Source organism: Aminobacter sp. LjRoot7 (genome assembly GCF_964252895.1).
Lineage (GTDB): Bacteria > Pseudomonadota > Alphaproteobacteria > Rhizobiales > Rhizobiaceae > Aminobacter > Aminobacter aminovorans_B.
Window position 1 is genome coordinate 1 of record NZ_CAXUPX020000013.1, and the last position, 54279, is coordinate 54279.

A 54279-nucleotide genomic window follows, 5' to 3' on the forward strand; every position below is an offset into this window, starting at 1 on the left:
GGGGCTTGAGAAAATCCACAGCCCCGCCGCAAACGCCCCTGGCGAAGGCAGAATTGCCAGAGCCGGCGCACAACTTCCTCGCAAGACCGCCTTAGCCGGCTGACCCGCCGGCCGCGCGCGGATGCATTGCGCTGCCCCATACATATATGGGCGCCACACAGCCAGTTGCGCCCTCCCTTATATAGAGCGGGACGACGGCCGCTGCCCCGACCCGGGCCCTATTCCCGCCCCAATGCGGGCAGATGTCTCGAAGCGCCTCTGGTGCGCATTCGAGTCTGTGTGCACCGCCTGTATATAAGAGGGAGAGGCAGGTCGGGCGGTGCCGCGCACGCGGCTTCGTTGACTTGGAGCGCCATGACAGGCAAATGTCTTGGCAACTAAAAGCAAGCGGGCGCAAACGCGTCGGGGATTTTAGCCGTACTGGATGCAGGATACGGACCAGACCATAGCCGAGCTCGGCAATGAGCCGCCGCTTATCGCGGATGGCCGCGCCGGTCCCCCGGACCGACGCGAGGTCTCGGCGCGTTGGCTTTCAGGCACCTTCCTCACCGGCGTGACCTCGAGCGTATTGATGGGCGTGGCCTTGTTTGCCGCCCTCGACGGCCGCGAAAAGCTTGCCACCCCGCCCGAGATCGCCGAACTCGCAACGCTTGCCGCCGGCGGCGATGCCGGACAGCGCGCCAAGACCACAAGGCTCGCGCCACTGCGCCAGATCGCCAAGGCCAAGGACCGGCGGCGCATGGAAGTGTCCATGCTGACCAAGGAGGGCGACCGCGAAGTCATTCGCACCATGCCTTTCGTCCAGATCAAGATGGCGCTGGCAGCATCGCATCCGACGACGCGCAGCTATCCCGCCTTCGATCCACTGACGGTGTTTGCCGAAGACGGTCCGGCACAGCCACCGGCGACCGCCGCGACCGGCCAGATCTACGGCGTCAAGGTCGAGAGCGAGATGAGCCTCAAGACCGTCGACTTCCCCGTCGAGACCGCCTCCTTCGACGAGAGTTCGGCACTTTCCGCCAATGAGGTCGAAAAGGTGGTGCGCGACGCCGGCGGCGACCTGACCGAAGGCGACATCCAGGTCGCCTCGCTGCATTATGTCGATCCGCAGCGCTTCGGCGACGCCTTCGCCGACCAGACGCTTGCTGGCTCCTACGGCATCAAGATCGTGCCTGAGAACGTCTCGGTAACGGCGCGTGCCGACGTAGATCCCGAAACGCTTTCTTATGCCGAAGACATCATCGCCTTCGAGAAGGACCGCAAGATCGTCGATGCGCTGGCGGACTCGGGTTATAATGGCGAGGACGCACAAGGCATGGCGAACGCCGTGTCGCGGCTGCTCAATGCGACCGCGCTCAAGGCCGGCACCGTGCTGCGCGTCGGCCTCGAAGTCCGCGGCGATATCGGCAAGATCGTGCGCACCAGCGTCTACGACCGCTCGCAGCACATCCTGACCATCGCGCTTGACGACCGCAACCAGTTCGTTCCCGGCGACGAGCCTGAGCCGAACCCCGAGATCGCCACCGCCTTCGAGGACACGCCGACGGTGCCGACGACCTCACGTGGCGCACTGCCCACCGTCTATGACGGCATCTACCGGGCGGCCTATTCCTACGGCATGTCGCAGGACATGACCAAGAAGCTTGTCCGGTTACTGTCGTCCGACGTCGACTTCCAGTCGCGGCTCAACCCGTCGGACCGTATCGAGGTGTTCTTCTCGCAGCCAGACGGCGACGACAAAGCATCGGCCGATTCCGAGCTGCTTTATGTCTCGGCGAATTTCGGCGGCAACACGCGCAACTTCTACCGCTTCCAGATGGGCGACGGCGCCATCGACTATTTCGACGAGGACGGCCGCAGCGCGCGCCAGTTCCTGCTGCGCAACCCGCTGCCCAACGGCAAGTTCCGCTCCGGCTTCGGCGGCCGCAAGCACCCGATCCTCGGCTACGTCAAGATGCACACCGGCGTCGACTGGTCAGCACCGACCGGCACGCCAATCATCGCCTCGGGCAACGGCGTCGTCGAAAAGGCCGGCTGGGCCGGCGGCTACGGCAAGCAGACGATGATCCGCCATACCAATGGCTACGAGACGTCCTACAATCACCAGAGCCGCATCGCGCCCGGCGTCGTTCCCGGCGCTCGCGTCCGCCAGGGCCAAGTCATCGGCTATGTCGGCACCACCGGCCTGTCGACCGGCGCGCATTTGCACTACGAGCTGATCGTCAACGGCACCAAGGTCGACCCGATGCGCGTACGCCTGCCCACCGGCCGTGTGCTCAAGGGCGAGGAGCTGGTCGCCTTCAAGCGCGAGCGCGAGCGCATCGACGACCTGCTCAAGGACGAAAACAAGGACGGGCTGAAGGTCGCGAGCACCGCCAAGGTCAGCGGCTAGAGCAATTCCAGGAAAAGTGCGCAGCGGTTTTCCGTCCGGAATTGCGTAACAACAACTAGGCCTTCTCTTTCCTTTTCCACGACGGCTGGGTGAACCAGGCGACGGCTGCCGCGACGAAGCACATCACGGCCGCGATTGCCGCGATCGCCGCAAAGGCGCTGTTGGTCGCCGCCACCCGCAAGGATTCCGCCCCGGCCTCGAGTGGCGCTGCCACGAAGGCGCCGAACTCCGCACCCGGTGCCGCTGTTCCCAGGACATTGGCGAAGACGACACCGGCGACAGCGCCGAGTGAGGCTACCGCCATCAGGCCGGCGGCACGCGCGAGCGCGTTGTTGATGCCCGAGGCAAGGCCGGTGTCTTCCTCGGGCGTCGCCCGCATCACCGCTGCCGACACCGGCGAGACGACGATCGCCATGCCGAGCCCCTTGAGCAGCAGGATCGGGAACGTCACCTGCCACAGCATCATCAGCGGCATGGTCAGCGCGAGGCCGGTGTAGGAGATGCCGACGATCGCGGCGCCCACGGTCAGCGGCCAGCGCGGGCCGATGGCGTCGGACAGTCGGCCCGAATAGCTCGACAGGCCGGCGATGAACAAGGACAGCGGCAAAAACAGCAGGCTCGCTTCCCACTCCTTGGCGCCCCAGCCTGAGACGACGGTCATCGGCAGGAAGAACAGCACGGCATTGAAGGCGAAGAACAGGATCAGCGTGTAGAGGTTGGCGCCAGTGAAGGCGCGCGAGGCAAACAGCTCGAGCTTGACCATCGGCGCCCGCGTCCATTTCTCCCAGACGATGAAGCCGGCGAAGATCGCAGCCCCGACCGCGATCCACAGCCATGGCGAGACAGCGCGCGCTTCGGCCGGCAGTCCGAAGGCGGTCAGGCCCCAGGCCATCAGTCCGAGACCGGCGGTGGCAAGGATCGCGCCTGTTATGTCGAGCCGGCGCTTCGACGACGGCCGGTCCTGCGGCACCTTCCTGAGCAGCATGGCAAGCGCCACGAGGCCGATCGGCACGTTGATGGCAAAGATCAGGCGCCACATCCATTCGGCGCCGAAGGACAGCACCATGCCGCCAACAAACGGTCCCATCGCGGTGGTCAGCGACGAGAACGCCGCCCACTGGCCGATGGCCTTGCCGCGCGTCGCGTTGGGATAGGATTTGGCGATGAGGGCGAGGCTGCCCGGCACCATCAGCGCGGCGCCGATGCCCTGGGCTGCGCGCATGATGATCAGTATCTCGGCATCGACGGCGAGCGCGCAAGCAGCCGAGGTGATCATAAACAGCACGATGCCGGCGGCGAAGATGTTGCGGACGCCGAAGACGTCGCCGGCGGCACCGCCGAGCAGAACCAGCGCCGACAAAAACAGCATGTAGCCATTGCTGATCCACTGGGCGTCGACAAGCGAAGCGCCAAGGTCGGCCCGGATGACCGGCATGGCCAGCGATACCACCGAACCGTCGATGAAGCCCATGCTGGAGGCAAGGATCGCCGAGACAAGCACGTAGCGCCGCGCCTCCGGCGGGCAGAAGACGTGGTTGTTGTTGGCCGGGACTGGTGCGGTGTCGGAGATGTCCATGGGGCGAGACTATGTGGGCAAGGTTTGCACGGGAAGCGACCAGGGGGACGATTTCTGGAAGCCAGGCGACATGGGATGCTTTCCTTGTGGGAGAAGGTAAGTTCGCGCGCGTCACCCCGGGCGAGCGTAGCGGGACCCGGGACCCATTGACCGGCGCGGCCGAGGTCTGGGTTTGCAGGTCAGTTCATGAAGGCCAAGACGAGGACCCGGTCGTGCCGCACGATGTTCCAGTCAATGGGTCCCGGATAACCTCCGCTGCGCTCCGGTTTCCGGGATGACTGCGTCGGCGTTGCGCCAAGTTTCTTCATTGCCACGCTCGCTTTCGCGCCTGGTCATTGTCAAAGAACACTCCCGCTTGGGGAGTTCGGGAAGCGGGGCGCGAGGCCGAGCCTTCCGATTGATTAGTAGTGGCGCGAACTCGCGCCCCGCTCGGTGTCTGTCCCAAGGTTGGCCGGTCACAGCGCCGCTCCATGTACATTCCATGGACAATCGCCGCGGCTTCTCCGCATCTCCCTGCAGCGCCACGTTCCATTTGCGGAACAAGCACCGGAAAACGCCGGCCTGTCGTCGGGCCCTCGGAGCCACGGCTACCGATACCGTGGCGGGAGGTCACCGCCGCCCTCCCTGATACCCGGTGCGCACCAGGTCCCGTAAGGGCGATGGGGGAATGATACGGGAGGTGGCGAGGGCGTGGAGAAATGGGCGCGGCTATCCACGCGGGCTGGTGACAGATGGTGACAGCGGGGCTGACGGTCTGGCGCTGCCCTACGAAGCCAACCTTTGCTGTCGCGATCCTTCGCACCCCCCTCTGGCCTGCCGGCCATCTCCCCCACAAGGAGGGAGATTAATCACTCCGCCGGCGGCGCCCACTCTGCCACGTTGCAAGGAAAAAGCCCGGCGGTGTTCGCGAGATCGGCGCTTGGCGGCGGGGCAGATGCAGGCCTGATCTCCCCCCCTTGTGGGAGAGATGCCCGGCAGGGCAGAGGGGGGGACGGAGCGCGGCATAGACGATCTGCGGGAGTTAAGCGTGGCGACTCTTTCTCAGAAAAAAGATCTGAACCGTGGAGAGCCTCTCCACGTTCGGCACACGGGAAATCCAATAGTTTCCGCATTCGGAAACTTTCTCTTGCCAACCTGAGTCCCGCCAAATAGTTTCCACCCAAGGAAACCATCTGGAACCCCGCAATGGCGCTGACGCTTTATTCCCATCCTCTCGCCGCCTTCTGCCACAAGGTGCTGATTGCGCTTTATGAGAATGGCACGGCGTTCGACGCGGTGACGGTGGATCTCGGTGATCCCGAAGAGACGGCGGCGCTGGCGGCGAAATGGGCGGTGGGCAAGATCCCGGTGCTGCGCGACGACGCCCATGACCGCACGGTGCCGGAGACCAGCATCATCATCGAATACCTTGAGCAGCATTATCCCGGGCCGGTGCCGATGCTGCCCGCGAACGCCGAGCAGCGGCTCGACGCCAGGCTGTGGGACCGCTTCTTCGATCATTATGTCAGCGTGCCGATGCAGAAGGTTGTGACCGACAGGATACGGCCTGAAGGTGGCAACGATCCGGTGGGCGTGGCTGATGCGCGGCGCACGCTCGACACCGCCTATCAGATGATCGACAGCCAACTGGCCGGCAAGACATGGGCGACGGGCGAGGATTTCAGCATTGCCGATTGCGCCGCGACGCCGGGCCTGTTCTACGCCTCGATCGTTCATCCCTTCTCAAGCGACCAGCACAATCTCGCCGCCTATTTCGAGCGGTTGGTCGCGCGTCCGTCGGTACGGCGGACGATCAGCGAGGCGCGACCCTATTTCCATTTCTTCCCCTATTGCGAACTGATGCCGGAGCGCTTCCTTCATGACTGACCATTGCAAAGGGATATGCCGATGATCGAGGCACACCAACTGGACCGCGTTTTCACCGCCCTTGCCGACGCCGGACGGCGCGGCATGGTCGAGCGGCTGAGCATGGGGCCGGCGACAGTCAAGCAACTGGCCGAGCCGCACGGGATGCGGCTGCCGTCGGCGCTGAAGCATCTGAAGGTGCTCGAAGACGGCGGCATCGTCGCTTCGCGCAAGGTCGGCCGGACCCGCACCTACACGATCGAGCCGACCGCTTTGTCCGGCATAGACGACTGGGTCAGACAGCGGCAGACTGCGATGAACCGGGCATTCGACCGCCTCGTGCAGGCAATGAAGGATTTTTCCGAGGAGGGTGTGAATGACTGACGTAGCGCACAAGACTTTCGTCATCGAGCGCAAGCTGCCGGCATCTCCCAGACACGCCTTCCGCTTCTGGTCGGACCAGGAGCTGAAGCGCGTCTGGAACGACTGCCATCCCGACTGGATCACCCTCGAGGACAGCTTCGATTTTCGCGTCGGCGGCATAGAGGCCAAGCGCTGGCGCATGCCCGATGGCGCCGAGCTCGCGTTTCGCGCCGACTATTTCGACATCGTGGCCGGCGAGCGCATCATCTACGGTTTCGAGATGAGCCATGGCGGCAAGCGCATCTCGGCATCGCTGGCGACCATCGAGCTTTTGCCCGAAGCCGGCCAGACGCGGATGCGGTTCACCGAGCAGCTGGCTTTCCTCGGCACCGTCGAGGCGATGGCGGCGCGCATTTCAGGCACCGAAACCGGCTTCGACCGGCTGGTGGACATTCTCGCCAGGGAGACGGCGAGCGTGCACTGAGCGCCCACGGTCAGGCTGGCTCAGCTTGCCTCGAACCCGGCATGATAGACGATTTCACCGCTTGGGATGGTTTCGCCAAAAGCCAATCGCTGGACATATTGCGGCGGCAGGCCGGCATAGGTGACGGCGGGGTCGGCGACGAATCCGAAGCGGCTGTAATAGGCTGGGTCGCCGATGAGGACGCAGCCCTTGGCGCCCATCTGCGCCAAGGCGTCGAGGCCGTGGCGGATCAGCAACTGGCCGATGCCCCTCCCCTGGCTGTCGGGCCAGACTGAAACCGGACCGAGGCCGTACCAGCCGGCTTCGCCGCCGACGCTGACAGACGAAAAGGCGACGTGCCCGAGGATCTTGCCACCGTCCTCGGCGACCAGCGAGAGCGTCAGCGCGCCGGCATCGCGCAAGGCATCGACGATCGCCGCCTCGGTTCCGCTGGCATGTGGCGCTTTCTCGAAAGCTGCGCGGGTGAGCGCGCGGATCGTGTCGACGTCGGCTGGCTGTTCGGAACGAATGTTCATCTGGTTACCTCGAATGTCGGGACATTTGCCGGCAGCCACGAGCCAAACGCAAGACACAAGTCAGGCCGGCACGTCGTCGACGGTGAGAGAGCGTAGCCCGGCTTCGAGGGCGTCCGCATCGCCATGGTCGACGCCGAAGAGGATGTCGAGCAGTGGAAAGGTACTGCGGTAGAAGGTGATGCGGTCGCGCATCGCAGCGATGCCGGGATAATGCGGCGCCATCAGCGCGAGGAACTCGTCGCCCAGGCCGGCGGACAGGCTGGCGAGATCATAGGCGGGATCACCCTCACCGCAGCCGGCGAAATCGATGATGCCGGAGACCTTGCCGTTGTCGAGTAGGATGTTACCGGTGCCGAAATCGCCATGGGTGATCGTACGCGGGGCAGCAGGCGCGCGCCCGATAAACAGGGCAAAGTTATCGCGGATGGTTTTGCCGACGGCAGCAGGCAGCAGCGGCAGCGCCTTGGCCTCAAGCTGGCCGAGAAGATCACGCCATTCGGCCATGGGGTCAGTGGGAGCGGCGGCAGGCAGGACGTCGTGCGGCAGCGCATGCAGTGCGCGCAGGAACAGCGCAAGTTCGCGGGCCAGTTCCTGCTTTTGCGCGACATCCATGCCGTCGAGCGACAGCAGCGGTTCACCCGGCAGCTTGCGATGAACGGCGACGACAAACGCACCGACATTTCGCACCTCGGGCACAGGCACCGGCAAGGGCAGGCTCGGCGCCAGGACGGCAAGCCCGGCGGCCTCGCGGATAAGCTCGGACCTCGCTTCATCGTGCCGGGGTATCCGCACGATGAGCTTGCCCGTGTCGAGGACGCGGTTGTTCTGGCCGCTGTCGATGACAGTGGCGGACAAGAGTTCGGGCCGATGCAGTGCCTCGGCGATTTCCCTAGTTGTCGGCTGGATCATTATTCTTTTCCGGCAGCCGCAGCCTTGTGCGCGAGCGCGGCATCGACGGCCTGCATTGCCACGGGGACGAACCCAAGCAGCCGCGCGCTCGCAACGCCGTCGCGCGCCTGCACGGAAAGACCGCGCATGATCGTGGCGAAATAGTCGCCCAGCATCTGCGTGTCGGTGTCGGGTTTCAGCTCGCCCTCGGCGACGCCCTGCTCCAGCCGCGCAATGATGCGCTCGGTCTGCTCCATGCGGCGTTCGGCCAGCCAATCCAGCACCTCGTCATTTTCGGCGGTGCAATTCGTGGCGGCGGAAACAATCATGCAGCCCTGGGGCCGTCCCGGCCTGGTGCAGTTTTCGATTGCCTCGAACAGCATCTTTTCGATCGCCTGCCGGGCCGTCTGCGCCTCGCCCAGGGCCCGCGTGGCGACGCCGCCGTCGCCGGCCTGGTAGAGGCCGACGGCCTCCTGAAACAGATCCCGCTTGGAGCCGAAGGCTGCGTAGATCCGCGCCGAGGCGATGCCCAGGGTCGCGACGAGATCGGCCATGGACGTGCCTTCATAGCCACGTGCCCAAAAGGCATCGCGCGCATTTGCCAGCGCCTTGTCGCGATCGAACTCCCTCGGCCTTCCCGCCATCGCAGCCTCCATTCTTTATCGGTCAACAAATAATACGCTTGACTCCGGATTGCAAATCTCAATTCTTTGCTGATCGACAAAGAATCAATGTTATGGAGACCAGCATGACTTCAATCGACCAAGGGGCGCCGCTCGGAGCGGCAACGATGGCAGGAGGCACCGGCACAAAGCGTGGTGCCACGCTAGCGTTGCTGGCCTTCGCGCAGCTGATCATCGCGCTTGACCTCAACATCGTTTTCGTGGCGCTGCCGGAGATCGGCTCAAGCCTCGGCTTTTCCGGCCAGACGCTGCAGTGGGTGGTCAGCGCCTACACCGTCTTCACCGGCGGCTTCCTGTTGTTCGGCGGCCGCGCGGCGGACCTGATCGGCCAGCGCCGCGTCTTCATCTTCGCGCTCTGGCTCTATGCGCTGTCGTCGGTGGTCGGCGGCCTCGCCTGGTCGCCGGAGGTCATCATCGCAGCCCGCGCGGTGCAGGGCATCGGCGGCGCCTTCCTGTTTCCGGCGACGCTGTCGCTGATCAACCGGCTGTTTGCCGAAGGCCAGGAACGCAACCGGGCGCTCGCCGTCTGGGGTGGCGCAGGCGCCAGCGGCCTGACGCTGGGCTCACTGGCCGGCGGGTTCCTGACCAGCGCCTTCGGCTGGCCGTCGGTGTTCTACGTCAACGTGCTGCTGGCCGGGCTCGCCATCATCGCCGCCTTCGCCGTCATTCCGCGTGATCCCAAGCCGCAGGCTAAGCGCAGCTTCGACCTGCCGGGCGCGCTGACGGTGACAGCGGGTGCGACGCTTCTGGTGTTCGCGCTGGTGCAGGGGCCGGAGTATGGCTGGAGCTCGACGCCGATTGTCGCGAGCGCAGCACTTGCGGTGATCTTCCTGATCGCCTTTGGCGTGATCGAAGCCCGCAGCGCCGATCCGCTGATGCCGCTGCGCCTGTTTGGCAACCGCAGCCTGGTCAGCAGCATGACCATCACCTTCATGTTCATGGCCACCTTCGGGGCGCTGCCCTACTTCCTCACCGTGCTGCTGCAGACTGTGTATGGCTTCACCGCTCTGCAGACCGGCCTTGCCTTCCTCGTGCCCTCGATCGCCATCGCCGCCGGCACGCAGATCGGCGAAAAACTGGCGACACGGTTTGCGACCCGCTCGACGCTTGTCACGGGCATGGTCATCGGCGCCGTCGGCACGGCCCTGATGGCGCTCGGCACCACCGCCGAGAGCAGCTATCTCTCGATCGCACCGGGTTTGATCGTCTCCGGCATCGGACAGGGCATCGTCTGGACGGCGATGTGGATTGCGGCGGCCTCCGGCGTCCACCATGACGAACAGGGCGTCGCCTCGGGCATGGCGTCGACGACGCTCAATGTCGGCAACGCCATCGGCATGGCGGCACTGATCGCGGTTGCCAACAGCCATGTCGGCGGACTGAGCGGCGCTGCGCTGAAATTGGCGGTAGCCGACGGCATCCAGGTGGCGTTCTGGCTCGCAGCGGCAGGCGTCGCGATCAGCCTGGTGTTTGCGATGGCGCTGCCGAAAAAGCCGGCGTGACGGCTGGCAGGAGGAAATGAGGATCGCGACCGTGGAATCCGCGGTCGCGAAGCTGCCCTACTCCATGAACTCGACCGGCACGCCTGATTTGACGATCTTAGCGAGCTCGCGTGCGTCCCAGTTGGTCAGGCGCACGCAGCCATGGCTTTCGGTCTTGCCGATCTTGGACGGGTCGGGCGTGCCGTGGATGCCGTAGGTCGGCTTGTCCAGCGCAATCCAGACCGAACCGACCGGGCCGTTCGGGCCCGGCGGAATGGTCAGCACCTTATCGTTTTCGCCCTGCTTGAAATTGAGCTTGGGATTGTAGGTGTAGTTGGGATCGAGCGCGACGCGCGACACTGCGTGGACGCCCGTCGGCGACGGCGTGTCGCCCGAGCCGATGGTCGCGGGATAAGCGGCGACGAGCTGGCCTTCGGCATTGTAGGCGCGGACCTGCTTCAACCCCTTGTCGGCAACGATGCGCGACACCGGCTTGTTCACCAGCTTGCCGAAATTGGCGACCTTCACGATGGTGCCCGGCCGGTTGAAATTGAGGTCCGGATTGATCGCCTTGAGGTAGTTCTCGTCCATGTGGAAACGCTCGGCGAGCATTTCGGTGACCGAGGTGAAGGCCATGCGCTCGAGCTGGGCCTTCTCGCTGTAGTCGGCGGGAACCGAAGCGATGTAGGGGCCGGCGGCGTCCTCGGGCGTGATGGTGTAGGAGCCGAAGGCGTCACCGCCAGTTTCGGCGAGTGCTGCCTTGATGCCTTCGGCATCCGTCGACTTCAGGCTGGCGCCGGTCATCTCGTTATAGGCGGCGAGCGCCTTGTCGACATTGGAGCCGAAGCGGCCGTCGATGACGCCGGGCGAAGCGCCGAGGCGATCGAGCAGGATCTGCAGGCTGGCAACATCCTCGCGGCCCTTGACCGCGATGGACGGCTCGAGCGGCGCCTGCTCGGTGATGCGCGGCGTGGCCGGCAGCGCCGGCTGGTCGTCGGGGCTCTGCAGCGGCTCGCGCGAGACGACGCGCGGCCCGCCCGGCGCCTCGGGAAAGGCGTTGGGGTCGTTGTTGTAGTAGTCGTCGGGATAAGAATCTGAGGGAGCGGCAAGCGTGTCGTCGCTGTAGTAGCCGTCGTCGGCCGGACCGATCAGCACGTCGCCCTGGCGATAGTCGCGGCGCAGCTCCTGACGGCGCATTTCGCGGCGCAAGGCCGGGCGGTTGAGGCGCGTCTCTGGCGGCCGCACGGCGATGACCTTGCCGGTGTAGGGATCGACGAGCACGCGGTTGCCGCGGCTGTCGTAAAACACCTCGACCTCGCTTTGGGCAAGCTGGAGCAGGTTCTTGTCGGCCTGCACGCGTGGCGAAGCAGGCTCGCCTGATGGCGCGACCGCAGCCGCTGCCTGGAGCGCCGACAGGCCGGTGGCCATGGCCGAAAGCACAACGATCTTGCGCAACATGGTCGCCACATCTCTCCGAATTTCAGTCGCTGACAGCGACCGCAGTGGAATCACCATCTTCCACCGACATCCAATAACGATCTGCTAACCTTTCCAACATGAACGGGGCATGAAAATGACCGCGTTAGGTGGATTTTGAGACCTTGGCAGGCCTGCACCGTGACCCACGAATCGCGGTCAGGCGGGAAGGCCGAGTTCCCGGCGCGTCGCCTTCGGCAGCTTCGCCGCGATCATCCGGTGGCTCTCGCCGATATAGTCGCGCAGGCCCTCATCATCCATGGCCTCCCCGTTCTGGCGCTGGATCCACTTCATGCCGCGCGAGGCAAGATAGGGTGCTGGCCTGAGGCCGGGCTGCTCCTTCAGAATGTCGAATGCCATCTCGGACACCTTGAAGGTAACGGCGAGCCCCGCACCGTCGCTCCAGCCGGCGATGGCGAAGACCTTGCCGCCGACCTTCCATACATGCGCCCCGCCCCACTGCACGACATGGGTCGTGTGCGGCAGCGACGCGCAGAAGCTGTTGTAGTCGTCGAGTGTCATGGCTGGTCCCCCGGCGGCCGATAAAGAAAGGCCCTCCCCACGAATGGGGAGGGCAATTGCCGGTACTTAGGCAGCCGCCTCTTCGCTCACCACGGTCGGCTTGGAGCGGAAGTTGAGCCGGTCCGAGCCTGAGGTGATCTTGACGGTCGAGCCGTCGAGGATGTCGCCGAGCAGGATCTTTTCGGCGAGCGGATCCTGCAGCTCCTTCTGGATGACGCGCTTGAGCGGGCGGGCGCCATAGGCCGGGTCGTAACCCTTGTTGGCGAGCCAGTCGATTGCGTCCTTGTCCAGCGACAGCGTGATCTTGCGGTCGGACAACAGCTTTTCGAGCCGCTTGAGCTGGATCTCGACGATCCGGCCCATGTCCTGGCGACGCAGGCGATGGAACAGGATGACCTCGTCGATGCGGTTCAGGAACTCCGGCCGGAACGACGCCTTGACCACGCCCATGACCTCATCGCGGACCTTGTCGACATCCTCGTCCTCGCCAAGCGCCACGAGATATTCAGCGCCGAGATTGGACGTCATGATGATCAGCGTGTTGCGGAAGTCGACGGTGCGGCCCTGACCATCGGTCAGGCGGCCATCGTCGAGCACCTGCAGGAGCACGTTGAAGACATCGGGATGCGCCTTTTCGATCTCGTCGAACAGGATCACCTGGTAGGGCCTGCGGCGCACAGCTTCGGTCAGCGCCCCGCCCTCCTCGTAGCCGACATAGCCGGGAGGCGCGCCGATCAGCCGGGCGACCGAGTGCTTCTCCATGTATTCGGACATGTCGATGCGCACCAGCGCATGCTCGTCGTCGAAGAGATAGTCGGCGAGCGCCTTGGTGAGCTCGGTCTTGCCGACGCCGGTCGGGCCGAGGAACATGAACGAGCCGATCGGCCGGTTGGGATCCTGCAGGCCGGCACGGGCGCGCCGGACGGCCTTGGACACCGCCTGGACGGCTTCGCCCTGGCCGACGACACGAACGCCGATCTCGTCTTCCATGCGCAGCAGCTTCTCGCGCTCGCCTTCGAGCATCTTGTCGACCGGGATGCCGGTCCAGCGCGACACGACATGACCGACATGGTCGGGCGTCACGGTCTCTTCGACCATGGTGCCACGGCCTTCGAGCGCCTCGGCCTCGACGAGCTTCTTTTCGAGCTCGGGGATGCGGCCATAGGCAAGCTCGCCCGCCTTCTGGAATTCACCCTTGCGCTGGGCAATGGCGAGTTCGTTGCGCGCTTCTTCGAGCTGACCCTTGAGGTCGGCGGCAAGGCCAAGCTTTTCTTTTTCGGCCATCCACTGGCTGGTGACCCTTGTCGACTCTTCCTCGAGCCCGGCCAGCTCCTTCTCGAGCCGTTCGAGGCGATCGCGGGAGGCGTCATCTTTTTCCAGCTTCAGCGCTTCGCGCTCGATCTTGAGCTGCATGATGCGGCGATCGATCTCGTCAAGGGCTTCCGGCTTGGAATCGATCTGCATGCGCAGCCGCGAGCCGGCCTCGTCAACGAGGTCGATCGCTTTGTCAGGCAGGAAGCGGTCGGTGATGTAGCGGTTCGACAGCGTCGCAGCGGCAACAAGCGCCGAGTCCGAGATGCGCACCTTGTGGTGCTGCTCGTACTTCTCCTTCAGGCCGCGCAAGATCGAGATCGTGTCCTCGACCGTCGGCTCGGAGACGAACACCGGCTGGAAGCGACGGGCAAGGGCCGCGTCCTTCTCGACATGCTTGCGGTACTCGTCGAGCGTGGTGGCGCCGACGCAATGCAGCTCGCCGCGCGCCAAGGCAGGCTTGAGCAGGTTGGACGCATCCATCGCGCCATCGGCCTTGCCGGCGCCGACGAGCGTGTGCATCTCGTCGATGAACAGGATGATGCCGCCGGCAGCCGCGGTGACCTCGGAGAGAACGGCCTTCAGCCGCTCCTCGAACTCGCCGCGATATTTCGCGCCGGCAATCAGCGCGCCCATGTCGAGCGCCATCAGCTGCTTGTCCTTGAGGCTCTCCGGCACGTCGCCATTGACGATGCGCAGCGCCAAGCCTTCGGCGATGGCCGTCTTGCCGACGCCGGGCTCGCCGATCAGCACGGGATTGTTCTTGGTGCGGCGCGACAGCACCTGGATGGTGCGGCGGATCTCGTCGTCGCGGCCGATAACCGGATCGAGCTTGCCGGCGCGGGCGTCGGCGGTCAGGTCGCGTGCGTATTTCTTCAAGGCGTCATAGCCCTGCTCGGCGCTTGCCGAGTCGGCGGTGCGGCCCTTGCGGATGTCGTTGATCGCGGCATTAAGCGCCTGGGCGGTGACGCCCGCCTTGGCGAGGATGTCTGCGGTCTTCGCCGACTTCTCGACGGCGAGCGCGGTCAGAAGGCGCTCGACCGTGACGAAGCTGTCGCCGGCCTTCTTGGCCAGGTCCTCGGCGGTCGAAAACACCTTGGCAAGCGGCTGCGCCATATAGAGCTGGCCGTTGCCACCCTCAACCTTGGGCATCGCCTTGAGGGCGGCCTCGACGCCAAGCCTGACGTTGCCGGCATTGCCGCCGGCGCGCTCGATCAGCGAAGAGGCCAATCCCTCTTCGTCGTCCATCAGCACCTTGAGGATATGCTCGGGCGTGAACTGCTGGTGATTGTTGGAAAGAGCGTAGGTCTGTGCGGACTGGATAAAGCCGCGGACGCGCTCGGAATACTTCTCAAGATTCATTCGGTGTCTCCATTCCGTACCGGCCCGCTTTGCGGCACCGGCCAGGTTCAAGGTGACGGACCCGCCCAACCGGGCCGGATCCAACTGAGGCTGATATGGTGAGTAGGACGATATACCTCAAGGCACACCCGAAGTGCTGTGCGTCATTTTTTGACGCGCAAACGGCGCAGGCTTTTTCGAGTCTGCACATCGCACCTGACGAAAATCAAATCAGATTTTTGAGCCGCCCGATCGAAGAGGCCAAAACAAAAACGGCGGGATTTTCATCCCGCCGTTCGAAAATGGCTTGAAGGCCATGCCTGAGAAGGCGATCAGCCCTCGACGGCGGCCGGTTCGGCTGCCGGCGCTTCGCCAGCTTCGCCCTGTGCCTCGGTTGCAGCGCGCTCGCCACGGCGCGGACGACGGCCACGACGCGGCGCTGCGGTGACTTCGCCCTCGGCGACTTCCGCGGCAGGTGCCACGTCTGCGACGACTGCTTCAGCGACGACGACAGGCTGGGGCTGTTCAGCCACGGCGACGGCCTCTGCCTGCGAGGCATCGGCCTGCTGTTCCTGATGGCGCGGACGGCGTTCGTTGCGGTTGGGGCGACGTTCGCGACGGCCCTCACGCGGCTGGCCTTCGGCGGCTTCCGGATTGAGAGCAACCTCTGCGGGCGTGCCTTCGATGTCAGGCTGCGGGCCGGTGCCGTTGACGACCGGCTGCGGCTGGGCTTGAGACTGCTGAACCTGGACCTCGGCAACGCTATTGCCCATGCCGTCGTCGTCGCGCTCGTCATCCATGTCGGAATCGAAGTCGTCGCGGCTCTGCTGCTGTTGCTGGATCGGCATCTGCGCCATGGCGGCGGCAATGATGCGGTTGTAGTGCTCTGCGTGCTGCAGGTAGTTCTCGGCCATCACGCGATCACCAGAGCTGTGCGCGTCGCGCGCCAAGGTGGTGTATTTTTCGGCGATCTGCTGCGCGGAGCCACGGATTTTCACGTCCGGACCGTTGCTCTCGTAGTTACGCGTGAGCGGGTTTGGTCCCTTGCGGTTGTTATTGCCGTTATTGTTATTGTTATTGTTATTATTGTTGTTATTACGACCGCGCATGCGCCTGTTCTGCTGTTGTGGCCTCATCAGATTCTCTTTGTGTTGAAGTATCCGAACGGGGGCACTTAGGCGGCCTGCCGTTTCGTATCTTTCCGCCGGTGATCGCCCGCAGTTTTCCTGCGTCGGCGCCACATGCCATCCTGTTTCGGTTCATGTCACTTGCCGGACGATCCCCGCACGAAGCTAGAGCGTCGTCTACGCAAGAAGGCAGCTAGTTTCGATGGAAACCGAATCTCTTAACAGCACTGCCTGCTTCGTCTCATCCGGTTGCCGGGAACCTAGCGGCATTCACTTTCCTTGCCAAGCGGTTTTTTGCAGTGCCCAAAAGCCTTGCTCAGCAGTGGAATACGAGCACCCGGTCATTGCCACCCAAGTCCTTGTAATGGGCGGATAAATGGTAGCCGGCCTGCTCGAATATGACGGTCACGTCGTGCCGCTGATCGTGCCCGATTTCGAGCCCGACAAGGCCACCTTCCTCAAGGTGGCGCCCGGCACCCGACGCGATCATCCTGTATGGCTCAAGACCGTCCGGGCCACCGTCGAGCGCGCGGCGCGGATCAAAATTGCGAACCTCGTTCTGCAAATCCTCGATCTCTGAAGAAGTTATATAGGGAGGATTTGAGACTATTAAATGGTGACGCCCCTGAATCTCGGCGAACCAGTCGGATTTTTTTGCCGTAAAGCGCGATGACACGCCCAGAACTGCGGCATTGGCCGCGGCGGTCGCCAGCGCATCGTCCGACACATCGACACCGATGGCCACGGCCTTCGGCTCCTGGGTGACCAGCGCCAGCGCAATGGCACCGGTGCCGGTGCCGAGGTCGAGGATGCGGCAGACGCCCTCGCGCGCTGCTGCCTCGCGGACGAAAGGCAACACGGCATCGACGAGCGTTTCGGTGTCGGGGCGCGGTTCGAGCGTCTCAGCGGAGAGGCTGAGACGCATGCCATAGAAATCACGGTAGCCGAGGATGCGGTGGACGGGTTCGCCAGCGATACGGCGGTCGAGTGCCGCGTCGATCTCAGCCACCTGCGGGACGAGCCTGTCGGGCGACGTGATTGCGTCACTGCGCGTGGTACCAGAGAAATGCTCGACCAGCAGCCGCGCATCGAATGCGGCGTCGGCGATGCCAGCACCTGCAAGGCGCTGGCGCGCGTGGCGCAAAAGTTCACCGAGCCGGCGCTCAGCCATCCGAGCCCATGTCGGCAAGAAGCTTCGACTGGTGATCGGAGATCAGCGCGTCGACGACCTCGTCGAGTTCGCCCATCATCACCCGGTCGAGCTTGTAGAGCGTCAGGTTGATGCGGTGGTCGGTGAGACGCCCCTGCGGGAAATTGTAGGTGCGGATGCGCTCGGAACGGTCGCCCGAGCCAACCTGCGACTTGCGCGAGGACGAGCGCTCCTCGTCGGCGCGGCTACGCTCCAGGTCGTAGAGACGGGCACGCAGGATCTGCATGGCGCGCGCGCGGTTCTGGTGCTGCGACTTTTCCGCCTGCACCACCATGATGCCGGTGGGCAAATGGGTGATGCGCACCGCAGAATCGGTGGTGTTGACGTGCTGGCCGCCCGAGCCCGAGGCGCGCATGGTGTCGATGCGGATGTCCTCGGCGCGGATGTCGATGTCGACTTCCTCGGCCTCCGGCAGCACCGCGACGGTGGCGGCGGAGGTGTGGATGCGGCCGCTGGCCTCGGTCGCCGGCACGCGCTGGACGCGGTGCACGCCGGACTCGAATTTGAGATGCGCGAACACGCCCTTGCCCGAGACGCCGGCAATGATTTCCTTGAAGCCGCCGGCATCGCCGTCGCTGGCCGAGACGACCTCGAAACGCCAGCCCTTCGAGGCGGCGTAGCGTTCGTACATGCGGTAAAGGTCGCCGGCGAATAGGGCCGCCTCGTCGCCGCCGGTGCCGGCGCGGATTTCGAGGATGGCGTTCTTCTCGTCGGCAGCGTCCTTGGGCAGCAGCAGGATTTGGATTTCGTGCTGCAGCCCCTCGATGCGCTCCTCGACCTCAGGCTTGTCCATTTCGGCGAGCGCCCGCATCTCGGCGTCGGTGCCCTTGTCGTCGAGCATGGCGGCGAGGTCGGCCAGCTCCTGCTCGGCGCCGCGCAAGGCGCGGATCCTGGCGACGAGGTCCTGGATGTCGGAATATTCGGAGGCGAGCTTGACGTAGACGTCAGGCGCCGGGCCGGCGGCCATCTGCGCTTCGAGCATGTCGAAGCGCTTGACGACCTGGTTCATTCTGTCGTGGGGCAGGCTGATCATAATGGTATGGAACGGTCGTCCGCAAAGGCCTGGAGCAGCGCGCGCATCGGCAGGCGGGCGGCAGGACCGGCAAGGTTATCGTCGAGGAAGGCGGTGAGTTCGCCCAGCGGCAGTTCGGTCAGCATCGCCTTGACCGGGCCAATGGAGGCCGGCGACATCGAAATGGAGCGATAGCCGAGGCCAAGCAGCGCCATCGCCGAGATCGGCTTGCCGGCGAGCTCGCCGCACAGCGTGACGGGCGTGTGGTTGCGCTGGCCTGCGTCGGCGATCTGCTTGAGCACGCGCAGGAATGGCACCGACAGCGTGTCGAAGCGGTCGGCCAGCTGGGTGTTGCCGCGGTCGGCGGCCATGACGAACTGGAACAGGTCGTTGGAGCCGACGGAGACGAAATCGACGGCCTGCATCAGCTCGTCGAGCTGCCACAGCAACGACGGCACCTCGATCATCGCGCCGAGCTTGAGGCTCGTCGGCAGATGATGGGCGAAGCGCGAGAGGTGGCGGACTTCGCGGTCGATGATCTCGCGCGCCTGGGCGATCTCGCCGAGCTCGGTGACCATCGGCAGCATGACCTTGAGCTCGCGGCCGCCAGCAGCCTTGAGCAGCGCCCGGATCTGGGTGCGCAACAGGCCGGGACGGTCGAGGGTCAACCGGATGGCGCGCCAGCCGAGGGCCGGGTTTTCCTCTTCCTGCGCCGAACCCTTGAAATAGGGCAGCACCTTGTCGCCCCCGATGTCGATGGTACGGAAGGTGACCGGACGGCCTTTGGCCGTGTCGAGCACGTCGCGATAGAGCTTCTCCTGCGCTTCGGCACGCGGGAAGGTCGAAGCGACCATGAACTGCAATTCGGTGCGGAACAGGCCGATGCCGGCGGCACCTGCTTCGGCGAGCTGCGGCAGGTCGACGGCGAGGCCGGCATTCATCAACAGGTCGACCTTGACGCCGTCCTTGCTCTCGGACGGCTTCTTGCGCAGCTCGCGGTAAAGCTCCTGCCGGCGGGCGCGGAAACGCACCTTCTCGGCGTATGCCGCCTCAAGATCGGGCTGCGGGCGCAGGTGGACGGCGCCCTCGACGCCGTCGACAATGATCGGATCGCCGTTTTCCGACATGGAAACGGCGCCCTTCATCTGACCGGCGACGGGGATGCCCATGGCACGCGCGACGATGACGACGTGGCTGGTCGGCGCACCGTCTTCGAGCACCAGGCCGCGCAGGCGGTCGCGTGGATAATCGAGCAGCTCGGCAGCGCCCATCGAACGGGCGACGACGATCGCGTCCTTGGGCAGCGAGGCGGCGATGGTCTCGGGACCGCGGCCGAGCAGCTGGCGCAGCAGGCGGTTGGCGAGATCGTCGAAATCGCTCATCCGCTCACGCAGATAGGGGTCGGTCATGTGCATCATGCGCGCGCGCATGTCGCTCTGCACCTTCTCGACAGCGGCTTCGGCGGTCAGGCCGTTGCGGATCGCCTCTTCGAGACGGCGCACCCAGCCGCGGTCGTTGGCGAACATCCGGTAGGCTTCGAGCACCTCGCGATGCTCGCCCTCGAAGGCGACGTCGCGGCGCTCGAGCATGTCGTCGATCGACAGGCGCAGCGAGCCGAGCGAATCCTCGAGCCGGCGCAGCTCTTCGTCGCTGTCCTCGTTGAACAGGTTGGTGACGACGATGCGCGGCTCGTGCAGCACGACATGGCCGAGGCCGACGCCTTCGTTGAAGGCAATACCGGTGAAGCTGGCCGGCCGGGTCAGGTCGAGTTCGAGGCCGGGACGGCTCAAGCGGCCGATGTCGCCCGAGGCGATCATCTCGGCAATCACCATGGCGGTGGTTTCGAGCGCCTCGATCTCGTCGTCGCGGTAGTGCCGCATGGTCTTATTCTGGACGACGAGCACGCCGAGCGTGCGCCCTGCCCTGAGCACCGGCACGCCGAGGAAGGAGTGGTAAATCTCCTCGCCCGTCTCCGGCAGGTAGGCGAAGGCGGGGTGTTCCTGGGCGTTGGACAGGTTGAGCGCGCGGGCGCTGGCGGCAATCGTGCCGACCAGGCCCTGGCCGAGACGCAGCTGCGCCAGGTGAACGGCGTTGGGATTGAGACCGACGGTGGCGTAGAGCTCGAGTACCGAGTCGGCGCGCAGCACGTAGAGCGAGCAGACTTCGGCCACCATGTTGGCGGCGATATCGCGCACGATCCTGTCGAGCCGTTCCTGTGGCTCGAGGGGCTCCGCCATCAATTCGCGGAGCCGCTTCAGAAGTACGCGCGGCCCGGCGGCCATATCACGTATCATTCACCGTCTCCAATGGTTGGACCCGGCGCGGCACGTGCTTGCCACGCCGGCAACGCGGTGACGCTCGACTCCTAATACTACTGCTTATCCAGACCGTAGACGGAATGCAAAGTCCGAACCGCAAGTTCAGTATAAGGCCCGTCGATAAGGATCGAAATCTTGATCTCGGAGGTGGTGATGGCGCGGATGTTGATGCCCTTGGACGCCAGCGCCTGGAAGGCGGTGGCGGCGACGCCGGCATGGCTGCGCATGCCGATGCCGATGACCGACACCTTGGACATGCCCTCGTCGTGCTGGACGGCGTCATAGCCGATGTCGGGGCGGATCTTCTCGAGCACGGCGAGCGCCTTGTTGACGTCGCCCGACGGCACGGTGAAGGTCATGTCGGTGAACTTGCCGTCCTCGGAAATGTTCTGGACGATCATGTCGACATTGATATTGGCCTCGGCCAGTGGGCCGAAGATCCCGCCTGCAACGCCCGGCCGGTCGGCGACACGGCGCAGCGAGACCTGAGCTTCGTCCTTGGCGTAGGCAATTCCGGTGACGACCTGCTGTTCCACGATTTCATCCTCGTCACAAATGAGAGTACCAGGCGGGTTCAGGAAATCGCCCATGCCGGGCGCATCCGGATCCTCAAAGGAAGAGCGCACGAAGGTGCGAACCTTGTGCACCATGGCGAGTTCGACCGAGCGGACCTGCAGCACCTTGGCGCCGAGCGACGCCATTTCGAGCATTTCCTCGAACGAAATGCGCGACAGGCGACGCGCCTTGGGCTCGATGCGCGGGTCGGTAGTATAGACGCCATCGACATCGGTGTAGATATCGCAGCGATCGGCTTTCACCGCTGCCGCGATTGCGACAGCCGAGGTGTCGGAGCCGCCGCGGCCGAGCGTGGCGATGCGGTTGTCCGGACCGATGCCCTGGAAACCGGCGACGACAGCGACCTGGCCTTCCTGGAAGCGCTTGATCAGGAACGAGCCGTCGATGTCGAGGATGCGGGCCGCGCCATGGGCGTTGTCGGTCTTGATCGGGATCTGCCAGCCCTGCCAGGAGCGGGCGTTGATCCCCATCGCCTGCAGCGCAAGCGCCAGCAATCCAGACGTCACCTGCTCGCCCGAGGCGACCACGGCATCGTATTCGCGGGCGTCGTAGATGTTGAAATTGGCGCCTTCGGCCTTCGAGGCTTCCTGCACCCAGCCAACGAGCTCGTTGGTCTTGCCGGACATCGCCGAGACGACGACGGCGACCTCGTGGCCAGCGTCGACCTCACGTTTCACATGGCGCGCCACGTTGCGGATTCGGGCGATGTCGGCGACGGATGTCCCGCCGAATTTCATCACGATGCGCGCCATAGAAGCGAAATGCCCTTGCCATATACGCCGGCCCCGACGGGGCCGGAAAATGAGTGAAAACACCGATGAATTGAACGGTGTCGAATGCGCGGCCTGCATAGCCAAAACACGCGCATTCCGCAAGGACGCCCGGCCAGACAAATCACCGCGTCATTTTTTGCCGGCGCGCGACCTCTCCTGACAGGTTTTGGCAGGCAGATCATGCGATGAACACGGCCTGCCCGATTCCCATCCCGCGTCCTGCCCGACCGAAACAAGAGCATGGACATGACCGAAGCACTGGAAATCGTGACGTTCCGCCTCAAGCCGGGCAAGACTGCGGGTTTTGCCGCCGCCTTTGCCGCCGCCAACGAACCCGTCAGTGACTGGCTCAGGCGACAGCCGGGCTTCCTGAGCCGCCACCTGGCGGAAAGGGGCAACAGCTGGATCGACGTCGTGCGTTGGCAAAGCCGCGAGGACGCGCAGGCGGCAGCGGAAAAGATCATGGCCGAGATCGGCGATTGTGCCGCGTTCCAGGCCATCGACCCCGAAAGCATCGACATGTCGCACGCCTTGGTCATCGCCTCAGCCTGACCGGCAAAGCCAATGCCAAGGCTTGCAAACTGACCGTCGGCGGCATGGCTACCGGCGGCGGCTTGCCATTCGCGCATGGCTGCTCGCGGAAATGTCGCCTTGACAATCGAGACGCCAGACCCGACTTCCTTGCGCTCGAAGGAGACCACAGCAATGCCAGATCCCCGCCCATCGACCATCGATGCCGGAGAAGTCGAGCGGTTCTCGGCTCTATCAGCCGAATGGTGGAACCCCAACGGCAAGTTCCGCCCACTGCACAAGTTCAACCCCGTCCGCCTGGGCTATATCCGCGACCAGGTTGCCCAGCGTTTCGGCCGTGACACCCACGCCGCCAGGCCCTTCGAGGGCCTGCGCATCCTCGACATCGGCTGCGGCGGCGGCCTGTTGTGCGAGCCGATGGCGCGCCTGGGCGCCGAAGTCGTCGGCGCCGACGCCTCGTCCACCAACATCGAGGTGGCGAAGATCCATGCCGCCGAAAGCGGCGTGAAGGTGGACTACCGCGCCACCACGGCCGAGGATCTCGCCGACGCCGGCGAGAAGTTCGACATCATCCTCAACATGGAAGTTGTCGAGCACGTTGCCGACGTCGAGCTGTTCGTCAGGAAATGCGGCGAGATGGTCAAGCCCGGCGGCATCATGTTCGTCGCCACCATCAACCGGACCTTCAAGGCGCTCGGCCTGGCCATCGTCGGCGCCGAGTATGTGTTGCGCTGGCTGCCGCGCGGCACCCACCAGTACGGCAAGCTGGTGCGCCCCGAAGAACTGGACAAGGCGCTCACCGGTGCTGGCCTCGCCACCATCGACCGCACCGGCGTGATCTACAATCCGCTGGCCGACCGCTGGCAGAAATCCCGCGACATGGACGTCAACTACATGGTGCTGGCGGAAAAGGCGGCCTGAGGCCGCTTTTCTCTACCCGCCTGCCCGGCTCTGCCCAGCGAGGTCAGTTGCCGCGCTGGGCTTTGGTCGTCAGTGTCACCCCGACGAGAATGATCAGGCCGCCGACCCAGGTCAGCGGGCCATAGCTTTCGCCAAGAAACAGCGTGCCTGAGATCAGGCCGACGGCGGCGGCGACATAGCCGATCTGGCTGAGATAGACCGGACCGCCGACCGATTGCAGCCGGAAGAAGAAAGCAAACATCGCCGACGACGCGGCAACCTGCGCCAGCACCAGAAGCGGCATGTCGGCAAGCAGGCTGGCGGAAGCCGTCTGCCCGGTCGCGGCAGTCAGCACGATCAGTATCAGCGCGGCAGCGAGATGGCTGCCGATGGCAAGCTCGATCGGCCCGGATGCCCGGGGCCAGTCGAAGGTGCGGTAGATATTGCCGGCGGCGAGAAACACCGGGATGAGCAGGCCGACACCGATCCACAACAAATCGGCCGGCCGGTCGGCCTGACCGCGCGTCGAGGCAACGAGCAGCGCGCCGACAAAGCCAATGGCGATGCCTGCCACGCCGAGACGGCTTGGCCGGCTGACCCGCAACGAAAGCGACATGACCAGCGTGACGACGGGCGACAGCGTGAACATCAGCCCGGTGTAGCCGGCGCCCAGATGCGGCAAGGCGGTGAACATCAGCAAGTTCGGGATGGCGTAGGAAATCGCCGCGGCGATGAAGAAATAGCGCAGGTTCTGGCGATCGAGCTTCATGCGCCGGCCGCTGGCCAAAAGCGTGACCAGCAGCACGCTGCCGGCACCGAAGGAAATGATGAACGACCACAACAGCGGCGGAACTCCGGCCTCCACCGCGAGCTTGCCGAACGGCAGCGTCAGCCCGAGCAGCGCCCCGGTGACGATCAGGAGCGCTATGCCAGAGTTCCAGATGATCTTCATGGCATGGGTCTAGCGCGGCGCGGGCCAACAGAGAACACGGTCTCGATTGGGCCAGAAGGCCGTGGAAAGCCACCCTGCCCAAACTTGCGCCGCCTCCCGCAATCCCTGACACTATGGCTTGCCATGACCGGATCGAGAGCCATGACAAGAGAGGATGTCAGACGGATCGCCCTGGAACTGCCAGGAGCGACCGAGAAATCGCATTTCGGCAAGCCCGACTTCCGCGTCCGCGACCGTGTCTTCGCCACCCTGCCCGAGGACGGCAATGCCGTGATCAAGCTGACACGCGACCAGCAGGAGATGATCTGCGGGGCAGAGGCTGCCGTCTTCCGGCCCGTCGACGGCGGCTGGGGCAAGCAGGGCTGGACGCGGGTGATGTTGGCAGCGGCGGACGAGCCGACGCTGCGCAGCGCGCTGGTGACCGCCTGGCGCAACACCGCGCCTGCGACCCTGCGCAAGGCGTTCGACCTGGCAGGTGGGTGACGACGACGCCTGCGGCGTGGCGGGTCTTCCCTCGCATCCGTTTCCATGCGAGCTTGCCTGCTAGGACACCGCTCCTCACCTGGCACGCGCACCGCCGCCCCTGCCATTCGCCATCAGGAGCACGCGATGAGTCCATCCCCTATCCAATCGATCACCTTCGGCCGGGCTGCCCCGGGCCTTTCCGTCCGCGACATCCAGGCGGCATTCCGCTTCTACTCCGAAGTGCTCGGCATGCAGAAAGTGTTCGAGAACGGCGACCCAGTGGGGTTCATGGTGCTGAAAAAGGACGCCGCCGAGATCCACATCAGCCAGGACCGCAACCACACGCCCTCGACAGTCAATGCCTTCCACATGTTCGTCGACGACATCGACGGACTCTACGCCATCTGCGCAGCGGCCGGCGTCCGGATCATCAAGTCGTTGAAAGACAAGGACTACGGCCAGCGGGCCTTCGTGTTTGCTGATCCTGACGGCAACCGGATCGACGTGGGACAGCGCATCTGAGTTCGGGCGCGCCCCGCGTCGCGGGGCGCTACCTCAACGCTTCCATCCGTCGGGATAGGCGCGGGCCAGATGATACTCGTTCTGCTCATCGGTGTAGCCGAGCAGCCTACCTTCCAGCCATTCCAGCTGGCGGCACCAGGCGCCCCGATGCAGCATTTCAAGCAGCAGCAGACAGGCTTCGACGCGCCATTCCTCGCCGGGCAGCGCATAAAAATAGTAATCGATATCGACCCCACTCGACGCGTGCCGGATAGTCCCGACATGCTCGGACAGCACGCCGCTTTTCACATGGGCGTCAAAGTCCTGACCGGCCAGCGCAGCGCGCTTCTCAAAGCCCTCGACACGCTCGTGAGCAAACATAGCGAACGGCTTGGTGCCCGCCAGCATCATCTCAAGCTCGCGGTTGGTGTGAAGTGGATAGGGATAATCCGCCATGCGGTACTTATGAGTTTCCATGGACGCGCTCCCCCCAGAAGCTGTCATCCGCCAGTCAGTTCCGGTCGTCGGGAAAAACCGGAAGCGGCATGAACTCGATGCCGTCTTCGGCAAGGCCCTTGGCCTCATCGATGGTGGCGGCGCCGTAGATGCCGCGGGCCTCGGTCTCGCCGAAATGGATCTTGCGCGCTTCCTCGGCGAACTTGTCGCCGACATTTTCGGCGTTCTCGCGAACCTTTTCGGACAGCTCCTTGAGTGCGGCCATCATCTTGCGCTGCTGCTCGCCCATGGCGAGGGCGACCTTTTCCTGTTTGCGCGAGGTCGAGACAGCAGGCGCCATCAGCGCCTTTTCGACCTTCTGCGAGCCGCATTCCGGGCAGGAGACGAAGCCTCGCTTGCGCTGGGTTTCGAAGTCGTCGTTGCTGCGGAACCAGCCCTCGAAGTCATGCGCGTGGTCGCAATGCAGCGAAAATCGGATCAAGATGCGGCTCCCCGGAGCGCTCCCTGGCCGGCTCCGCGCAGCGACACGTTGAATTCGCGCGCGTTCTTGAGGTTGGGGATCTTCTTGCGCGCATCTGCCGAATGCTGGGTGTCGATCTCAGCGATGATGACGCCGGGCTCGTCATGCGCGGCTTCGGCCAGGATGCGGCCCCACGGATCGATAATCAGCGAATGGCCGAAGGTCTCGCGGCCGTCCTCATGCTTGCCACCCTGGGCGGAAGCGATAACGAAGGCGCCGTTTTCGATGGCCCGCGCCCGTAGCAGCGGATGCCAATGCGCAAGGCCGGTCTGGCGCGTGAAGGCGGCGGGGACGGTCAGCACTTCGGCGCCGGCAAGCGCCTCGGCACGGAACAGCTGCGAGAAACGCAGGTCGTAGCAGATGGCAAAGCCGATCTTGGCGAGCGCAGTGTCGGCAACGACGGCCTCGGTGCCCGGCTCATAGGCCGAGGACTCGCGCCAGCTCTCGCCATTGTCGAGGTCGACGTCGAACATGTGAATCTTGTCGTAGGTGGCGAGCATGCCGCCATCAGGGCCGAACAGGAAGGCGCGGTTGGCGAGCTTGCCGTCGGCGCGCACGATGGCCGTTGAGCCGACATGAAGATGGATGCCAAGCTCGGCGGCAAGCTTGCGGCCCGAGGCGACGATCAGGTCGCGATCCTCGGAGGTGAAGGCCGCGGCGCGCGCGTCCTTGTCGCCGACGATGGCGCCGGTCATCTCGGGCGTCTGGACATAAGTCGCGCCAAGGCCGGCGGCCTCGCGGACCAGCGCTTCGAAATCACGCGCGTTACGCTCCGGCTCCTTGCCCGAACGCATCTGCACTGCCGCTGCCTTGAAAATCGCCATTGTTCGTCCTCAGCTTTATGCGCCGGCGGCGAGAAGTTGGTCGAGCCTGCCTTGCGCGTCGAGGTCATGCAGGTCGTCGCAACCGCCGACATGGGTGTTGCCAATGAATATCTGCGGGAAGGTGGCGCGGCCATTGGCGCGCGTGATCATTTCCTGCCGAAGCTCAGGCGAGAAGCTAGCGTCATGTTCGGTGAATGCAACGCCCTTGCGTTCCAAAAGGCGCTTGGCCGCAGTACAGTAGCCACACATCATGCGCGTATAGATAGTCACATCGACCATGACGAAAATCCGTTGTCCTTGGTCGACTATATAGTGTCCGTATCGTCGGGCCGGAAGTCCCCCGGCAACACGCGGGCGAAGGTCAGCACGTCGACCGCGCTGGCGCCGCCCTTCCTGAGCGCCCGCGTCACCGCCGAAACCGTGGCGCCCGTGGTGTAGACGTCGTCGATCACCAGCACCCGCCTGCCCCTGACCTCGATCTCGGCCTCGGGCGGAACGACGAAGGCGGCGCGCACATTGTCTTCGCGTTCGCTCTGGCCGAGACCGATCTGCTGGCGCGTGCGCCTGATGCGGCGCACCGCCATCGGCGCGAAGGGCAGGTTCGAGAGCGTAGCGATGGCGCGGGCAAGTTCCGCCGACTGGTTGTATTGGCGCCAGAAGAAGCGCCGCCAGTGCAGCGGCACTGGCACGACGACCTCGGCGTCGGCAATGAGCTCGGCGCCTGCCCGGAGCATCCAGCGCGCCATCCAGGGCGCTAGGTCGGTGCGATCGTGGAACTTGAGGCCCTGGACCATGCGCCGGGCGATGCCGGTGTAGGCGACTGCAGCGCGGGCACGGGCGAAGGGCGGCGGGTTGGCGATCGCTTCGGCGGACAGGAAGCCAGCGCCGAAATCATGGCTAAGCGGAGTGCCCATCACCTCGCACCACGGCTTTTCGAGAAAGCGCAGTTTCGGCCAGCAGGCACCGCACAAGGCGCCGGGCTGCGTGACCTGGCGACGGCAGCCTGCGCATACCGGCGGAAACAGCATCCGCGCCGGCCATGAAGCCGCGGCAATGGCGAGGCTCTTGATCTCCGGCATCGGATCGGCCACGACAGGTTAGGGTCGGGCGATCATAGCAGAAACCCGGCAAACAAGGACATCTCGACGTGCAAGCCATTTTCGACGCCAGCCTCGTGATCGCGCACCGGCGCCGTGCCCTGGCGCAAGGCACAGCCGGCGCTGATTTCCTGATGGCCCGCGCCGCTGAAGATCTCGGCGAAAGGCTGTCGACGGTCGAGCGGACCTTCGAGCGCGGTGCTGCGATCTTCTCGGTCAGCCCGGCGGCAACCGCGGTGCTGGCAGCCAGCGGCAAGGTCACGGAACTTGTGCGCGTCGAGGCCAATGCGACCTTCCTCGGCGGCGGGCCGGGCATCGTCTCCGATCCCGAGACCATTGCGCTGGAGCCGGCGAGTGTCGACCTCGCCGTGTCGCTGCTGGCGCTGCAGGAGGCCAACGACATTCCCGGCCAGCTGATCCAGATCCGCCGGGCCCTGAAGCCGGACGGGCTGTTCCTCGGGGTATTGGCGGGCGCAGGCACGCTGGTCGAACTGCGCGAAAGCCTACTTGCTGCGGAGACGGAGATTTCAGGCGGGGCAAGCCCGCGCGTCATCCCCTTCACCGACGTACGCGATGCCGGCGGGCTGCTGCAGCGGGCGGGATTTGCCCTGCCGGTCGCCGATGTCGAGACGGTGACGGTACGCTACGACACGATGTTCGGGCTGATGCAGGACCTGCGTGCGATGGGCGTCACAAGTGCCCTCGCCGACCGGTCGCGGAAACCGGCGACACGCAAGCTGTTCCAGCGCGCGGCCGAGATCTACGCCGAGCGCTTCTCCGACCCGGACGGGCGGGTGCGGGCGACCTTTTCGTTCGTCTGGCTGTCAGGCTGGGCGCCCGATCCGTCGCAGCAGAAGCCGCTCAAGCCGGGTTCAGCGCAGGTGTCGCTGGCAAAAGTGCTGGGGGATGAAGGGAAGAGCTAGGCTCTGGGCTTCAGGGCGTGGCTACCTTGGTGCCGATGTTTTCCCAATAGGCCTGAAGTGCCGTACCGAACTGTCCTACGCTGCCGATGATTGCCATCGCGATCAGCGTCGCGATCAGGCTGTATTCGATCGCTGTGGCGCCGCTTTCGTCCCTGAGAAATCGCCTGATCATCGGTCGCGTCCACCCGTCATTCTTGCGTGAGACCATAAGGCCGACATCTTAAGAAAGGTTAACAGCGAAGGCTTAACGGGCAGTGAAGCCGGAAGCCGGCATCATCAGCACTGGCCGCTGCGCTGGCCGTTGTCCTTGATGACGCAAACCGATTGCGGCGTGTCCTGGAGCACGCTGCGGCGCAGCGTATAGCTGGTATTGCGGTTGACCGAGCCGGTAGCGGTGTAATCGAGACCGTCGAACCGAACCTGGTTGAGCAGCGGACGGGTCTTGTCTTCGAGGAAGGGCGTGGCAAACAGCGTCAGCGCGATCGCGATGAAGCCGAACAGCAGCGCGACGCGCAGGATACCGGCCCGCGCCCTGGCAGCCGAGGACGATCGCTCGGGGCGGATCAAATCCCACTCGTTGTCAGCTTGCATTGGCAACGTCCCTCGCGAAAAGCCGTGTCGATGCGCAGCCGAGACAGGCGGCGGCCATTCAATTTTTCACGATTGCATGAACTTTGGCTTAACGCTGCCGGACAGGTGGCCTCAGAGCAGGTCGATAAGGAACGGGATCAGCGGCTCGTCGGCAGGCGGCATGGGATAGTCGCGCATCTGCTTGGGCCGCACCCACTTCAGTACCTGGCCTTCCTTCGGCTCCGGAATGCCCCAGAAGCGGCGGCAGACATAGAGCGGCATCAAGAGGTGGAAGTCGTCATAGGTGTGGCTGGCGAAGGTCAACGGCGCAAGGCACGCCGTCTTGGTCTCGATGCCGATCTCCTCGCGCAACTCGCGGATGAGGGTTTCCTCGGGCGTTTCGCCCTGCTCGACCTTGCCGCCGGGGAACTCCCACAGGCCGGCAAGCGACTTGCCTTCGGGGCGCTGGGCCAGAAGCACGCGGCCGTCGGTATCGACGAGCGCGCAGGCGGCCACCAGCAGCAGGCGTTTTCCCTGTTGGGTCAAGTCAGGCCTCCGGCGGGCGGCGGTAGTGGTAACGATAGACTTCCTTGAAGCCCATCTTCTTGTACAGGCGGATGGCGCCCGCATTGTCAGCCTCGACCTGCAGCCAGGCCTGGCGCGCACCGCGCAGTCGGGCCCATTTCAGCGCCGACAGGATCAGCCTGCGGCCGAAACCCTTGCCGCGCTCGGCTTCGGTGGTGGCGATCTCGAACAGGCCGGCAAGGTCGGTGTCGTGGACGCAGATCGCCGCCGTCACCGGCTGCTCGTCCTGTTCGAGCACGAACATGCCGGCTTCCGGCTGGATCGCGCCAATGATCTCAGACAGGCCGGGCCGCAGCGACGGGTCGAGCCCGTGCACCGCCATCGAGGCGCTGACGAAGCGGCCGATGTCCTTGAGCGGGATCTGGTCCATGGCCTGCTCGACGACGGTATCGTCGAGCGACAGCCGCATCACCATCGATTCAGAGAACGTGCTCCAACCCTCACGGTCGAGATGGGCGGCAATGGCCGGGCCCGACAAGGGCGACATGCGGAAGGTCAGCGGCCGGCCATAGGCCTCGAAGCGGCGGCTGGCGCGGGCGATGCGGTCGGGAATGTTGCGGATGTCGGCGGGGTCGAGCGGATTGACCGAATTGAGCCGCTTGGCAGGGTGACCCGCGGTCAGGCGAACCAGCCAGGTGCCGTCATAATGCACGGCCGCCGCCGGCCAGGCGCGAAAACCCGCCGCCTCGTAGCGGCGGACGATCGCGAGTTCGTGCGACGGGCGGTTCTGGTTCACGTCAGCTATCAGCTCCGGTAGTCGCCGTTGATGGCGACGTATTCCTTAGTCAGGTCGCAGGTCCACACCGTCGCCTTGCCACGGCCAAGGCCGATGTCGGCGCGGATGGCGATGTTGTCGCCCTTCATATAGGCCGAGGTCGCCGCTTCCGAATAGCCCGGATCGCGTTCGCCATTGTGGGCGAGGCGGTTGTCGCCGAACCAGATCGACAGCAGATCGCGGTCGGCCGGCTCGCCGGCCTTGCCGACGGCCATGACGACGCGGCCCCAATTGGCGTCCTCGCCGGCAACGGCGGTCTTGACCAGCGGCGAATTGGCAATCGACAGCGCGATGCGCTTGGCCGAGCGCGCCGACTTGGCACCAGTGACTGTGACTTCGACCTGCTTGCGCGCGCCTTCGCCGTCGCGCACGACCTGGAGCGCGAGCGTCTTCAGCATCTTGTTCAACGCGCGGCGGAAGGCACCGAGGCGCGCATCCTTGGAATCGGAAATGGCAGGCGCACCGCGCTTGGCGGCAGCGCCGGTGGCAAACAGCATCAGCGTGTCGGAGGTCGAGGTGTCGCTGTCCACGGTGACGGCGTTGAAGGTCTTGGCGGTGCCGCGCGACAGCATGTCCTGCAGCACATCAGCTGAAATCGGCGCGTCGGTGGCAACGAAGGACAGCATCGTCGCCATGTCGGGCGCGATCATGCCGGCGCCCTTGGCGATACCGTTTATCGTGACGTCGGTGTCGCCGAGCTTGACGGTCGCGGTGACCACCTTGGGATAGGTGTCGGTGGTCATGATCGCCTTGGCGGCTTCGGTCCACTGGTCGGGCCTGGCGTCCTTGACCATGCCGGACAGCAGGTGGCTGAACTTGCCGGCGTCGAGCGGTTCGCCGATGACACCGGTGGAGGCCAGGAAAACATCACCCGGCGTGCAGCCGGCGGCCTTGGCGGCGGCCTGGCCGGTCAGCGAGGTCGTCTCGCGGCCCTTCTTGCCGGTGAAGGCATTGGCGTTGCCGGAATTGACGATCAGGATGCGTGCCTTGCCGCCGGAAAGGTTCTGGCGGCAGAAATCGACCGGGGCCGACGGGCATTTTGAGCGGGTGAATACGCCGGCAGCTGTCGTTCCCTCGTCGAACACCATGGCCAGCACGTCGGTGCGGCCCTTGTACTTGATCCCCGCTTCGGCGGTGGCGATGCGAACGCCCTCGATGGCGGGCATCTTGGGGTACTTTTTCGGTGCGAGAGGGGAAACGGCAGTCGACATGAAGGAACCTCTGCGGGCTCGGGAAACGGTTGAAGTTGGCACCGTTTGCCCGATAGCGCGAGGCTTCGCAAGGCGTTTTCACCTCACGAAGATGTGGGCCAGCCTCAGCCGACGACCGGATTGAGGAAACCGCGGAAGACACGCTGAACCGTGGGGATCAGGCCCCAGATCATTGCCGACACCATCAGCGGTGCAATTAGCAGCGTGCGCTGCCAGATCGTCCAGCCCTCGGTCAGCGGCATGATGACGTAGAGAAGTGCGGTGATCAGCGGGTAGACGCCGAGCAGGACCATCAGGGCGAAACGCGGGCGGGAAAAGCGGGTTTGGGAACCAGTCATCTTCAACTCCATCGGAACGAAACGTTTCGTTATATAAAACGGACCGTTTCGTTTCGTCAAGAGGTGGTGTAGAGATAATTCGACAATGGAGTTCGGAATGAGCACTGAAGCCGACACCGCGCGCAAATCGATCGGCGCCAAACGCAGCCTGGAAAGTGCGGAAGCCATCCTCGAGGCGGCCGAAGCCGTGCTGATCGAAAACGGCTATTCCGGTTTCTCGATCGAAGCGGTGGCGCGGCGGGCCCGCGCCGGCAAGCCGACGATCTACCGCTGGTGGCCGAGCAAGACGGCCCTGCTGCTCGAGGTCTACCAGCGCCAGAAGCGCGACATCGCCTATTCCGACACCGGCAACGTCGAGGAAGACCTGTTCATCTTCGCAAAAAGCCTGTTTGCGCAGTGGCGCGAAACGCCGGCCGGCAACATCTTCCGTTCGCTCGTGGCCGAAGCCCAGCAGGACCCCGCCGCCGCCGAGGCGCTGGCCACCTATTCCGCCGGCCGCCGCGCCCATACCGGCAAGCTGATCGAACGGGCCAAGGCACGCGGCGAAGTGGCTGCCGATGTCGACGCCACCCAGGTCGCCGACATGGTCTCGTCCTACGCCTGGGTGCATCTCTTGACCGGACGGCTCGACGAGGACGAGGCTATCCTGAGGCAAGCTATCAGGCATATCGTCCACGGCATCGCCGTCAGGAGGTAGCAGAACATGGATCACATCAGGCCGCCGGTACTGCCGATAAGCCTGATCGTGGTATCCGACTATCTCTCGGATGACGGCGATGGCGAGCTGCGCCAGTCGCTGCAGGCCTATCTGCACGACCGGGCGGGCGTGCCGGCCGAAATCATCGTCATGCTGCCGGCGGGAAGCACTTTTTCGTACGGCGTGGATGCGGGCGAGCCATCGGTCGTCATCGTCACCCACGACAGCGACGAATCCTCCCAGCTCAAGGATGCCGCCCTGCCCTACTGCCACCACCCACTGATCGCGGTCGTCGAGGCCGACTGCCTGCCGCAGCCAGGCTGGATGGCCACCCTGCACAAGGCCCTCGACGAGAACCCCGCCGTAGCGGCGGTCTCCGGGCGCACCTCCTATGGCAACGGCAGCATGATGAAACGGGTGATGTCGCTGCTCGACCGCGGCTTCATCGAGTGCCGCGACCGTCATGGCAAGGTGATCCACGTCTCCAGCAACGGCGCGATCTATCGCCGTGCGCTGCTCGAACGCTATCGCTTTGAGCCCGGACAAGGACCGTTCGTCAGCGCCCACATAAGGCAAGATGCGATGAACGAGGATGAAGTTGCATTGGCGGTGGACCCGCGCGCGGTCTCCATCCACGCCTATGAAGGCCTCGGATTCATCTGGGACGTGCGGCGTAACAAAGGATACCAGTTCGCGCTGATGAAGCTGCGCAAACGCAGCGATCGCTCGCGGATGGGGCTGGCAGTCAGCGCGGTGATGGCATCGTTCCGGGAAAACCGGCGGACCATCGATGCGGTGGGCGACCAGTTCTGCTACGCAGCCGACTGGCCGCTGCTGTGGCTGATGATGCTGGCGGTCCGCGTGCCGGAGTTCGTCGGCGCGCTGGCAGCTGGCGACCCGGCCGCATTCAAGGCCTCGACCCGCTACCGTTGACCGCCGCCGGCGGCGAAATGGCGCACGCAAACAAAAAGGGCGGCACCATTGGCACCGCCCTTTGAATTGTCTGTGGTGAGGAAATTACTTCGAGGCGTCGATGGCGTCGATGGCCTTCTTCAGGGCCGGATCGGTGATCTCGACCTTGCCGGCGGTGCGAACCTGCTTGACCAGCTCGATGTACTTCTCGCGGATCAGCAGCGAACGGACCTGGTCCTTGACGGTCTCGAATGCCGGAGGCTGCTGGGCACGCTTGTCCTCGACCTTGATGATGTGCCAGCCGAACTGCGTCTGCACCGGCTCCTTGGAATAGGCGCCGACTTCAAGGGCGAGTGCCGCCTTCTCGAATTCCGGCACCATCTGGCCGGGACCGAAGAAGCCGAGATCGCCACCCGAGGTCTTGCCGGACGGGTCGGTGGTGTTTTCGTTGGCGAGCTTCTGGAAGTCTTCGCCGCCTTCGAGCTTCTTGATGATCGCGTCAGCCTCTTCCTTGGTCTTGACCAGGATGTGGCGGGCGTGGACCTCGTTGACCGGCTTCTGGGCCGCGATTTCCTTGTCGTAGCGGGCGCGGATCTCGTCGTCGGTGATCTTGCCGGCGACTTCCTTTTCCACCAGTTCGCCATGCAGGGCGCGCTGATCGAGGAAAGCGACGCGACGCTGGAAGTCGGCGTCCTTGTCGAGGCCCTTCTCGACGGCCTGGGCGGCCATCAGGCGGATCTCAATGATCGACGACAGGGCGGCGGCGCGGCGCTGCTCCGGCGGCAGGTTGCCGAACTGCTGACCAAGGTCCTGCTCGGCCAAGGTGATATCGGCTTCGGTGACGTTCTCGCCATTGATCGTCGCCACGATCGCGTTCGGATCGACGGCAGCGGCTGCAGGGGCAGCGGCCTGGGGTGCAGGCGCTGTTTCCTGTGCAACCAACGGCAGCGACGACAGCGCCACAAGCCCAGCGGCAAGCCCGACGCGGGCAAGCGAGGCGCTACGGAACGAAAAAGACATCTAAACTCTCCGGTGGGGTGATGACCGCACTTCCAAATCAACCTGAATGTGGCGGAATTTGGCGTCTCCGGCAGGCTCGCTGCAACGTTGACATAAGTTGTGCCCCCTCTTATCTGTCCATCGTCTTCGCGTCCAGAAGGGTTTTTCCGGGCGCTTTTCGTGTTGAGTCTGCCACCCTATGTTCCTCGGCAGGTTCGGCCGGCGGACAGTCGGCTTCATTCGAATTGAAAGGACCACTTGATGGTCAGTCTCGGCGGTCTCGCCCGTAAGATTTTCGGTTCCTCCAACGACCGCCGTGTCAAGTCGACCCGGCCCCGGGTGGAAGCGATCACTGCAATGGAAAATGAACTGCAGGCGCTGACCGACGACCAGCTTCGGGCGCGGACCGAGCAGTTCCGCCAGGACATCGCCAACGGCGCCTCGCTCGACGACCTTCTGGTCCCGGCCTTCGCCACGGTGCGCGAAGGCGCCAAGCGCGCGCTTGGCATGCGTCCCTTCGACGTCCAGATGATCGGCGGCATGGTGTTGCACGGCCGCGGCATCGCCGAGATGCGCACAGGCGAAGGCAAGACGCTGGTCGCCACCCTGCCGGTCTACCTCAATGCCCTGACCGGCAAGGGCGTGCATGTCGTTACCGTCAACGACTATCTGGCCCGCCGCGACGCCGAATGGATGGGCCGTCTCTACAGGTTCCTCGGCCTGTCGGTCGGCATCATCGTGCACGGCCTATCCGACGAAGAGCGCCGCGCGGCCTATGCCTGCGACATCACCTACGCCACCAACAACGAACTCGGCTTCGACTATCTGCGCGACAACATGAAGTACGAGCGCGCCCAGATGGTGCAGCGCGGTCACTTCTTCGCGATCGTCGACGAAGTCGACTCGATCCTGGTCGACGAGGCCCGCACGCCGCTGATCATTTCCGGTCCGCTCGAGGACCGTTCGGAAATGTACAACACCGTCGATGCCTTCATGCAGCAGATGGTTCCGTCCGACTATGAAGTCGACGAGAAGCAGAAGACCGCCATCTTCACCGAAGAAGGCACCGAGAAGATGGAGAACCTGCTGCGCGAGGCAGACCTGCTCAAGGGCGAGTCGCTCTACGACGTCGAAAACGTGGCCATGGTCCACCACGTCAACAATGCGCTCAAAGCGCATCGCTTGTTCCAGAAGGACAAGGACTACATCGTCAAGGACAACGAAATCGTCATCATCGACGAGTTCACCGGCCGCATGATGCCAGGCCGCCGCTTCTCGGAAGGCCTGCACCAGGCGCTGGAAGCCAAGGAACACGTAGCGATCCAGCCGGAAAACCAGACACTGGCCTCGGTTACCTTCCAGAACTACTTCCGCATGTACGAAAAGCTCGCCGGCATGACCGGTACGGCGCTGACGGAAGCCGAAGAGTTCGGCAACATCTACAATCTCGACGTCACCGAGGTTCCGACCAACCTGCCCGTCAGCCGTATCGACGAGGACGACGAGGTCTACCGGACGGTCGAGGAAAAATACAAGGCGATCGTCCGCGAGATCAAGGAAGCCAACGCCAAGGGCCAGCCGACGCTGGTCGGCACAACCTCGATCGAGAAGTCGGAGCAACTGGCCGAGCGCCTGCGCAAGGACGGCTTCAAGGACTTCGAGGTCCTCAACGCCCGCCACCACGAGCGTGAAGCCTCGATCGTCGCCCAAGCCGGCAAGCCAGGTTCGATCACGATTGCCACCAACATGGCCGGCCGCGGCACCGACATCCAGCTCGGCGGCAACGCCGACATGCGCATTGCCGAGGAATTGGGCGACATGCCGGCCGGTGCCGAGCGCGACGCCAAGGAAAAGGCGATCCGCGAGGACGTCGCCCGTCTCAAGGAAAAGGCGCTGGCCGCCGGCGGTCTCTACGTGCTGGCCACCGAACGCCATGAAAGCCGCCGCATCGACAACCAGCTGCGTGGCCGCTCCGGCCGCCAGGGCGATCCGGGTCGCTCGAAGTTCTTCCTGTCGCTGCAGGACGATTTGATGCGCATCTTCGGTTCCGAGCGCATGGACGGCATGCTGACCAAGCTCGGCCTCAAGGAAGACGAGGCCATCGTCCACCCCTGGATCAACAAGGCGCTGGAAAAGGCGCAGAAGAAGGTCGAGGCGCGCAACTTCGACATCCGCAAGAACCTGCTCAAATATGACGACGTGTCGAACGACCAGCGCAAGGTGGTGTTCGAGCAGCGCATCGAGCTGATGGACGCGACCAGCCTGACCGACCGCGTCGCCGAGATGCGCCATGACGTGATCGAGGATCTCGTCGCCAAGCACATTCCCGAAAACGCCTATGCCGAGCAGTGGGACGTCAACGGCCTCAAGGAAGGCGTGATCCAGTCGCTCAACCTCGACCTGCCGGTCGAAGAGTGGGCCAAGGAAGAAGGCATCGCCGAAGAGGAAGTACGCGACCGCATCACAGCCGAAGCCGACAAGGCAGCGGCCGACCGCGCCGAGCGCTTCGGCCCCGAGGTGATGACCTATGTCGAGCGCTCCGTGGTGCTGCAGACCATCGATCACCTGTGGCGCGAGCACCTGGTCAATCTGGACCATCTGCGTTCCGTCGTCGGCTTCCGCGGCTACGCCCAGCGCGACCCGCTGAACGAATACAAGGGCGAGGCCTTCGAGCTGTTCCAGGCGATGCTCGGCAATTTGCGTCAGGCAGTGACCGCGCAGCTGATGCGCGTCGAGTTGGTGCGCCAGGCTGCCGACGCGCCGCCGCCTGAAGCACCCGAAATGCACGGCCACCACATCGACGGCACGACCGGCGAGGACGATTTCGGCGAAGGCTCCGTTGCCGTGCTCGAAGACAGCCGCGTTGTCGCCGCCGAAGACCGCAACCCCAACGACCAGTCGACCTGGGGCCGCGTCGGCCGCAACGAAGCCTGCCCCTGCGGCTCGGGCAAGAAGTACAAGCACTGCCACGGCACCTTCGCCTGATAGGCAGGATTGATCAAAAAAAGGCGCCCCGATGGGCCGCCGTTTTCGTTTGTGCTTTAGGCTACAGCAGCGTGCCGTGGAGGATCACCAGCGCGATGCTGAAATAGATCACCAGGCCGGTGACATCGACAAGCGTCGCAACGAACGGCGCCGAGGCGGTGGCAGGGTCAAACCCCAGCCGCTTCAGGACGAATGGCAGCATCGAGCCGGTCATCGAGCCGAAGGTCACGATACCAACCAGCGTGGCGCCGATGGTCAGCGCCACCAGCTGCCAGTGCGGGCCGTAGTCGTAGAAGCCGAGCAGCTGCCAGGTGACTATGCGGACCATGCCGATGACGCCGAGGATCGAGCCCAGCGTGAGGCCGGCCGGCAACTCGCGCAGCGCCACCTTCCACCAGTCGCCCAGTCGCACCTCGTGGAGCGCCAGTGCCCGGATCAGCAGCGAGCTTGCCTGGCTGCCGGAATTGCCGCCCGAGCTCATGATCAGCGGAATGAACAGCGTCAGCACGATCGCCTTTTCGAGCTCGCCCTCGAAACTCTGCATGGCCGAGGCCGTCAGCATTTCCGACAGGAACAGCACGCTCAGCCAGCCGGCCCGCTTGCGGATCATCCGGAAGAAGCCGATGTCCATGTAGTGCTCGTTGAGCGCCTCCATGCCGCCCATGCGATGAACCTGTTCGGTGTCGCGCTTGACCATGGTGTCGATGACGTCGTCGACAGTGACGATGCCGATGAGGTGGTTCCTGGCATCGACAACCGGCACGGCAAGCAGGTCGTATTTGGCGATCAGGCGCACGGCCTCGTCGCGCGGCGCCAGCGCCGTCGTCTTGATCAGCCGGCGCTTCGGCACGGCCGACAGGATTCCGGCCCTCGGATCGGCAGCTATGACGCGCCGCAGCGGCACGGCATGCACCAGGGTTTGCCGCGACGGATCGACGACGAACACCGCATAGACGGTTTCCCGCGTGCTCTCGACAGCCCGCACATGGCGAAGCACCTCCGACACCGTCCAGTTGGACGGCACCGAGACGAACTCCGTGGTCATCATGGCGCCGACGCAGTCTTCCGGATAGGCCAGCAGCCTCTCCAGCGCCGTGCGTGTTTCGCCGTCGATGCCAGCCAGCAAACCGGCCCGCACATCGGGATCGATTTCCCGAAGCGCATGGGCGGCACGGTCGGCCGACATGCCCGACAGGAGGCGCGCAGCCGTGTGCTGCGGCAGAAGCGCAAGCAACTCGGCCGCGTGGTCGAAGGCAGGCTGGTCGAGCACTTCGACGGCTCGCTCCACCGGCATCAACTCAAAGAGTTGCGCCGTCTGCTCGATGTCGCAAGTGTTGAGCACCTCGACGATGTCGGGTGCAGTTTCTTCCGCAAGACGCGAAGCGATTGCCGCATTGTCGCGGATGGCTGCGTCGTCGCGCAGCTCTTCGATGATGGTGGTGTAGCTCATGTCGCACCCCTTCAGTCGCGCCGATAGCCATCGGCGGCGACCCAGGGAGAGCGATCAACCGCGATCAGTCCCTTCGGTCGGCGTCGACGGCTTGGTCGATCGACTATGACTGTCGCTGTTCATGGTTGTTTCCTTGGGTTCATGCGGCGCAGTGCGTTGGGTGAACTGCCCGCGCGGCCTAAATGGCTCCGACGAGCCAGCCAGTCAACCCCGCGCGCTGGCCTGCCCGATCAAGCCTTGGTGTTCGCAAGCTCGATGAGGTTGCGAAGCGCCGCAACGCCCAGGCTGTTCATGTGCTTGCGCCCGACTAACATGTCGATGCGCATGGCGATCTGGTGCGGATCGGCGCCCTCGAGGTCGGCCAACCGCTCAATGCCGATGTCCTCGAGATAGTGGATCATCTTCGGACCGATCGAATGGGCCCGCAGCATCGATTTGCGCTCGTCTTCGGAGATCACACCGCCCATCCCCGCCGGTTGTCTTGTCCACCCAACCGTTTCTTAATCGCTATCCGCTACATGCTGTGAGCGAAATCGCGGAAGATGGAGTGTATCGAGTTGCGTTTTTCCGCAGCGATGACGGCCGAACGGTGGCTGCCGGGGCAGATCGCCTCGCGCATCATGCCGCTGTTGCACCGCGTCGACGCGGTGGTGTTCAGCAGCGACGAGCGCGGCGAAGCCGGCCGCATGTCGCTGTTTGCCTTTGCCGTGCGCATCGTCAGTGCAGCCATCGCCTTCGTCAGCCAGGTGCTGCTGGCGCGTTGGATGGGTAGCTTCGAATACGGCATCTTCGTCCTGGTGTGGGTGGCGATGATCATCGTCGGCTCGCTGTCCTGCTTCGGCTTCCACACCTCGATCATCCGCTTCATTTCGGAATACCGCGAAAAGGGCATGCTGGACGATCTGCGGGGTGTTCTGGTGGCGAGCCGCCTGTTCGTGATCATCGCCTCGACCGCCATCGCGGCACTGGGAATGGCCGGTGTCTGGCTATTCTCCGACCGTATCGAAAGCTACTACGTCGTGCCGTTCACCCTCGGCATGATCTGCCTGCCGATGCTGGCGCTGTCAGACGTGCTGCAAGGCGTCGCCCGGGCCAATTCCAGGGCCTTTGCCGCACTGGTGCCGACCTACATCACCCGGCCGGTGCTAATCCTGGTGTTCATGGCGGGAGCAGTTGGCACCGGCTTTGCACCGACGGCTGAAACGGCCGTCATCGCCTCCATCCTCGCCACCTATGTGACGACGCTCAGCCAGGTCTTCCGCATCACCTCGCGCGCCGACAGGCGCATCCCCGCTGGCCCGCGCAACTACCGGCTCGGCTACTGGCTCAAGATTTCGCTGCCGATCTTTCTGGTCGAGAGCTTCTTCTTCCTGCTGACCAACGCCGACGTGCTGATGGTCGGCGCCTATATGGAACCGGACAAGGTGGCCGTGTACTTCGCCACCGTGAAGACGCTGGCGCTGGTGCATTTCGTCTACTTCGCCGTCAAGGCGGGCGTCGCCCAGCGCTATGCGCGGATCGCCCATGGCGACACCGAAAAGCTCGACGACTTTGCCCGCGAGACAGTGTCATGGACATTCTGGCCGTCACTGGCGATGGGCGTGGTGGTTCTGCTGCTCGGCGAGCCGCTGCTCGCCATGTTCGGCCCCGGCTTCAGCGATGGCTACCCACTGCTGTTCCTGCTGGTTTCGGCCGTCGTCGCGCGCTCGGCGGTCGGCCCGTGCGAGAGCCTCTTGACGATGAGCGGCCACCAGAATGTCTGCGCCATGGTCTATGCCGCAACGTTGGCGCTTAACATCGGCCTCAACGTGCTGCTGATCCCGACGCTTGGCCTGTGGGGTGCTGCGATCGCCACATCGGCGGCGATGATCTTCGAGGCAACAGCCCTCTCCTTCACCGTCTGGCGCAAACTCGGCATCATCATGGTCCTGTTCATTCCCACGAAACGCACGGTAGAGAACGCCTAATGGCAGCCATACCGCTTCTCGAGGAAACAAGTGGCGGCCCGGCGGGCTCGCTGATCGCCGGCATTGCCGGCGTGCCGGCCGACGCCGCCGACCTCGCCCATCTCGAACTGACATCGGCCGAAAGGCCGCTGCGCAGGCTGGCGATCTATCCGGCCTCGGCCGGCTTCGACCTGGTCGAGGAGCTCGACCATCTCTGCGCCCGCACCATCGAGCCCAACGTCTTCTTCAACCCGCGCTTCCTGGCACCCGCCATGCCGCGGCTCGAGGATCGCGAGGTGCGCCTTGCCGTGATCCGCGACGGCACCGAATTTCGCAGCCGGCTGCGGCTGCTGGTGCCCTATTCGGTCGAAAAGCCGGCGGTGCCGCTGGGCGTGCCTGTGATGCGGACGTGGTCGAGCCCGTTTGGCCCGCTCGGCACGCCGCTGCTCGACCGCGACGACCCCGAAGGCGTGATCGCCGACTTCTTTGCCATGCTGGCCCGGCCGCACCTCAAGCTGCCGAAGGTGTTCGTCATGCCCGACATGCGCCTCGACGGTGCGGTGGCGCGGATGCTGAGTGCGACTGCCGAATCGCGCAACCTGCCGCTCGTCGTGACCGGCCAGTTCGAACGGCCCTTCATCGAAAGCAACGCCGAGGGCGAGGACTATCTCAAGGAAGCGCTTGGCAGCCGCCATTACAAGGAATTCCGCCGGCTGGGCCGCCGACTCGCAGACCAAGGTGTCGTCGAGCACACGGTCGCCCGCACCCAGGAGGACGTGCGCCACGCCATCGAGCAGTTCCTGACGCTGGAGGCCTCCGGCTGGAAGGGACGCCAGCGCACCGCCATGGCGATCGACCGCTACCGCGCCGCCTTCGCCCGCGAGGCGGTGCATCGCATGTCCGAGCAGGACATGTGCCGCATCCATTCGCTGACGCTCGACGGCCGCACGATCGCCAGCCTCGTGGTGTTCGTCGAGGCCGGCGTCGCCTACACTTGGAAGACCGCCTATGACGAGACGCTGTCGGCCTTTTCGCCGGGCGCGCTTTTGATGATGGCGGTGACCGGCCATCATCTCGACGACCCCAACATCATGATGACCGACAGCTGCGCCGTGCCCGACCACCCGCTGGTCGGCAAGATGTGGAGCGAGCGCAAGCCGATGGGCACCTTCGTCGTCGGGCTGACGCCGGACGCGGACCGCGTCACCCGGCAGGCGGCATCGCAGCTGCATCTCTACCGCGAGACCCGCAAGCTCGCCGTCAAGCTGCGCGACCGCGTGCGCAGCCTACTCAAGAAGCGCTAAGGCTTTCGGGATCCTGCCTCAGGTCGTCTTCGCCTCGCGCTTCGCCCTGTCGCGAAAAATGCGGCGGATGACCTTGCCGGTGGTGGTCAGCGGCATGGAATCGACAAACTCGACTTCGCGCGGATATTCATGCGCCGAAAGCCGCTCGCGCACCCAGAGTTTTATCTCGTCGGCGAGTGCCGCGTCGCCCACCACTCCATCCTTGAGCACGACATAGGCCTTGACGATCTCGGTGCGCAGCACGTCGGGCTTGCCGACGGCAGCGGCGAGCGCCACCGCCGGGTGACCGGTCAGGCAGTCCTCGATCTCGCCGGGGCCGATGCGGAAGCCGGCCGAAGTGATGACGTCGTCGTCGCGGCCGAAGAAGGAGACATAGCCGTCGTCGTCCTCGATACCCTGGTCGCCCGTCGTCATCCACTCGCCGATGAACTTCTTCTCGGTCGCCTCCGGGCTCTGCCAGTATTCGAGGAACATCACCGGGTTCGGCCGGGCAATGGCGATCTGGCCCGGCTCGCCCGGCGGCACGCGGCGGCCGTCGCCGTCGATGATGGCAACGCGATGGCCTGGAACCGCCTTGCCGATGGCTCCGCCTTTGCTTATGCCGAGCCCGGCGCAGGAGGCGAGCACGGCATTGCATTCGGTCTGGCCGTAGAACTCATTGACGACAAGCCCGAGTTCGGCGGCGGCCCAGTCATAGGTCTCGCGCCCGAGCGCCTCGCCAGCGGAGCCAACGCTGCGCAGGCTGAGTCGGAAGCGCTTGCCGATGTCGGGCACGACCTTCAGCATGCGCAGTGCCGTCGGCGGGATGAAGGCGTTGCGCACCGCCATCTTTTCCATCAGCAGCAGAGCTGCCTCGGGCGCGAACTTGTCGAAGCGCGCGGCGACCACCGGCAGGCCGAAATAGAGCCCGGGCAGCAGCAGATTGAGCAGGCCGCCGGCCCAGGCCCAGTCGGCGGGCGTCCACAACAGGTCGCCCGATTGCGGCATGAACTCCTGCGCCATCTGGATGCCAGGCAGATGGCCGAGCAGCACACGGTGGCCGTGCAATGCGCCCTTGGGCGGGCCCGTCGTGCCGGAGGTGAAGATCATCATCGCCGGATCGTCGGGGCCGGTGTCCTCTGCTGAAAAGTCGGGCGAATGCGCGGCAAGCAGGCGATGAAAATCATCTACATCGCCGCCGCCGACAACGACGATCGCTTCGAGCTCGGGCAGCCGGCCGCTGACCTGGCTGACCTTGGCGAAGCCGGCCTCATTGGTGACGATCGCCCTGACGCCTGCCGTCTGCAGCCGATACTCGAGCGCCTCGACGCCGAACAACAATGCCAGTGGCACGGCGATCGCACCGAGCTTGTAGATCGCGACATGGGCGATCGCCGTCTCGAAGCTCTGCGGCAAGAGCAGCGCCACCCGGTCGCCACGGCGTACGCCCCTGGCGCGCATGGCATTGGCGAAAGCGTTGGACCGGCTCGAAAGCTCGCCGAAGGAAAGTTTTTCCGCAGCGCCATCGATACGGTAGTCGAGCAGCGCCGTTCGGTCCGGGTCGATGGCTGCCCAGCGATCGGAAACAGCGGTGCCGACGTTGAACTTTTCCGGAATCTGCCAGCGGAAATCGCGATAGAGGGCGTCGTAAGTGTCGCGCCGTTCGAGCATGGACGGTCGTCTCCGCTCCTCCGCGAGGGATTTCGTGTGGCTGGATCGGGGTTGACCTACCAACCAACAGAAAGCCTGCCTAATATCGGAAGCGGTTCACGTCAAGAAACGGCCCAGATCGTCACGTCTCAAATAGCCTTCCACGTTGGCGCCGATTATCCGGCGGCCAGCGCAGCATCATCCAGGGGTCGAAATGCCAAAACTACGCCCTCTGCAGTCCCTCAAGAAGCGTATCGCCAAGTTTCGCTACCATGATGTCGAAGTCTTCAAGGCCAAGTTCAATCGACGTTTCGGCACGGAAGAACCATACCTGCTTCATCAGGGCGAGCGACATTATCAGGGTAGCGTATACGCCATATTCCTGATCTGGCAGCCCAAAGAAACGCCATGGTACGTCGACAATGCGCTCGCATCATTGGACGAAGTGCAGGCCAACGTGATCCTGGTCGTGAATCACGCGCTAAGCGCCGAACGACTGCTCGATCTCCGGCAACGTTGTTCGAAGATCATCATTCGCAACAATGCCGGCTTCGACATCGGCGGATACCGCGACGCGACGCTTTATCTGCTCGAAAATGCAGAGCCTACGCGACTGCTCTATCTCAACGATAGCGTGTACTTTTTCAAGAACGGGCTTACGCCGCTTTTCCGGGAACTGGCGGATTCGAAGGCCGATGTCGCAGGCTCATTCGAGAACTGGGAGTATACATACCACATCCAGTCCTTCTGCTTCTCCGTTGGGCCCAGGATCATCGCAAGTCCGGAGTTTGGGAATTTCTGGAAAGAATATCTGCCGGTCAATTCACGCCTTTGGGCGATCAAAAAAGGAGAGGTCGCTTTCTCCGAGACAATCTTGCCGATCGCAAAATCGGTCACCTCGGTCTACAGCCCAAACAGAATTCGACAACACCTATCCAAGATCGCCCTCGACAAAGTCGAGTTGACAAACATCTACATCTGCCGGGGCCAACGGCTTCCATCTTCAAGCTTCAACGAAGAAAGCCAAACCGGGCTGGTGTCGAAGATCTGCGAGCACATTGCCATGCGCTCTCAAATACACACGGCAGGGTTCCTGTACAAAAAGTACCTCGACTGCCCGCTGATGAAGCGCGACCTGCTGTATCGCCTGCAGTTCGACATCTACGAAATCGAGCACAATTTAGTGGACGTGGGCCATGAAGGTCACCTCGTCGACATTCTGAGCGACATGAAAAGGAAGGGCCCAGGCTATCAGTTGCGCTCGACGCGACGGCGGCTCTTCGAACAAGGCATCATATAGCAAGTGGGCTTCACCTCGCCGCCCACCTATTCATCCGGCTCGGAACAATATCCGCCGCAGTGCGCTTCCGACACTGTCGCGAGCCATCTTGAAGCTTGAGTTCAATAGCGCAGAGAAGTGCAGCCGGCTTGGCCGTCTCGCAAAGGCATAGCTGTCGTTGAAGCGGGCATGCACGAAAGGATCGGCACTCGAAGCGATGCGGCGATTGAGTGCGACGGCACCCAGGCTGAGGCAACGTTCAAACGCATGCGCCATCGTCCCGTCGACCTGGTTGGCTTCCGCCTCGAAGTCTTTGGCCGTGAAGCCGAGATCAACGAGCGGCGTGATGATCTCGGTGCGAGCCATGAACATGGTCCCGGCACAGTAGCCGGCATCGAGCACCTGCGGCCGGCCCAGGCCAAGGCGCTGGGCGATGGCAATGACGCGCGTTTCGTTTCCGCCCATATAGCGGGCGAGCGAAAGGAAATGCCCGTCGGGGCCGACAACGCCCAGCCAAGGATCCTGAGCAAAGGCCGAAGTCAGGCCCTGCAGCTTCTCAGGCTGCAGCAATGCCGAGACCAGCATGCGCCGCCAGCCGTCGCCATCCTTCAGATGCGGCGACTTCTTGGTGTGGATCTTGACGATGAGGTCAAAACCCTCAGAGCGAACGGCTGGAAACATACGAAGGAAAGGCAGGACGTCACGGCCCCGGTTTTCGAACACCCCAAGGCTGTAGTCTCGTCCGGCACCATCGAGCCGCGCACGCACCACGGCCTCATGAACCGGAACGGTCGTTACGAACAGCTTGTATTGTGCTGGGAGAGCTTGGGCGAGGTCGAGGATTTCATCGAATGCATCCATATAGAACGCGTGGATGACGATCGCGACTCGAAGCTCTCCGTGCATGTTCGATGCCTGTTAATAGACGATAAATGCCTTTATACGGCAAAATTCATATACCAGGCCCTAATGTTGTGACAAACGCGCGGGCGATTTATTTCTGGTATGTTTATCTGGTTCGCCGGCACCGCAGGCACGGGCTGATCCTGAAAGCGGCCGCCTTCGGCGCTACCGCATGAAGGCAAATGGTGCCCCTAGCCGGGATCGAACCAGCACTCCTTGCGGAACTCGATTTTGAGTCGAGCGCGTCTACCAATTCCGCCATAGGGGCCTGCCCTAAACGGACAGAATGGTCGCGGACTATACGGTCGGGCGGCCCTTCGTCAACTGGGCAGGGGCGCCTTTGCGCAACTTCATGCCAGAACAGCGTCTGCTGCCGTGGCGAAGGCGATTGCGAATAAACAATTGCGATTAAGCAGGGTAGCGGCCGGCGGCGGCGCTGAAACAGGCTATGGAAGACAGTCAGCCGTTTCAGATCAACCGATAGTGCGAGCAATACCAAAGCAATGGCGCCACTTTCGATTGGAGAAGGCGGTTCTGGAGATCGGCAATTGGTCACCTTCGCCAAACAGGCGGCTCCGGGGTTCGCCGACCACGCCGCTACCCACCTCCACCAAACCGCGCGAGCAGCCTTTCGCGCAGATAGCGCGCGGCGGGGCCTGGCGGCTGGTCGATACGCCAGAGCAGGTAGGCGGTCAGCGCCGTCTCGGACTGCTCGCCAAGGGCAGTTGCGGCAACGCGCACGAGGGTGACGCGGGCGAGATCGTCATCGACCATCCACCTGGGGAGATTACCCCAGCCGACGCCTGCCCGGATCAGCGCCAGCTTGCTGGCGAGGTCGCTGACGCGCCAGGTACCCGGTGACAGCACGCCGAAATCCAACCCTTCGCTCATCGGCGAGGGATCGCTGACGACGATCTGGAGATGGTCGGACAGCTCGACCGCCGACCAGCCGGCGGCAGGTGCCGTCGCGAGCGGGTGGTGGGCCGCGCAGACGGCGACGAAGGGCTGAGCCGGGCCAAGGCATTCGACTTCGACGAGGCTGTCGCGCTGCGTGTCGGTGGTGATAGCAAGCGTGCAATGCCGGTTGATGAGTGCGTGCAATGCCGCGCGCATCGGCAAGGTCTTCAGCGCGACGCCGACCGAAGGGTGTTCGGCCCTGAGGTCGTAAAGCGCACCGGCCAGGATGCCGGCAGGGATGACCGGATCGACAGCTATCGCAAGCGACAGTTCCAGCCCCTGCCCCAGCCCGCGTGCCCGGGCGCGCATGGCGTCGACCTTGATCAGGATCGCCCTGGCATCCGTGAGCAGCGCCTGCCCCTCGGCGGTCAGTTCGGGCTTGCGGCCGGTGCGGGTGAACAGCGCCACCTTGAGCTCGGCTTCGAGGTTGCCGATGGCGTGGCTGATCGCCGACTGCACCCGCGACAGGCGCGCAGCACCCGCACGAAAGCTGCCGCCTTCAACGACGGCAACAAAGGTTCGCATCTGGTCCAGCGTCAGATTGTCAAGCATAGTTCGATTTTTTCGATCAGTGGCTGTAGAACTTTAGCAATTACCAAGATCAGTGTTCTACCGCAACTTGGCGCCATCGAAGACATGCAAGGACGTAATCATGCGTATCGACAAGGCCCTCATCTACGAAGCTCCCGGCGCCGACCCGGCCATCGACCGAAGCGTGCTGGAGACACCGGACGGCAAGATCACCATCGTTGCATTGGGCGATCCGATGCAGGCACCGGCAGTGGCGCATGAACTCGCCGCGCAGGGAACCAAGCTGATCGAGCTGTGCGGCGGGATTTCGCCGGCGTGGCGGCCCAAGGTCTCGGCCGTTGTCGGCCCCGACGTCAAGGTGAGCTCGGTGACCTTCGGTATCGAGTCGCTGCAGCCGGCTGCGGCCTACAATCAGGCCTTCATCGACGGCAAGCCACCGCTGGCGGCGTTCATCATCCTCAAGCGGGATGCCCAACCGGATCAGGACCGTTTGGTGACTACGTTTCCGCCACTGGAAACACATTTCGTCCGTGTCCCCGACGGAGCAACCGCCGCGAAAGTCGCGGCAGACCTGGCACAGGCCGGCTTTGGCCTGATCGAGCTCTATGGCGGGTTCTCAACCGAAGACGCCGCCCAGATCATTGAGGCCGTTGATGGACTTGCTCCCGTGGGCGTGGGCAGCTTCGCGCTCGATGCGCTGCAGCCAGAGCCGCGCGCGACGACGGGCCGCGCGGCATAGGATATGGACGATATGATCGGCGGCCGCCAAGGCCGCCGATCATCCTGCCCGTCGCGCTCGAACCGCGATATGACCCGGGCCGGCATGCTTTGAACGCGATCACGCGACAGAATGTAACGGTTGCCCTGGCTTTCACATTCGTGAAGACCCCAAGCATTGTGCGCCACAGCAATTCTTCCTAAACAGGCAGCGCACATCTCAAGGGGGCCAGATGCTTCGCCGACTCTACGACTGGACCTTGTCGCTCGCGGCAAGGAAATCCGCCGAATGGTGGCTGGCCTTCATCGCCTTCGTCGAAAGCTCTGTTTTCCTGGTGCCGGCGGACGTGCTTTACCTGCCGATGGCGCTGTCGCGGCCCGACAAGGCCTATCGTTATGCGATCATCGCCACCGTGGCCTCGGTGCTCGGCGGCATTGCCGGCTGGTATATCGGCCACTACGCCTTCGAGGCGGTGGCAAAGCCGGTGCTCGAATTCTACGGCAAGTATGACGAGTTCGAAGCGCTCAAGGTGTCGTCCGGCGCCGGCATCATCCTGTTGATGCTGGTGACGTCAGGGTTGTCGCATCTGCCGCCGATCAAGGTGGTCACCATTCTCGCCGGCGTTGTCAGTTTCCCGCTCGGCTGGTTCATCGTCTCGGCGATCATTGCGCGCGGCGCGCGGTTCCTGTTCCTGGCGTGGCTGCTGCGCACCTATGGCGAGCCGATTCGCGAATTCATCGAAAAGCGCCTCGGATTGCTGGCCGGCCTCGGCGCCGCTGCCCTCATTTTGCTCTATCTTCTCGTCAAGTACCTCCACTGAACGGCAAAAGCCGGTAACGACAGCTGGGCACCAAAAATGACCTCCCTCGCCTCCCCGACCGGCCGCAGCCAGACGCTGACCGCAATCTTCCTCACCATTGCCATGGCGGCCGTCGTCGGCACGGCACTCGGCTTCCAGCACATCGGCGGCTATCTGCCCTGCAAGCTCTGCCTAGAGCAGCGCACGCCCTATTATGTGGGCGTTCCGCTGATGGCGCTTGCCGCGCTGTCGTCGGCGCTGCACTGGCCAGCCTGGATGACCCGCGCGCTGTTGGCCGTGGGCGGATTGCTGATGCTCTACGGGCTCTATCTCGGCGCCTATCACGCCGGCGTCGAATGGCGCTGGTGGGCCGGCCCGACGGATTGCGCCGCTGTCAGCGGCACGATAGACACCGGCGGCAAAGGCCTGCTCGACGTGCTCAACAATGTCGTGCCGCCGCGCTGCGAGGACGCCGCACTGCGCGTGCTCGGCCTGTCCTTCGCCGGCTGGAACGTGCTCGCGAGCGCGTTCTTGGCGGTCGTGGCGCTGCGTGGGGCTTTCAGGAAGTAACATCGTCGGGTCGCGATCCTTCGCACCCCCACTGTCCTGCCGGACATCTCCCCCACAAGGGGGGAGATCAGCCTTCATCAAGGCTCGAGTTCAACATCCCAGTAGAGATAATCCATCCAACTTTCGTGCAGATGGTTGGGCGGGAACAGCCGGCCGTTGTTGTGCAGGTCGTGCACAGTTGGCTGGAACGGCTTCTGCAGCGGCCACATCTTGGCCTGCGACGGCATCATGCCGCCCTTCCGGAGATTGCAGGGCGAGCAAGCAGCAACGACGTTTTCCCACGTCGTCGCACCGCCGCTGTGGCGCGGGATAACGTGATCGAAGGTCAGATCCTCGGGGGTGCCGCAGTACTGGCACTGGAAGCGGTCGCGCAGGAATACGTTGAAGCGGGTGAAGGCAGGATAGCGCGACGGCTTCACATAATGCTTGAGGCTGACGACGCTGGGCAGCTTCATCGAGAAGGTCGGCGACGAGACGGCGTGCTCATATTCGGCGACGATGTTGACGCGGTCGAGGAACACCGCCTTGATCGCGTCCTGCCAGGACCACAACGACAAGGGGTAGTAGCTGAGCGGACGATAATCCGCATTCAGCACTAGTGCTGGGAGCCCATCCGGAGACACGGCAACCGTCACTTCCTGTACCTCCTTGGTCCTCGAACCTAACGGCCCGAATACTGTAAGCCCGAGGTGACAGGAATGTGAAGCGTCTGGTCGGTCAATTAACCCGTCAAAAATCCGCGATTTTGCGGATTTATGCGGGATTTCCGGCCGGCGGCGCGCCATCGCGACCACGGGTCTCGCGATAATACGCCCAGAACAGTCGCGATGCGACCCCTCGCCACGGTGCCCATGATTCGGCAAGCCGAATCAGTGCCTTCTCGCCGGGGCGCGGATCGATGCCCAAGGCATGGCCGACGGCACTCTGCAGCGCCACGTCGCGGGCCGGAAAAATGTCCGGGTGGCCGGCGGCAAACAGCAGATAGACCTCCGCCGTCCACGGCCCGATACCCGGAATGGCAATCATCGCCGACATCGCTTCCTGGGCATCGAGCCGGCAGAGCCCGTCGAGGTCGAGACCATCGGCCGCTGCCTGCGCCACCGCCAGAAGCGTGCGCTGCTTCGGCCGCGACAGGCCGGCCTCGCGGAACATGTCCTCGCCTGATGCAAGCAGTCCTTCCGGCGTCAGCGGATCGACGAGAGCCGTCAGGCGGCCAAAGATCGCACGCGCGCTCGCCGTCGACACCTGCTGCGATACGATGATCGATGCAAGGCTGGCGAAACCTGGTTCGGTCAGCCTGAGCGGCACCTCGCCGGCCATGCCGCGAACTGCTTCCAGGCGCGGATCGATCGCGCAAAGCGCGTCGAGGCCGAAATTGACGTCGTCGAGATTGGAGATGCGGCGCATGCGTCACTTGTTAGGTTGCGGCGGGCAACGTAGCAATCGGCAAGGCACACCTTCAATCCGGCACAGCAACGCTCATGACGGCTCCTGTCTTTCGCTTCGCGCCCAGCCCCAATGGCGAACTCCATCTTGGCCACGCGCTGTCGGCGCTGACCAATGAGAAGATAGCGGCCAGCGTTGGCGGACGGCTTTTGCTGCGCATCGAGGACATCGACGTGACCCGCTGCACGCCGGAATTTGAGGCCGGCATTTTCCGCGACCTCGCCTGGCTCGGCATTACTTACGAGCAGCCGGTGCGCCGCCAGTCGGACCATTTCGCCGAATACGAAGCCGCGCTTGAGCGATTAAAGAAGGACGAGCTCGTCTATCCCGCCTTCATGAGCCGGGGCGATATCCGCGGCGCGATCATGGAGCATGAGGCGAAGGGCAAGGCTTGGCCGCGGGACCCCGACGGCGCGCCGGTCTATCCCGGCGCTGACAAGCAGATGTCCAAGCGCGAGCGCCAGCGGCGGATCGATGCAGGGGCACCATTCGCCTGGCGGCTCGATACGGCAGCGGCTTTGGCGCGATTGCCGGTCGAGCTGAACTGGCGCGAGTGGACGAACGAGGCAATGGATGGCTCGGCGGAAATAACCGCCAACCCGCTGCAATGGGGCGACGTGATCATCGCTCGGCGGGAGATTCCGACAAGCTATCACCTGTCGGTGGTGATCGATGACGCGCTACAGGGCGTGAGCCATGTCGTGCGCGGTCTCGACCTCTACTTCGCGACCTCGGTGCAGCGCCTGCTGCAGCAGGCGCTTGGCCTGCCGCAGCCAGGCTATTTCCACCACCGGCTGGTGCTCGGCCCCGACGGACGCAAGCTATCGAAGAGCCAACGCGACACCGGCCTCGCCGCTTTGCGGGAGGCCGGTGAGACGCCTGGGACGGTCAAAGCGATGCTAGGGTTGTAGCATCCGGGTGATTGCCGCCTTGATCAGCGCGAGCACGCTGATGAAGGCGAAGGCGCCGCCAAGCCCCCAAGCGGTCGCCAGTTGCAGGTCGCGCAATGTGATGCCGTAGCTGTTGGCGACAAGCACCGCGCCGAAGAAGCCGGCGGTGAACAACACCATGTTGCCGGTCGGGCCAAAGCCATCGTCCTTCATGATGGCGTCGAGTGCAGCGCCAAAAAAGAAGGCCATGACGGCGACGAAGGCGACAGCCATCATCAGCCAGCCCGGATCGAGATTCCACAGCATGCGCGGTCCTTTCAGAGGCCGACTGTGCAGTTCTCCCAGGCCCCCTCCCGGGCAAGCGTCATCCGGATCGGGTGGTCAGATCAGGCCCGGTGAATTTATGGATCAATCGTTTCATTTTGCTTGTCCTAATATTCGGCATTAGAGCGATCCGGGTAAGTTTCATTCCGGGCGCGGCGTCCGGCCACGCACGGGGTATCCATGACATCCTCTCCAAAGCGGCTGATCCCGGCCACCTTCGTGCTGCTCTGGGCGACCGGCTTCATCGGCGCGCGCTACGCCATGCCCTGGGCTGAACCATTTACGTTCCTGGCCGTGCGTTTCGTGCTGGCGTTCCTGCTCCTGGGTGCGGTGATGCTGGCGCTCGGCTCCCGCAGGCTTACGCGACGGGCGGCCCTGCATTCCGTGCTGATCGGCATGTTGCTGCACGGGGTCTATCTCGGCGGCGTGTTCTGGGCGATCCACCAGGGACTGCCGGCGGGACTGTCTGCGCTCATCGCCGGCCTGCAGCCGCTCGTCACTGCGGTGCTCGCCGGCAAGCTGCTCGGCGAAGAGATCAAGCCGCGCCATTGGGTCGGATTGGCCGTCGGCTTCATCGGCGTCGTGATCGTGCTGTCCCCGAAGCTCGGCACACTTGGTGGCGGGGTGACCTGGCAGACGCTGACCGCCTCCGTCATCGCCATGGCCGGCATCAGCGCCGGCACCATCTGGCAGAAGCGCGTCGGCGCAGCGGGCGACCTGGTGACCGGCACGTTCTGGCAATATGTCGGGGCGGCGATCCTGATGACGGCTGCCTCGATGATCTTCGAGACGCAGCAGATGACGGTCAACGGCGAGCTGATCTTCGCCATGGCCTGGCTGGTCTTCGTGCTGTCAATCGGCGCGATCTTCCTTTTGATGGTGATGATCCGCGACGGCGCCATGTCGAAGGTCGCCTCGCTGTTCTACCTCGTGCCGTCGGTGACCGCCGTCATCGCCTGGCTACTGTTCGGCGAGGAACTTTCACTGATCCAGCTTGTCGGCATGGCAATTGCCACGCTCGGCGTCGGCCTGGCGACCGCTCAGCCCGGCACGCGGGCGCGGGCCTCGAGATAGCGGCTGATCGCGGCGTTGAGCTCGCCGCCGAGGATGAAGATCGCCGAGACGATGTAGAGGAACACCACCGCGATCATGATCGAGGCGAGGCCGGCATAGGTGGTGACGTACGACGCAAAGGTGTCGAGATAGGTCGCAAATATCGTTGAGCCGATGAGCCAGCCGACCAGCGTGAAAACGATGCCCGGGATGATGCTGAGGAAACGGCGGCGGCCGGCAGGCAGCCACATGTGCACGGCAAACAGGCCGAAGACGATGACCCCCGAGGCGACGGTAAAGCGCCAAATGGTGATGGTGCCCATATAGGGCTGGATCCATTCGAACT

General features: G+C 64.1%; 56 protein-coding genes and 1 tRNA gene (1 of these 57 only partly in view). 22 read left to right on the forward strand and 35 right to left on the reverse strand.

The features are described from left to right. The first annotated feature begins 424 nt into the window (after positions 1–424). Positions 425–2392 carry a M23 family metallopeptidase gene (locus ACSQ3E_RS26750; protein WP_436124991.1) on the forward strand — a complete coding sequence of 656 codons (1968 nt, stop codon included), beginning with the start codon at positions 425–427 and terminating at the stop codon, positions 2390–2392. 55 nt (positions 2393–2447) lie between these two features. On the opposite strand, the gene ACSQ3E_RS26755 is transcribed toward ACSQ3E_RS26750, so the two are convergent. Then, positions 2448–3968 (reverse strand): MFS transporter, encoded by a 1521-nt coding sequence (locus tag ACSQ3E_RS26755; RefSeq protein ID WP_436124992.1) that lies wholly within the window; start codon positions 3966–3968, stop codon positions 2448–2450. 1185 nt (positions 3969–5153) lie between these two features. Between ACSQ3E_RS26755 and ACSQ3E_RS26760 the strand changes: the two genes are divergently transcribed. From ACSQ3E_RS26760 to ACSQ3E_RS26770, 3 genes are read left to right on the forward strand one after another with little or no spacing between them, the layout of a single operon-like run. Then, on the forward strand, positions 5154–5834 hold the full coding sequence (locus tag ACSQ3E_RS26760; protein WP_436124993.1) for a glutathione S-transferase family protein: 681 nt from the start codon (positions 5154–5156) through the stop codon (positions 5832–5834). A gap of 15 nt (positions 5835–5849) precedes the next feature. Next, positions 5850–6197 carry an ArsR/SmtB family transcription factor gene (locus tag ACSQ3E_RS26765; RefSeq protein WP_436124994.1) on the forward strand — a complete coding sequence of 116 codons (348 nt, stop codon included), beginning with the start codon at positions 5850–5852 and terminating at the stop codon, positions 6195–6197. Beyond that, positions 6190–6660, forward strand: a complete 471-nt coding sequence (locus ACSQ3E_RS26770; protein ID WP_436124995.1) for an SRPBCC family protein — start codon at positions 6190–6192, stop codon at positions 6658–6660. Before ACSQ3E_RS26765 ends, ACSQ3E_RS26770 begins: the two co-directional genes overlap by 8 nt. 20 nt (positions 6661–6680) lie before the next feature. Here ACSQ3E_RS26770 and ACSQ3E_RS26775 read toward each other — a convergent pair whose 3' ends face one another. From ACSQ3E_RS26775 to ACSQ3E_RS26785, 3 genes are read right to left on the reverse strand one after another with little or no spacing between them, the layout of a single operon-like run. Then, positions 6681–7175 (reverse strand): GNAT family N-acetyltransferase, encoded by a 495-nt coding sequence (locus ACSQ3E_RS26775; RefSeq protein ID WP_436124996.1) that lies wholly within the window; start codon positions 7173–7175, stop codon positions 6681–6683. 60 nt (positions 7176–7235) lie between these two features. Further along, positions 7236–8084, reverse strand: a complete 849-nt coding sequence (locus ACSQ3E_RS26780) for an aminoglycoside phosphotransferase family protein (RefSeq protein ID WP_436124997.1) — start codon at positions 8082–8084, stop codon at positions 7236–7238. Next, positions 8084–8719, reverse strand: coding sequence for a TetR/AcrR family transcriptional regulator (locus tag ACSQ3E_RS26785; RefSeq protein ID WP_436124998.1), 636 nt, complete (start codon positions 8717–8719; stop codon positions 8084–8086). The genes ACSQ3E_RS26780 and ACSQ3E_RS26785 overlap by 1 nt, the downstream gene beginning before the upstream one ends. Positions 8720–8811: 92 nt before the next feature. Between ACSQ3E_RS26785 and ACSQ3E_RS26790 the strand changes: the two genes are divergently transcribed. Beyond that, entirely contained in the window at positions 8812–10248 is a 1437-nt protein-coding gene (locus tag ACSQ3E_RS26790) for an MFS transporter (RefSeq protein ID WP_436124999.1), read from the forward strand. Positions 10249–10305: 57 nt separating this feature from the next. Here ACSQ3E_RS26790 and ACSQ3E_RS26795 read toward each other — a convergent pair whose 3' ends face one another. From ACSQ3E_RS26795 to ACSQ3E_RS26830, 8 genes are all read right to left on the reverse strand, one after another. Further along, the gene (locus tag ACSQ3E_RS26795; RefSeq protein ID WP_436125090.1) at positions 10306–11685 is read right to left on the reverse strand and encodes a L,D-transpeptidase family protein; all 1380 of its coding nucleotides are present in this window, start codon (positions 11683–11685) and stop codon (positions 10306–10308) included. A 177-nt stretch (positions 11686–11862) separates the two neighbouring features. Next, positions 11863–12225, reverse strand: a complete 363-nt coding sequence (locus ACSQ3E_RS26800; RefSeq protein WP_436125000.1) for an MmcQ/YjbR family DNA-binding protein — start codon at positions 12223–12225, stop codon at positions 11863–11865. Positions 12226–12291: 66 nt separating this feature from the next. Beyond that, the gene (gene clpB / locus ACSQ3E_RS26805) at positions 12292–14898 is read right to left on the reverse strand and encodes an ATP-dependent chaperone ClpB (protein ID WP_436125001.1); all 2607 of its coding nucleotides are present in this window, start codon (positions 14896–14898) and stop codon (positions 12292–12294) included. Positions 14899–15209: 311 nt separating this feature from the next. Beyond that, on the reverse strand, positions 15210–16013 hold the full coding sequence (locus tag ACSQ3E_RS26810) for a DUF4167 domain-containing protein (protein WP_436125091.1): 804 nt from the start codon (positions 16011–16013) through the stop codon (positions 15210–15212). Positions 16014–16320: 307 nt separating this feature from the next. Further along, positions 16321–17175 carry a peptide chain release factor N(5)-glutamine methyltransferase gene (prmC, locus tag ACSQ3E_RS26815; protein ID WP_436125002.1) on the reverse strand — a complete coding sequence of 285 codons (855 nt, stop codon included), beginning with the start codon at positions 17173–17175 and terminating at the stop codon, positions 16321–16323. After that, the gene (gene prfA, locus ACSQ3E_RS26820; RefSeq protein WP_436125003.1) at positions 17168–18247 is read right to left on the reverse strand and encodes a peptide chain release factor 1; all 1080 of its coding nucleotides are present in this window, start codon (positions 18245–18247) and stop codon (positions 17168–17170) included. Before prfA ends, prmC begins: the two co-directional genes overlap by 8 nt. Continuing rightward, complete coding sequence (ptsP, locus tag ACSQ3E_RS26825; RefSeq protein ID WP_409014720.1) at positions 18244–20520, reverse strand: phosphoenolpyruvate--protein phosphotransferase; 2277 nt, start codon at positions 20518–20520, stop codon at positions 18244–18246. The genes prfA and ptsP overlap by 4 nt, the downstream gene beginning before the upstream one ends. A 77-nt stretch (positions 20521–20597) precedes the next feature. Next, complete coding sequence (locus tag ACSQ3E_RS26830; protein ID WP_067957796.1) at positions 20598–21872, reverse strand: aspartate kinase; 1275 nt, start codon at positions 21870–21872, stop codon at positions 20598–20600. 49 nt (positions 21873–21921) lie between these two features. On the opposite strand from ACSQ3E_RS26830, the gene ACSQ3E_RS26835 reads away from it, so the two are divergent. The 3 genes from ACSQ3E_RS26835 to ubiG all read left to right on the forward strand — a co-directional run bounded on the left by ACSQ3E_RS26835 (position 21922) and on the right by ubiG (position 23345). After that, entirely contained in the window at positions 21922–22053 is a 132-nt protein-coding gene (locus ACSQ3E_RS26835) for a hypothetical protein (protein WP_310328294.1), read from the forward strand. An 80-nt stretch (positions 22054–22133) separates the two neighbouring features. Then, the gene (locus tag ACSQ3E_RS26840) at positions 22134–22445 is read left to right on the forward strand and encodes an antibiotic biosynthesis monooxygenase (RefSeq protein WP_436125004.1); all 312 of its coding nucleotides are present in this window, start codon (positions 22134–22136) and stop codon (positions 22443–22445) included. A gap of 153 nt (positions 22446–22598) precedes the next feature. Then, complete coding sequence (gene ubiG, locus ACSQ3E_RS26845) at positions 22599–23345, forward strand: bifunctional 2-polyprenyl-6-hydroxyphenol methylase/3-demethylubiquinol 3-O-methyltransferase UbiG (RefSeq protein ID WP_310328289.1); 747 nt, start codon at positions 22599–22601, stop codon at positions 23343–23345. Positions 23346–23388: 43 nt separating this feature from the next. Here the strand turns inward: ubiG and ACSQ3E_RS26850 are convergent, their stop codons facing one another. Next, complete coding sequence (locus ACSQ3E_RS26850) at positions 23389–24276, reverse strand: DMT family transporter (protein WP_436125005.1); 888 nt, start codon at positions 24274–24276, stop codon at positions 23389–23391. A gap of 141 nt (positions 24277–24417) precedes the next feature. Between ACSQ3E_RS26850 and ACSQ3E_RS26855 the strand changes: the two genes are divergently transcribed. Continuing rightward, entirely contained in the window at positions 24418–24759 is a 342-nt protein-coding gene (locus ACSQ3E_RS26855; protein ID WP_436125006.1) for an MmcQ/YjbR family DNA-binding protein, read from the forward strand. A 126-nt stretch (positions 24760–24885) separates the two neighbouring features. Next, complete coding sequence (locus ACSQ3E_RS26860; RefSeq protein WP_436125007.1) at positions 24886–25263, forward strand: VOC family protein; 378 nt, start codon at positions 24886–24888, stop codon at positions 25261–25263. 33 nt (positions 25264–25296) lie between these two features. On the opposite strand, the gene ACSQ3E_RS26865 is transcribed toward ACSQ3E_RS26860, so the two are convergent. The 5 genes from ACSQ3E_RS26865 to ACSQ3E_RS26885 are packed head-to-tail and all read right to left on the reverse strand — an operon-like array spanning position 25297 to position 28133. Further along, a complete protein-coding gene (locus ACSQ3E_RS26865; RefSeq protein ID WP_436125008.1) occupies positions 25297–25719 on the reverse strand; it encodes a hypothetical protein in 423 nt (140 codons plus the stop codon). Between the two features lie 34 nt (positions 25720–25753). Then, positions 25754–26179, reverse strand: a complete 426-nt coding sequence (locus ACSQ3E_RS26870) for a DUF1178 family protein (RefSeq protein WP_214391285.1) — start codon at positions 26177–26179, stop codon at positions 25754–25756. Next, positions 26176–27042, reverse strand: coding sequence for a carbon-nitrogen hydrolase family protein (locus ACSQ3E_RS26875; protein WP_436125009.1), 867 nt, complete (start codon positions 27040–27042; stop codon positions 26176–26178). Before ACSQ3E_RS26875 ends, ACSQ3E_RS26870 begins: the two co-directional genes overlap by 4 nt. A gap of 15 nt (positions 27043–27057) precedes the next feature. After that, positions 27058–27321 carry a glutaredoxin 3 gene (gene grxC, locus ACSQ3E_RS26880; protein ID WP_067957776.1) on the reverse strand — a complete coding sequence of 88 codons (264 nt, stop codon included), beginning with the start codon at positions 27319–27321 and terminating at the stop codon, positions 27058–27060. Between the two features lie 26 nt (positions 27322–27347). After that, on the reverse strand, positions 27348–28133 hold the full coding sequence (locus ACSQ3E_RS26885) for a ComF family protein (RefSeq protein WP_436125010.1): 786 nt from the start codon (positions 28131–28133) through the stop codon (positions 27348–27350). Between the two features lie 56 nt (positions 28134–28189). On the opposite strand from ACSQ3E_RS26885, the gene ACSQ3E_RS26890 reads away from it, so the two are divergent. Further along, on the forward strand, positions 28190–29062 hold the full coding sequence (locus ACSQ3E_RS26890; RefSeq protein WP_436125011.1) for a methyltransferase domain-containing protein: 873 nt from the start codon (positions 28190–28192) through the stop codon (positions 29060–29062). 10 nt (positions 29063–29072) lie between these two features. Here the strand turns inward: ACSQ3E_RS26890 and ACSQ3E_RS26895 are convergent, their stop codons facing one another. From ACSQ3E_RS26895 to ACSQ3E_RS26920, 6 genes are all read right to left on the reverse strand, one after another. Further along, positions 29073–29234 carry a Flp family type IVb pilin gene (locus ACSQ3E_RS26895; protein WP_310328268.1) on the reverse strand — a complete coding sequence of 54 codons (162 nt, stop codon included), beginning with the start codon at positions 29232–29234 and terminating at the stop codon, positions 29073–29075. Positions 29235–29338: 104 nt separating this feature from the next. After that, entirely contained in the window at positions 29339–29653 is a 315-nt protein-coding gene (locus ACSQ3E_RS26900) for a hypothetical protein (RefSeq protein ID WP_436125012.1), read from the reverse strand. A gap of 111 nt (positions 29654–29764) precedes the next feature. Further along, positions 29765–30178, reverse strand: coding sequence for a (deoxy)nucleoside triphosphate pyrophosphohydrolase (locus tag ACSQ3E_RS26905; RefSeq protein WP_436125013.1), 414 nt, complete (start codon positions 30176–30178; stop codon positions 29765–29767). Between the two features lies 1 nt (position 30179). Beyond that, complete coding sequence (locus tag ACSQ3E_RS26910; protein WP_436125014.1) at positions 30180–30953, reverse strand: GNAT family N-acetyltransferase; 774 nt, start codon at positions 30951–30953, stop codon at positions 30180–30182. Positions 30954–30961: 8 nt separating this feature from the next. Then, complete coding sequence (gene argJ, locus ACSQ3E_RS26915) at positions 30962–32203, reverse strand: bifunctional glutamate N-acetyltransferase/amino-acid acetyltransferase ArgJ (RefSeq protein ID WP_436125015.1); 1242 nt, start codon at positions 32201–32203, stop codon at positions 30962–30964. A 104-nt stretch (positions 32204–32307) separates the two neighbouring features. Beyond that, positions 32308–32541, reverse strand: coding sequence for a hypothetical protein (locus tag ACSQ3E_RS26920; protein ID WP_436125016.1), 234 nt, complete (start codon positions 32539–32541; stop codon positions 32308–32310). Positions 32542–32638: 97 nt separating this feature from the next. Between ACSQ3E_RS26920 and ACSQ3E_RS26925 the strand changes: the two genes are divergently transcribed. Next, the gene (locus tag ACSQ3E_RS26925) at positions 32639–33238 is read left to right on the forward strand and encodes a TetR/AcrR family transcriptional regulator (RefSeq protein ID WP_436125017.1); all 600 of its coding nucleotides are present in this window, start codon (positions 32639–32641) and stop codon (positions 33236–33238) included. 6 nt (positions 33239–33244) lie between these two features. Beyond that, complete coding sequence (locus ACSQ3E_RS26930; RefSeq protein ID WP_436125018.1) at positions 33245–34171, forward strand: glycosyltransferase; 927 nt, start codon at positions 33245–33247, stop codon at positions 34169–34171. An 84-nt stretch (positions 34172–34255) separates the two neighbouring features. Here the strand turns inward: ACSQ3E_RS26930 and ACSQ3E_RS26935 are convergent, their stop codons facing one another. Continuing rightward, positions 34256–35170: a peptidylprolyl isomerase gene (locus ACSQ3E_RS26935; RefSeq protein ID WP_310328253.1), complete on the reverse strand. Its 915-nt coding sequence runs from the start codon at positions 35168–35170 to the stop codon at positions 34256–34258. 240 nt (positions 35171–35410) lie between these two features. On the opposite strand from ACSQ3E_RS26935, the gene secA reads away from it, so the two are divergent. Beyond that, positions 35411–38134: a preprotein translocase subunit SecA gene (gene secA, locus ACSQ3E_RS26940; protein ID WP_436125092.1), complete on the forward strand. Its 2724-nt coding sequence runs from the start codon at positions 35411–35413 to the stop codon at positions 38132–38134. A 61-nt stretch (positions 38135–38195) separates the two neighbouring features. Here the strand turns inward: secA and mgtE are convergent, their stop codons facing one another. Next, positions 38196–39584 carry a magnesium transporter gene (gene mgtE, locus ACSQ3E_RS26945; RefSeq protein ID WP_436125019.1) on the reverse strand — a complete coding sequence of 463 codons (1389 nt, stop codon included), beginning with the start codon at positions 39582–39584 and terminating at the stop codon, positions 38196–38198. Positions 39585–39814: 230 nt separating this feature from the next. Continuing rightward, on the reverse strand, positions 39815–40051 hold the full coding sequence (locus ACSQ3E_RS26950) for a hypothetical protein (protein WP_436125020.1): 237 nt from the start codon (positions 40049–40051) through the stop codon (positions 39815–39817). Between the two features lie 90 nt (positions 40052–40141). Here ACSQ3E_RS26950 and ACSQ3E_RS26955 point away from each other — a divergent pair, with 90 nt between their 5' ends. Both ACSQ3E_RS26955 and ACSQ3E_RS26960 read left to right on the forward strand, forming a co-directional pair. Next, positions 40142–41551, forward strand: a complete 1410-nt coding sequence (locus tag ACSQ3E_RS26955) for a lipopolysaccharide biosynthesis protein (protein WP_436125021.1) — start codon at positions 40142–40144, stop codon at positions 41549–41551. Next, positions 41551–42834: a GNAT family N-acetyltransferase gene (locus ACSQ3E_RS26960; protein ID WP_436125022.1), complete on the forward strand. Its 1284-nt coding sequence runs from the start codon at positions 41551–41553 to the stop codon at positions 42832–42834. Before ACSQ3E_RS26955 ends, ACSQ3E_RS26960 begins: the two co-directional genes overlap by 1 nt. An 18-nt stretch (positions 42835–42852) precedes the next feature. Here ACSQ3E_RS26960 and ACSQ3E_RS26965 read toward each other — a convergent pair whose 3' ends face one another. Further along, positions 42853–44484: an AMP-binding protein gene (locus ACSQ3E_RS26965; protein ID WP_436125023.1), complete on the reverse strand. Its 1632-nt coding sequence runs from the start codon at positions 44482–44484 to the stop codon at positions 42853–42855. A gap of 145 nt (positions 44485–44629) precedes the next feature. On the opposite strand from ACSQ3E_RS26965, the gene ACSQ3E_RS26970 reads away from it, so the two are divergent. Next, on the forward strand, positions 44630–45763 hold the full coding sequence (locus tag ACSQ3E_RS26970) for a rhamnan synthesis F family protein (RefSeq protein ID WP_436125024.1): 1134 nt from the start codon (positions 44630–44632) through the stop codon (positions 45761–45763). A gap of 30 nt (positions 45764–45793) precedes the next feature. Here ACSQ3E_RS26970 and ACSQ3E_RS26975 read toward each other — a convergent pair whose 3' ends face one another. The 3 genes from ACSQ3E_RS26975 to ACSQ3E_RS26985 form a co-directional block, all read right to left on the reverse strand. Continuing rightward, a complete protein-coding gene (locus tag ACSQ3E_RS26975; protein ID WP_436125025.1) occupies positions 45794–46648 on the reverse strand; it encodes a rhamnan synthesis F family protein in 855 nt (284 codons plus the stop codon). A 180-nt stretch (positions 46649–46828) separates the two neighbouring features. Then, a tRNA-Leu gene (locus tag ACSQ3E_RS26980) sits at positions 46829–46913 on the reverse strand. A 329-nt stretch (positions 46914–47242) separates the two neighbouring features. Beyond that, positions 47243–48154, reverse strand: a complete 912-nt coding sequence (locus ACSQ3E_RS26985) for a LysR family transcriptional regulator (RefSeq protein ID WP_436125026.1) — start codon at positions 48152–48154, stop codon at positions 47243–47245. Positions 48155–48254: 100 nt separating this feature from the next. On the opposite strand from ACSQ3E_RS26985, the gene ACSQ3E_RS26990 reads away from it, so the two are divergent. The 3 genes from ACSQ3E_RS26990 (at position 48255) to ACSQ3E_RS27000 (ending at position 50220) form a co-directional block, all read left to right on the forward strand. Continuing rightward, the gene (locus ACSQ3E_RS26990; protein WP_436125027.1) at positions 48255–48872 is read left to right on the forward strand and encodes a DUF6506 family protein; all 618 of its coding nucleotides are present in this window, start codon (positions 48255–48257) and stop codon (positions 48870–48872) included. 211 nt (positions 48873–49083) lie between these two features. Beyond that, positions 49084–49671, forward strand: coding sequence for a YqaA family protein (locus ACSQ3E_RS26995; RefSeq protein WP_310328227.1), 588 nt, complete (start codon positions 49084–49086; stop codon positions 49669–49671). A 36-nt stretch (positions 49672–49707) separates the two neighbouring features. After that, the gene (locus ACSQ3E_RS27000) at positions 49708–50220 is read left to right on the forward strand and encodes a disulfide bond formation protein B (protein WP_436125028.1); all 513 of its coding nucleotides are present in this window, start codon (positions 49708–49710) and stop codon (positions 50218–50220) included. Between the two features lie 77 nt (positions 50221–50297). Here the strand turns inward: ACSQ3E_RS27000 and ACSQ3E_RS27005 are convergent, their stop codons facing one another. Together ACSQ3E_RS27005 and ACSQ3E_RS27010 are read right to left on the reverse strand one after the other, a co-directional pair. After that, positions 50298–50855, reverse strand: a complete 558-nt coding sequence (locus ACSQ3E_RS27005; protein ID WP_067966138.1) for an HNH endonuclease — start codon at positions 50853–50855, stop codon at positions 50298–50300. A 118-nt stretch (positions 50856–50973) separates the two neighbouring features. Continuing rightward, positions 50974–51627 carry a DNA-3-methyladenine glycosylase family protein gene (locus tag ACSQ3E_RS27010; protein WP_310328220.1) on the reverse strand — a complete coding sequence of 218 codons (654 nt, stop codon included), beginning with the start codon at positions 51625–51627 and terminating at the stop codon, positions 50974–50976. Between the two features lie 74 nt (positions 51628–51701). Between ACSQ3E_RS27010 and gluQRS the strand changes: the two genes are divergently transcribed. After that, positions 51702–52577: a tRNA glutamyl-Q(34) synthetase GluQRS gene (gene gluQRS, locus ACSQ3E_RS27015; protein WP_436125029.1), complete on the forward strand. Its 876-nt coding sequence runs from the start codon at positions 51702–51704 to the stop codon at positions 52575–52577. On the opposite strand, the gene ACSQ3E_RS27020 is transcribed toward gluQRS, so the two are convergent. Continuing rightward, positions 52566–52862, reverse strand: coding sequence for a hypothetical protein (locus ACSQ3E_RS27020; RefSeq protein ID WP_310328213.1), 297 nt, complete (start codon positions 52860–52862; stop codon positions 52566–52568). The two genes, gluQRS and ACSQ3E_RS27020, sit on opposite strands and share 12 nt — an antisense overlap. Positions 52863–53060: 198 nt before the next feature. Here ACSQ3E_RS27020 and ACSQ3E_RS27025 point away from each other — a divergent pair, with 198 nt between their 5' ends. Continuing rightward, positions 53061–53954 (forward strand): DMT family transporter, encoded by an 894-nt coding sequence (locus tag ACSQ3E_RS27025; protein ID WP_436125030.1) that lies wholly within the window; start codon positions 53061–53063, stop codon positions 53952–53954. Here ACSQ3E_RS27025 and ACSQ3E_RS27030 read toward each other — a convergent pair. Next, positions 53921–54279, reverse strand: partial view of a YihY/virulence factor BrkB family protein gene (locus tag ACSQ3E_RS27030; protein WP_310328207.1) — the final stretch only. The gene runs 493 nt beyond the window's last position; the window shows 359 of its 852 coding nt (coding positions 494–852); the start codon falls outside the window, past its right edge; the stop codon is at positions 53921–53923. The genes ACSQ3E_RS27025 and ACSQ3E_RS27030 overlap by 34 nt on opposite strands.

What these genes read in the sequence shown, in the direction of transcription:
- ACSQ3E_RS26810 (WP_436125091.1), bottom strand. Translation starts at nt 16,013, where the DNA reads ATGAGGCCACAACAGCAGAACAGGCGCATGCGCGGTCGTAATAACAAC.
- ACSQ3E_RS27010 (WP_310328220.1), bottom strand. Translation starts at nt 51,627, where the DNA reads ATGCGCCGCATCTCCAATCTCGACGACGTCAATTTCGGCCTCGACGCG.
- ACSQ3E_RS26895 (WP_310328268.1), bottom strand. Translation starts at nt 29,234, where the DNA reads ATGATCAGGCGATTTCTCAGGGACGAAAGCGGCGCCACAGCGATCGAA.
- ACSQ3E_RS26960 (WP_436125022.1), top strand. Translation starts at nt 41,551, where the DNA reads ATGGCAGCCATACCGCTTCTCGAGGAAACAAGTGGCGGCCCGGCGGGC.
- ACSQ3E_RS26775 (WP_436124996.1), bottom strand. Translation starts at nt 7,175, where the DNA reads ATGAACATTCGTTCCGAACAGCCAGCCGACGTCGACACGATCCGCGCG.
- ACSQ3E_RS26920 (WP_436125016.1), bottom strand. Translation starts at nt 32,541, where the DNA reads ATGACTGGTTCCCAAACCCGCTTTTCCCGCCCGCGTTTCGCCCTGATG.
- clpB (WP_436125001.1), bottom strand. Translation starts at nt 14,898, where the DNA reads ATGAATCTTGAGAAGTATTCCGAGCGCGTCCGCGGCTTTATCCAGTCC.
- gluQRS (WP_436125029.1), top strand. Translation starts at nt 51,702, where the DNA reads ATGACGGCTCCTGTCTTTCGCTTCGCGCCCAGCCCCAATGGCGAACTC.
- ACSQ3E_RS26785 (WP_436124998.1), bottom strand. Translation starts at nt 8,719, where the DNA reads ATGGAGGCTGCGATGGCGGGAAGGCCGAGGGAGTTCGATCGCGACAAG.
- secA (WP_436125092.1), top strand. Translation starts at nt 35,411, where the DNA reads ATGGTCAGTCTCGGCGGTCTCGCCCGTAAGATTTTCGGTTCCTCCAAC.
- mgtE (WP_436125019.1), bottom strand. Translation starts at nt 39,584, where the DNA reads ATGAGCTACACCACCATCATCGAAGAGCTGCGCGACGACGCAGCCATC.
- ACSQ3E_RS26965 (WP_436125023.1), bottom strand. Translation starts at nt 44,484, where the DNA reads ATGCTCGAACGGCGCGACACTTACGACGCCCTCTATCGCGATTTCCGC.
- ACSQ3E_RS26990 (WP_436125027.1), top strand. Translation starts at nt 48,255, where the DNA reads ATGCGTATCGACAAGGCCCTCATCTACGAAGCTCCCGGCGCCGACCCG.
- ACSQ3E_RS26835 (WP_310328294.1), top strand. Translation starts at nt 21,922, where the DNA reads ATGAGTGAAAACACCGATGAATTGAACGGTGTCGAATGCGCGGCCTGC.
- ACSQ3E_RS27020 (WP_310328213.1), bottom strand. Translation starts at nt 52,862, where the DNA reads ATGCTGTGGAATCTCGATCCGGGCTGGCTGATGATGGCTGTCGCCTTC.
- ACSQ3E_RS26840 (WP_436125004.1), top strand. Translation starts at nt 22,134, where the DNA reads ATGGACATGACCGAAGCACTGGAAATCGTGACGTTCCGCCTCAAGCCG.
- argJ (WP_436125015.1), bottom strand. Translation starts at nt 32,203, where the DNA reads ATGTCGACTGCCGTTTCCCCTCTCGCACCGAAAAAGTACCCCAAGATG.
- ACSQ3E_RS26755 (WP_436124992.1), bottom strand. Translation starts at nt 3,968, where the DNA reads ATGGACATCTCCGACACCGCACCAGTCCCGGCCAACAACAACCACGTC.
- ACSQ3E_RS26975 (WP_436125025.1), bottom strand. Translation starts at nt 46,648, where the DNA reads ATGCACGGAGAGCTTCGAGTCGCGATCGTCATCCACGCGTTCTATATG.
- ACSQ3E_RS26855 (WP_436125006.1), top strand. Translation starts at nt 24,418, where the DNA reads ATGACAAGAGAGGATGTCAGACGGATCGCCCTGGAACTGCCAGGAGCG.
- prmC (WP_436125002.1), bottom strand. Translation starts at nt 17,175, where the DNA reads ATGGCTGAGCGCCGGCTCGGTGAACTTTTGCGCCACGCGCGCCAGCGC.
- ACSQ3E_RS26865 (WP_436125008.1), bottom strand. Translation starts at nt 25,719, where the DNA reads ATGGAAACTCATAAGTACCGCATGGCGGATTATCCCTATCCACTTCAC.
- ACSQ3E_RS26935 (WP_310328253.1), bottom strand. Translation starts at nt 35,170, where the DNA reads ATGTCTTTTTCGTTCCGTAGCGCCTCGCTTGCCCGCGTCGGGCTTGCC.
- ACSQ3E_RS26930 (WP_436125018.1), top strand. Translation starts at nt 33,245, where the DNA reads ATGGATCACATCAGGCCGCCGGTACTGCCGATAAGCCTGATCGTGGTA.
- ACSQ3E_RS26860 (WP_436125007.1), top strand. Translation starts at nt 24,886, where the DNA reads ATGAGTCCATCCCCTATCCAATCGATCACCTTCGGCCGGGCTGCCCCG.
- ACSQ3E_RS26760 (WP_436124993.1), top strand. Translation starts at nt 5,154, where the DNA reads ATGGCGCTGACGCTTTATTCCCATCCTCTCGCCGCCTTCTGCCACAAG.
- ACSQ3E_RS26995 (WP_310328227.1), top strand. Translation starts at nt 49,084, where the DNA reads ATGCTTCGCCGACTCTACGACTGGACCTTGTCGCTCGCGGCAAGGAAA.
- ACSQ3E_RS26850 (WP_436125005.1), bottom strand. Translation starts at nt 24,276, where the DNA reads ATGAAGATCATCTGGAACTCTGGCATAGCGCTCCTGATCGTCACCGGG.
- ACSQ3E_RS27025 (WP_436125030.1), top strand. Translation starts at nt 53,061, where the DNA reads ATGACATCCTCTCCAAAGCGGCTGATCCCGGCCACCTTCGTGCTGCTC.
- ACSQ3E_RS26780 (WP_436124997.1), bottom strand. Translation starts at nt 8,084, where the DNA reads ATGATCCAGCCGACAACTAGGGAAATCGCCGAGGCACTGCATCGGCCC.
- ubiG (WP_310328289.1), top strand. Translation starts at nt 22,599, where the DNA reads ATGCCAGATCCCCGCCCATCGACCATCGATGCCGGAGAAGTCGAGCGG.
- ACSQ3E_RS26795 (WP_436125090.1), bottom strand. Translation starts at nt 11,685, where the DNA reads ATGTTGCGCAAGATCGTTGTGCTTTCGGCCATGGCCACCGGCCTGTCG.
- ptsP (WP_409014720.1), bottom strand. Translation starts at nt 20,520, where the DNA reads ATGATACGTGATATGGCCGCCGGGCCGCGCGTACTTCTGAAGCGGCTC.
- ACSQ3E_RS26900 (WP_436125012.1), bottom strand. Translation starts at nt 29,653, where the DNA reads ATGCAAGCTGACAACGAGTGGGATTTGATCCGCCCCGAGCGATCGTCC.
- ACSQ3E_RS26925 (WP_436125017.1), top strand. Translation starts at nt 32,639, where the DNA reads ATGAGCACTGAAGCCGACACCGCGCGCAAATCGATCGGCGCCAAACGC.
- ACSQ3E_RS26750 (WP_436124991.1), top strand. Translation starts at nt 425, where the DNA reads ATGCAGGATACGGACCAGACCATAGCCGAGCTCGGCAATGAGCCGCCG.
- ACSQ3E_RS26985 (WP_436125026.1), bottom strand. Translation starts at nt 48,154, where the DNA reads ATGCTTGACAATCTGACGCTGGACCAGATGCGAACCTTTGTTGCCGTC.
- ACSQ3E_RS26770 (WP_436124995.1), top strand. Translation starts at nt 6,190, where the DNA reads ATGACTGACGTAGCGCACAAGACTTTCGTCATCGAGCGCAAGCTGCCG.
- grxC (WP_067957776.1), bottom strand. Translation starts at nt 27,321, where the DNA reads ATGGTCGATGTGACTATCTATACGCGCATGATGTGTGGCTACTGTACT.
- ACSQ3E_RS27000 (WP_436125028.1), top strand. Translation starts at nt 49,708, where the DNA reads ATGACCTCCCTCGCCTCCCCGACCGGCCGCAGCCAGACGCTGACCGCA.
- ACSQ3E_RS26875 (WP_436125009.1), bottom strand. Translation starts at nt 27,042, where the DNA reads ATGGCGATTTTCAAGGCAGCGGCAGTGCAGATGCGTTCGGGCAAGGAG.
- ACSQ3E_RS26790 (WP_436124999.1), top strand. Translation starts at nt 8,812, where the DNA reads ATGACTTCAATCGACCAAGGGGCGCCGCTCGGAGCGGCAACGATGGCA.
- prfA (WP_436125003.1), bottom strand. Translation starts at nt 18,247, where the DNA reads ATGATCAGCCTGCCCCACGACAGAATGAACCAGGTCGTCAAGCGCTTC.
- ACSQ3E_RS26765 (WP_436124994.1), top strand. Translation starts at nt 5,850, where the DNA reads ATGCCGATGATCGAGGCACACCAACTGGACCGCGTTTTCACCGCCCTT.
- ACSQ3E_RS26800 (WP_436125000.1), bottom strand. Translation starts at nt 12,225, where the DNA reads ATGACACTCGACGACTACAACAGCTTCTGCGCGTCGCTGCCGCACACG.
- ACSQ3E_RS26830 (WP_067957796.1), bottom strand. Translation starts at nt 21,872, where the DNA reads ATGGCGCGCATCGTGATGAAATTCGGCGGGACATCCGTCGCCGACATC.
- ACSQ3E_RS26950 (WP_436125020.1), bottom strand. Translation starts at nt 40,051, where the DNA reads ATGGGCGGTGTGATCTCCGAAGACGAGCGCAAATCGATGCTGCGGGCC.